The following is a 55,261-nucleotide window of genomic DNA, read 5'->3' on the forward strand; positions in this document are numbered from 1 at the left end:
ACAACGCTCCCGCTGATGGGGTGCCTTGCGCAGCGAAATAAAGGAGGAGGCCGCAGGCCGGGGGACATTCGCGGAGCAAGGTACCCCGTCGGCGGGAGCGCACCCCGAACAAGACACTCAGCGCACTTCCTTCAGATAACGATCAGAGAACGCCCGCTGCGCCTCAGCCATGCGCGCATAGTCCACGCTCTTCGCGCGCGCGTACTCGGTAGCCGGCAGGAACTGCGCCTCTACGTCCTTCGGCATCGCACCGGCGCGCACCGGCCGCAGGTAAGCCTTGGCCCAGATGGCCTGGCCTTCGTCGGACAGCACGAAGTCGAGCACCTTCTTGCCTTCGGCTGCGTGAGGCGCCTTGGCAACGAGGCTCATCACGTAGGGGACGGCCAGCGTGCCTTCGCTCGGGATGACGAAGGCGACGTTGGCCTTGTCCTTGTACTTCGCGCGGTAGGCGTTGAAGTCGTAGTCGAGCAGGATCGCGATTTCACCCGACAGCACCCGCGCGTAGGAGGTTTGCTTCGGCACGATGGGTTCGTTCTTCTGCAGGGCCTTGAAGTAATCGATGGCCGGGCCGAAGTTGTCGAGCGTGCCGCCGCGTGCTTCGTTCACTGCCACCGCGCCCACGTAGCCGACGAAGGCCGATGCGGGGTCGAGGTAGCCGATGAGGCCCTTGTATTCAGGCTTGAGCAGATCGGCCCACGACTTTGGAATCGGCTTGCCCTTGAGCGCATCGACATTGACCATGAAGCCGAGCGTGCCGGAGTGAATGGTGAACCAATTGCCGGCCGGGTCTTTCAGGCCGTCGGGAATGTCTTTCCATGCGGCCGGCTTGTAGGGCTCGACCACGCCGTCTTTCTGCGCCTGCACCGCGAAGGTCACGCCCAGGTAGGTGACGTCGGCCACGGGGCTGCTTTTTTCGGCCACGAGCTGTGCGAGCGACTGGCCCGAGTTCTTGTTGTCGGCCGGCACGGTGACGCCGGTCTTGGCCTTGATGGCCTTGAGTTGCGTGCCCCAGTCGGCCCACTCGGTGGGGCAGTTGTAGCAAATGGCGGTCTGGGCCATGGCGCTGCCTGCGGCAACGAGCGTGGCGGTGAGCAAGCCCAGGCGGGCCATGCGGGAGATGCGGAGGGACATGAAGAACTCCTTGGATGGATGTGAGAGGCGGAAGCGGGGTGATCAGTCGGTGGCGATGTCGCACGCGGATGCGCACGATTCGCCGTCGCGGAAGAAATGAGGCAGCAGCAGACTCGCATCGGCCTGCAGCGCGGTACCGCCGGCCATGGCCTGGATCAGCAACTCGACGCTGTGGCGGCCGATGTCGCTGTTGGGTTGTGCGATGGTGGTGAGCGCCGGCGTGAGGTCTTCACCGAGCGCAATGCCGTCGAAGCCGACCACGCTGAGATCGTCGGGCACCGAGAGGCCGCTCAGGTGCGCGGCCCTGATGCTGCGGATGGCGAGCAAGTCGTTCGAGCACATCAGCGCGGTGGGACGGGCCTTGGCCTGCAGCAAGTGCGCGAGCATGTCCACTGCGCTTTCGACAAAAGGTACTTCGATGAGCGGCGGCGCATCGAGCCCCGCATCGGCCATGCCTTTTTGATAACCCCGGTAGCGCTGCTGCGCGCGGTCGGACGCGGCCAGCGTGCCGCTCACCATCGCAATCCGGCGATGCCCCAGAAGCACAAGGCGCGCGACGGCATCCGCTACGGCAGCTTCGCCGTCGACGGTCACGCAGGGATGGTCGGGATGCCGGTTGTAGGCCAGCACATAAGGCGTGCCGGTGGTCCGAAGCCGTGCGAGGGCCGCCGAAGTGGAGGGGTTGGAGACCACGAGGATCAGCCCGTCGACATTGCCGGCAAGCAGCAGGTGGACTGCACGCTCTTCTTCGTCGAGCTGGTAGCCCGTGGTCACAGGAATGATTGCGTAGCCGCCTGCGACGGCGGCACGCGCAATGCCTTGCAGGCACTCGGCAAAGGTCGGATTCAGAAGCGTGGGAAGCACGACACCCAATGCACGGCTGCGCTGGGTGCGCAAAGTGCGCGCGCTGGCATTCGGCACGTAGTGAAGCTCGCGTGCGACGCGTTCCACCAACTCCCGTGTAGCGGGCGTGACCTTGTCGGGGAAATTGAAGGCCCGCGACACGGTGGCCACGGAGACCCCGGCCTTGGCTGCGACGGATTGAATGCTCATCGTGCGGTGTTATGTAATCGATTACATTTCACCGCGGCAGTATGACCCCGCTATGACAGGGCAAGAAAGCCGGGAAAAACCCTCGCGTGGGGTTTGCTCCCTCTCCCTCAGGAAGAGGGTTGGGGTGAGGGCAGGCGCCCTCTAACGCATGACCAACTACTTCCCGCGCCGAACCCGCCGGATCTCGTCCAGGATCAAGCAGATGGCACCCAGCGTGATCGCACTGTCGGCCGCATTGAACGCCGGGAAATACCAGTTGCCAGCGTGGAAGCTCAGGAAGTCCACCACATAGCCGTGCATCATCCGGTCGATCACGTTGCCGATGGCGCCGCCCAGGATGCAGGCCATCGAGAACGAAAACAGCTTCTGCCCTGCGTGCGACTTCAGCATCCAGACGATGAAGATCGCGGCCGCCACGCCAATGGCCGTGAAGAACCAGCGCTGCCATCCCGAATGGTCGGCGAGGAAAGAGAACGCGGCGCCCGTGTTGTGCGCGCGGACCACGTTGAAGAAGCTCGTCACGTAAGTCGCATCACCGAGCTTGTAATAGCCCAGGATCAACGTCTTGGTGAACTGGTCGATGATCAGGATGATCGCCGCCAGCCCGAGCCACGGCCAGATGCTGCCGCTGCGCGAACGCGATGCCGACATGGAGCGTGCCGCGGCCATCAGGCAAAGCTCCGCGGCTCGCCGGCGCCGAACAGGTTGCTCGTGCAACGGCCGCAGATCGTCGGATGCGCCGGGTCGTGGCCCACGTCGTCGCGGTAGTGCCAGCAGCGATCGCACTTCTGCGCCGTGCTCGGCGTCACCACGGTAGACAAGGCTTCGCCCGCCGCCAATTCGATGGCAGAGGCGATGAAGACGAACTTCAGGTCATCGCCCAGCGATCCCAGCAGCGCGAAATCGTCTGCCGGCGCACTGAGTTGCAGGTTCGCCTGCAGCGACGAGCCGACCTTGCCTTCGGCACGCACCGCTTCGATGTCCTTGTTGACCACGTCGCGGATCTCGCGGATGCGGCCCCACTTGGCGAGCAGCGCTTCGTCAGGCGCGGCGAACTGGCTGTAGGTCTGCGCAAAGATCGATTCGCCCGGCTTGCCCGTGCTCACGAACTTCCAGGCTTCCTCGGCGGTGAAGCTCAGGAACGGCGCCATCCAGCGCAGCATGGCTTGCGAGATGTGCCAGAGCGCCGTCTGCGCACTGCGGCGCGCGAGCGAGCCCGGCGCCGTCGTGTAGAGCCTGTCTTTCAGGATGTCGAGGTAGAACCCGCCCAGGTCTTCCGAGCAGTAGATCTGCAGCTTGGCCACCACTGGGTGGAACTCGTACACCTTGTAGTGCGCAAGGATCTCGGCCTGGAACTGCGATGCGCGCGCAAGCGCATAGCGGTCGATCTCGAACAGCTGGTCGAGCGGCACCGCGTCCTTCGCGATGTCGAAGTCGCTGGTGTTCGCCATCAGGAAACGCAGCGTGTTGCGGATGCGGCGGTACGAGTCGACCACCCGCGCGAGGATCTTGTCGTCGCCCGCGATGTCGCCCGAGTAGTCGCTCGCAGCCACCCAGAGGCGGATGATTTCCGCGCCCAGCTTGCTGCTGATTTCCTGCGGATCGATGCCGTTCTTGAGCGACTTGCTCATCTTGATGCCCTTGGCATCCACCGTGAAACCGTGCGTGAGCAGGCCGCGGTACGGCGCGCGGTCTTCCAGCGCGCAGGCGATCAGGAGCGACGAGTGGAACCACCCGCGGTGCTGGTCGTGGCCTTCCAGGTACAGGTCGGCTTCGGGGCCGGTCTCGTGGTGCACGTTGGGGTGCGTGCCGCGCAGCACGTGATAGAAGGTCGAGCCCGAGTCGAACCACACCTCGAGGATGTCGGTGCTCTTGGTGTAGTGCGGCGCGTCTTCGGCACCGAGGATTTCTTCGACTGTGACGCGGCTCCAGGCCTCGATGCCACCCTTCTCGACGATGTCGGCGGCCTGGTCGAGGATTTCCATCGTGCGCGGATGCAGCTCGCCTGAATCCTTGTGCAGGAAGAACGGGATCGGCACGCCCCAGCTGCGCTGGCGGCTGATGCACCAGTCGGGCCGGTTGGCGATCATGTCGTGCAGGCGCGCCTTGCCGTTCTCCGGATAGAAGCTCGTTTTTTCGATGGCTTCAAGCGCCGTCTGGCGCAGCGTCTTGGGCGCCTTGTCCTTGGTGAACACGCCTTCGCCTTCGTCCATGCGGACGAACCACTGCGCGGCGGCGCGGTAGATCACCGGCGTCTTGTGGCGCCAGCAATGCGGGTAGCTGTGGGTGATGGTCTCGGTGGTGAGCAGGCGGTTGGCATCGCGCAGCGCCGAGATGATGACCGGCACGGCCTTCCAGATGTTCTGGCCGCCGAAAAGCGGGAAGTCGGGCGCGTAGCTGCCGTTGCCCTGCACCGGGTTCAGGATGTCGTCGTACGCCACGCCGTGGGCGATGCAGGAGTTGAAGTCATCCACGCCGTAGGCGGGTGAGGAGTGGACCAGGCCGGTGCCGTCGGTGGCGGTGGCGTAGTCGGCCAGGTACACGGGCGAGAGGCGTTTGTAGCCGGCGTCCACGTCGTAGAGCGGATGCTCGAACTCCAGGCCCCCCAGCTTCTCGCCCTTGACCGTGGCCAGCACCTTGCCGTCGAGCGCGTAGCGCGTCATGCACATCTCGACCAGCGAGTTGGCGAGGATCAGCAAGCCGCGCTCGGTGTCGACCAGCGAATACTCGATTTCCGGATTCAGGTTGATCGCCTGGTTGGCCGGGATGGTCCACGCGGTGGTGGTCCAGATCACGGCGAAGATGTCGCCGAGGATCGTGTGGTCGGTCTCGAAGGCCTTGAGCACCTTCTCGCGCTCGTGCGCCTTGAAGGCCACGTCGAGGGTCTGGCTCTTCTTGTCGGCGTACTCGATCTCGAATTCAGCGAGCGAAGAGCCGCAGTCGAAGCACCAGTACACCGGCTTCAGGCCGCGGTAGACAAAGCCGCGCTCGATCACGCGCTTGAATGCGCGCAGCTCACCGGCTTCATTCGCGAAATCCATCGTCTTGTAGGGATGGTCCCATTCGCCCAGCACGCCCAGGCGCTGGAAGTCGAGCAATTGCTGCGCGATCTGTTCCGTGGCGTAGGCGCGGCTCTTGGCCTGCATCTCGTCGCGGCTCAGGTTGCGGCCGTATTGTTTTTCGATGGCGTTCTCGATCGGCAGGCCGTGGCAGTCCCAGCCGGGCACGTAGAGCGCGTCGTAGCCTTCGAGCTGGCGCGCCTTGGTGATCATGTCCTTCAGGATCTTGTTCACCGCGTGGCCCATGTGGATCTGGCCGTTGGCGTAGGGCGGGCCGTCGTGCAGGATGAACTTGGGCGCGCCGTGGCGGGCGTCGCGCAGGCGGTGATAGCGGCCTTCGTCGTTCCATTCCTTTACCCAGCCCGGTTCGCGCTTGGGCAGGTCGCCGCGCATCGGAAAGGGGGTGTCGGGCAGGTTCAGCGTGGAACGGTAGTCGGTGGTGGAAGCAGCGTCAGACATGTTGGGGTGCGAAACAGAGGGGCTTCGACAGGCTCAGCCCGAACTGCATTGAGCGGTCGGTGCGGAAGAAAAGCCGTTCGCCCTGAGCTTGTCGAAGGGCGGCAGCACGGTGCGTGCAGGGCTAAATTCGATCGCGTGTCGTCTGGCGATGGGTTTCGGCGTGGGTCGACGCAAAGAACGCGCGCGCATCGCGCCCATCCTTCGCGATGCCCGCAGTGAGGGCCTCGAGGCTGGTGTAGCGCAATTCGTCGTGCAGTTTGTGCAGGAGTTCCACGCGGACGATTTTACCGTAGGCACCTTCGGCTCCCAGACGCGAGGGCCACTCCAGGCAATGTGTCTCCAGCAAAACCCGGCCGGCATTGACGTCGTTGGCGTCCAGCGAGGGCCGCACGCCGAGGTTCGCCACGCCGGGCAGGGGCTGGTCGGCCAGGCCGTGCACCAGCACCGCGAAGATGCCGCTCGCGGCCGGTTTCCAGTGCTTGAAGCGCAGGTTGAGGGTGCGAAAACCGTCGTCCTTGCCGGGTTCGGAGGCCCCCAGCGCGCGGCCCAGCTTGCGTCCATGAACCACGTGGCCGGAGATTGTGTAGGGCCGGCCGAGCAGATGCTGGGCGTCGGCCATGCGGCCCTCGGCCAGCGCCTCGCGCACGGCCGAGCTGGAAACGCGCAGGCCGTGGACCTCGTAGCTGTTCATGCGCGCCACGTCGAAGCCGCGTGCATCGCCGGCCGCGTCGAGCATGGCGTAGTCGCCGGCCCGCTTGGCACCGAAGCGGAAGTCGTCGCCCACCAGCACATAGCGCGCGCCCAAGCCGTCGATCAGCACGTTCTGGATGAATTCGTCAGGCGACTGGGATGCCAGCCGTCCGTCGAAGGGCAGCACGACCGTCTGTGCCACGCCACAGGCCGCGAGTTCGGTCAGCTTGTCGCGCAGGGTACCGATGCGCGCCGGGGCCAGATCGGGTTTCTTGGTGACGGCGGCAAAATAGTCGCGCGGGTGCGGCTCGAACGTGAGCACGCAACTCGGCAGCCCGCGATGGCGCGCCTCGGTCTGCAACAGCGCCAGCATGGCCTGGTGGCCACGGTGCACGCCGTCGAAATTGCCAATGGTGAGGGCGCAGGCCGGAGCCACGCCCGGGTGCCGGAAGCCGCGGAAAACCTGCATCGGTGAGTATCTTTTTGATAGCGCCTTTCGCCCGTCAATTGGGCGAATCAGGCCGTTTTGTCACAAAGCCGGTATATTGTGACTCAGTGCGTCGCTTGAAGTGGTCTCCGGCGTGCTCCGTGTCCCTGGTCTTTCCGTGATTCTTCCCTTTTTGAGGAGGCGTGTGGTGAAGGTCTTGAAGCTGTCGGCCCAAGGGCTGCCCCAGTCGTGGATATCGCTCGAACAGGCGGTTATTCACTATGCAGCGGACGAAGTCCGCTGGGAGGTGGGCGCGCAGGTGGCTGTGTTCCGCGGGGGACACAACGCCATCACGGGCGAGCAATCGCAGATTGCCATCAACAGCATCATCGGCACCAAGGGCGTGCCGCGCATCAACCCCTTCACCCAGCGCCCGGGGCTTACCAACAGCAAGCTTTTTGCGCGGGACCGCAACGTCTGCGCCTATTGCGGCGGACATTTCCACGAAGACGAGCTCACGCGCGAGCACATCATTCCGTTCGCGCAAAAGGGCATCGACACCTGGATGAACGTGGTCACGGCATGCAAGCCGTGCAACCACCGCAAGAGCAGCCGCACGCCGGAGCAGGCGAACATGCCGCTGCTGTACGCGCCCTATGTGCCCAGCCTCTGGGAAGATTTCATTCTGCGAAACCGCCGCATCCTGGCGGACCAGATGGAATTCCTGATGGCGCATCTGCCGCAGAGCTCGCGGCTGCACGACAGCTAGCCTTTCGCTCAGCGCTTCCAGTCGGGCGGGCGTTTCTCGATGAAGGCCTGAACGCCTTCCAGCGCGCTTTCGTCCATCATGTTGCAGGCCATGGTCTGGCTGGCGTCGGCCAGCGCGGCCTCGATGCCGGTTTCCAGCTGACGGTAGAACAGCGCTTTGCCCAGCGCGAGCGCCTTTCGGGGCTTGGCCACGATGCTGGCAACCAGCGCCTCGACCGCGGCGTCGAGTTCGGTGGGTGGGGCCACCCGGTTGACCAGGCCCTTCTCGCGGGCCTCCTGCGCGCTGATGAATTCGCCGGTGACGAGCATCTCGAACGCCTCCTTGCGACCGAGGTTGCGCGACAAGGTCACGCTGGGCGTGGCGCAGAACAGCCCCACGTTCACGCCGCTGACCGCGAAGCGTGCCTCGCTCGAGGCCACCGCCAGGTCGCACACCGCGACCAGCTGGCAGCCCGCGGCGGTCGCGATGCCGTGCACGCGCGCGATCACCGGCATGGGCAGGCGCTGGATCGACAGCATCATGGCGCCGCAGCGCTCGAAAAGCTGCTGGTAATAACCGAGCGACGGCTCCGCGCGCATTTCCTTCAGGTCGTGGCCTGCGCAAAAGGCTTTGCCCGCCGCCGCGATGACGACCGCGCGCACGTTCTCGTCGGCCGCGGCTTCTTCAATGGCTTGCTCGAGCGCACCGAGCATGCCTTCCGAAAGGGCGTTGAACGATGCCGGGCGGTTCAGCGTCAGCGTGACCACGCCGCGCGCATCGCATGTCTTCAGTACGAAGGGAGAAGCCGCGTCGTTCATGCTCTCGGCCCTCAGTAGGTCAGTTCGAGTACCGTCACGTGCTGTTGTGCCGCAGGCCAGGTCAGGCCGGTGATGCGCTCGCCGTTGAATTCGCCGATGACCGCGCGCTGGGGCTCCGCAGCCGCAACGCGCACCCTCGAGCTCGACACGCCGGAACCCTTGGGCGGCACGCCGGCGGGTGGGCTCTGGCCGTCGAAGCGCATGGTGTCGCGCTGCGCATCGAAATATCCGCGAGGGCGCGTGAAGACGACAACCGCATTGGCGTTGGCGTCAGCCGGCACGAGGCGTTCGGGGCGCAGGTTCACCACGCCGCTGCTGCGCGGAAACGGGCTGCGGTAGATGTGCGTGATGCCATGGCCCGGCGCGCTGAGGACGAACTCGTAGGCCGCGTCGCCGCGCGCGTTGAAAGGGCCCCAGCGGCCGTCGGCGCCGATGTTCTTGCTGTGCACGGCGCTGCCGCGGCGCGCGCCCGTGGCCGCATCGACGGCATAGACCGTGACTTGGCCACCGTTCAGCGAGAGGTTTTCCGCACCGACCGCGCGGCCGTCGAGCACGACATTCGTTTCGGCTGCAATCGCCGTGCTGCGCGGCGGCTCGCCCGTCAGGAACTGCCAGGTGGCCGCGAACGCGGCCGGCGAAAACGAAGTTTCGCGATGGTCCACGCGCGGCAGCGCGACATTGGTCGCGCCCTTGAGTGCCGGCCCGTCGAATCCGATGTTGGTCGGCTGGCCTGGCGCGCCGATCCAGAGACCATCGGGCTGCGCATATTTGTCGTTGTTGTCGGAGCGCAGCGTGAGCCACTTCACGCCCGGCGTGACCTCGTCGCCGTTCGGCCCCTTCGGCGCATTGAGCTGCTGCATGAACGCCGAGAGCCCGGAAAATTCATTGTTCTCGCGGAAGCCCTTCACCGCCCAGATGCCGTGCGCCGGATTGCCGCCCAGCACCACGTGGCTCACCACGGCCGCGCCGCCGCCGTTCTGCACGTAATTGCGAATGGTGTTGCCGCCGCGCGAATTGCCGAGCAGCACCACCTTGCTCGCGCCCGTGGCCTTCAGCACCTTGTCGACCTCGGCTTTCAGGAAGGCCGCCGAATCGGCGGTCGAGCTGCGGCCCGGCTGCGCGACCATGTCGTCGTCGCGGGCCAGCGGGTAGGGCTGGTCGACCGCAAAGAGCCGGTCGCGCGGCCAGCCATTCGATTCGAAGCGCCAGATCGTGGTTTGCCAGAGCGCGGCCGAGTCGCCGTTGCCGTGCATGAAAACGATGGGCGGGCGTTCCGCGTACGAGGGCGAGGGTGCGGTGGCGCAGGCGGTCAACATGGCGGTCGAAGCGAGCCCGAGGGCAAGAATGGTGCGGCGTGATTGCATGTTTGTTCCTGGCGGTGAGGTCCAAGTAAAACGCCCGCCGGCGCAAGGCGGGCGGGCGTTGGATGCTATGGGAAAAGCATCGTCAGGCGAAGACGCCCGCGGTGTCCTGCATGCGGGCCGACACTTCGCCCAGGTGGTGCAGCGTGTCGCCGAAGGTCATTTCGAGCTGCGTGAGCTTGCGGAAATAGTGGCTGCCGATGTATTCGTCCGTCACGCCGATGCCGCCATGCAGTTGCACCGAGTTCGCGGCGACATAACGCATCGACGTGCCGAGCTGGTACTTGGCGCGCGCCATCGCCTGACGCCGCTCTTCGGCCGGCGCATTGAGCTTGAGCGTCGCGTAGTAGCTCATCGAGCGTGCGAGCTCCAGCTGCATCTTCATGTCGGCCACGCGGTGGCGCAGCGCCTGGAAGGTCGAGATCGTCACGCCGAACTGCTTGCGCTGGTTCATGTAGTCGACCGTGAGGGCCACGGTCTTGTCCATCACGCCGACCGCTTCGGCGCAGGTCGCGGCAATGCCCACATCGACCGCGTACTCGAGGGCTGCCAACCCGTCGGCGGTGATCAGCGTGGCGTCCGCCTTGTCGAACACGGCCTCGGCCGCGCGGCTGCCGTCCTGCGTGCCGTAGCCGCGAGCCTCGACACCGCTGGCGCTGCGCTCGACCAGGAAGAGGGCGATCTTGCCGTCGGCCTGCGCAGGCACGATGTAGGCGTCGGCTTCGTCGCCCACGGGCACCACGCTCTTGGCACCGGTCACAGACCAGCCGTCGCCGGCCTTCACGGCCTTGGCCTCGCACACATCGAGCCGGTAGCGCGACTTGCGTTCCTGGTAGGCCAGCACCACGATGGCCTGGCCGCCGGCAATGCGCGGCAGCCAGTTGTCCTTGAGGTCGGCACCGGCGTAGCCGCTGAGCACGGCGCCGGCAATCAGCGTCTGCGCGAAGGGCTCGAGCACGATGCCGCGGCCCAGTTCTTCCATCACCACCATGCCGGCCACCGGGCCCATGCCCAGGCCGCCGTCGTCCTCGCCGATATACAGGCCGCCCAGGCCGAGCTCGGCCAGTTCGTCCCATGCTTCGCGCGAGAAGCCGCCCTTGGCCTCGATGCCGCGGCGGCGTTCGAAGTCGTAGCCCTTGTCGACCCACTTGCGAACGGCGTCGCGCAGTTGTTCCTGGTCGTCAGAAAAATTGAAATCCATGTTCTTGTCTCCTCAGCCCAGAACCGTCTGCGCGACGATGTTGCGTTGCACTTCGTTGGAGCCGCCGTAGATGGTGGTCTTGCGCATGTTGAAGAAGGTCGACGCGAGCGGCGCCAAGGCCGGGTTGCCGCCGGGGAAGTCGCCTTGCCAGCCGGCTTCCATTGCTTCGCGGATGAGGGGCAGGGAATAGGCACCGCCAGCGAGCATCATCAGTTCGCTGTAGCGCTGCTGGATTTCGCTGCCGCGAATCTTGAGCAGGCCCGCGACGTCCAGCGAGTTCTTGCCCGAGGTGGCGGCCGAGAGCACGCGCAGCACCATCATCTCGAGCGCAACGATGTCGACTTCGAGCTTGGCGATCTCGTCGCGGAAGCGCAGGTCGTCGTACACGCCTTCGCTCTTGGCGATGCGCTTCAGGCGCTCGAGCTCGCGCTTGGCGCGGTTCACGTCGGCAATGTTGGTACGCTCGTGCGAGAGCAGGTGCTTGGCGTAGGTCCAGCCCTTGTTCTCTTCGCCGATCAGGTTCTCGGCCGGCACTTCGACGTTGTCGAAGAACACTTCGTTCACTTCATGGCCGCCGTCGAGCAGCTTGATCGGGCGCACCGTGACGCCGGGCGACTTCATGTCGAGCAGCAGAAAGCTGATGCCGGTTTGCGGCTTGCCTTCGTTGCTGGTGCGCACGAGGTTGAACATCCAGTCGCCGTACTGGCCAAGCGTGGTCCAGGTCTTCTGGCCGTTGACGATGTACTTGTCGCCCTTGCGTTCGGCCTTTGTCTTGACCGAAGCCAGGTCGGAGCCCGAACCCGGTTCGCTGTAGCCCTGGCTCCACCAGACTTCGCCGCTGGCGATGCCGGGGAGAAAACGCTTCTGCTGCTCGGCGTTGCCGAAGGCCATGATCACGGGCGCGACCATCACCGGGCCGAACGGCACGATGCGCGGCGCACCGGCGAGGGCGGTTTCTTCCTCGAACAAATGGCGCTGGATGGCGGTCCAGCCCGGCCCGCCGAATTCCTTCGGCCAGCCGTAGCCCAGCCAGCCCTTCTTGCCGAGGATCCTGGCCCAGCCCTGCAGATCGTCGCGCGTCAGTTCGAGCGCGTTGTGCACCTTGTGCGAAATCTCTTTGGGAAGGTTCTCTTTGACCCAGGCGCGAATTTCTTCGCGGAACTTCTGTTCTTCGGGCGTGAAGCTCAAATCCATGCGTGCCTCGCTGTGTTGATCGGTCCGCCGCCATCGCGCCGATGGCGGTGTGTCTCCGGAACTTCGAGTTTTAGCACGGTCGTGCTGTGAATCGGTGTCCGCGCGGCGACAAGTCGGCGGCTCACCGCTTTGCGGCCGTGCGGAGCCGAGCACAGATAATCCCGCGTCCCATGAAGAACATCGTGATCCTTATTTCCGGCGGCGGCTCCAACATGGCGGCCATCGTGCGTGCTGCCGAGCGCGACCGCTGGGCCGAGCGTTTCGGCGCCCGCATTGCCGCGGTGGTCAGCAACAAGGCCGAGGCCGGCGGGCTGGCGCTCGCCAGCGCACATGGCATCGCCACCGCCGTGGTTCCGCACAAGGAGTTCCCGACCCGCGAGGCTTTCGACGAGGCGCTGGCGAAGGTGGTCGATGCGCACGCCCCGGCGCTGGTGGTCCTGGCGGGCTTCATGCGCATCCTGACGCCGGGCTTTGTCGGCCGCTACGCCGGGCGGCTGATCAACATCCACCCCTCCCTGTTGCCGGCATTTCCGGGGCTGAACACCCATCAGCGCGCCATCGACGCGGGCTGCAAGGTGGCCGGCGTCACGGTGCACCAGGTAACGACGGAACTCGACCACGGCCCGATCCTTGCCCAGGCGGCAGTGCCCGTGCTGCCGGACGACACGGCCGCCACGCTGGCCGGCCGCGTGCTCGCGCAGGAGCATCAGTTGTATCCACGCGCCATTGCCGAATGGCTTGCAGATACATCAAGTCACATTCGTTAAAGTTGTTTATATTCGCGGGTTTTCGGGAGAGAGAATTGAAAACCCAATCGCTACTGTTCATTGTTGCCGCCGCTGTCTTGACGACGGCTTGTGCTACCCAAGGCTCTACCACCACCTCGGCCCCCGCTGCCTCTGCTCCGGCACCCGAGCCGGTGTTCCAGTGCAACGCCGATGGCGCGCGCTTTGCCGTCGGTCAGCCGTTGTCGCCCCAGCTCGAGGCTGCGGCCCGCGTCCGCGCTGGTGCGGGCACGGTGCGGGCGCTGAAGCCCGGTGAGGTGGTCACGATGGAACTGAACGGCGGGCGCCTCAACCTCGATGTGGACGCACGCGGCCGGGTGACGGACGTTCGCTGCGGTTGAGGCATATCGATGGCACTTGCTGCTATCGAATACGTAGCGGCCTAGACAGGGGTGAAGCGCAGTTGGAGAACACCGTCGATTTCCACGGTTTCGCCGAACATCGCGGCGGGGCGCACCCACAACCCCTGGGCGCCATAAAGGGCGCGGTAGAGCGTCATCGGTTCCAGCGTCTCGCTGTGGCGCACGGTGCCCAGCACTTCGTATTCGCCGCCCTTGTAATGGCGATAGCGGCCGGGAGGCGTCTCTATCAGGGGAGGCAGGTCGTTGTCGTTCACGGTCTTGCTTCTTTCAAGCTGTAGGTTCGGTTGGAGGAAAGTCGGATGGATCGCGCTGATTTTGTTCACCTTGTCCGCCTGAGCGAGCATGCCAGCGCAGACGACAGTGCGCGCTACCGGCGCAGCGTTGCTGCTTTTGCCGCGCTCGGCTATCTGTGGGTGCTGGCCTGCCTCGCGCTTTCCGTCGGCATCATCGCCTGGGTCGCGCTGGCGGCCGGACGCGGCCGTTTCAGCTTCACGCGCGGATGGCTGCTGCTGTTTGCCTTCGGCCTGCTTTGGGCCACGCTGCGCGCGCTGTGGGTGCGGTTCGACGAACCCGAGGGGCGGGAGCTTTCGCGCGCGGATGCCCCGGCGCTTTTCGAAGCGCTCGACCGCATCCGCCAGAAGATCAAGGGGCCACCGGTCCATCGCGTCTATCTCGACGACGAATTCAACGCCAGCATCCGGCAGGTGCCCCGTTTCGGGCTGTTTGGCGGAGCGGTCAATTCCCTCAGCATCGGCCTGCCGTTGCTGATGATGCTGGACCGGCGTCGGCTGCTGTCGGTGCTTGCCCACGAGTACGGGCATTTGCGCGGAAATCACGGCAAGCTCAGTGCCTGGATCTACCGTACGCGGCTTTCGTGGCTCAAGCTGGACGCCAGCCTGCAGCGCGACGAAGGCGTGATGGCGCTGGTGTCCCAGGGCTTCTTCCGTTGGTACTTTCCGCGCTTCGCGGCCCGGACTTTCGCGCTCGCCCGACAAGACGAGTACGAGGCCGACCGTATCTCCGGCCGGCTCCTGGGCACGCCCGTCGCCGCGGCCGCGTTGACGGAAATTGCCATCAAGGCGAGTTGGTATGCCGATGAATTCTGGGCTTCGCATTGGGCGCGCGCCGAACGGGAGCCCCAGCCGCCGGGCCCTTTCAAGGCGCTGAGGGAGCTTGCCGCAACGCCGCCCAGAGACGAATTCGCGCGCCAGGCCTTGCGCGAGGCCATGCGGCGCGTCAGCGATCTCGAAGACACCCACCCGGTCTTGCGCGACCGGCTCGAGGCGCTCGGCCAGAAGGCCGTGGTGCCGCCCTGGTCGACCGAGTCGGCGCTGGGCATGCTGGCCGACAGCGCAAAGTGGATCGAGCATTTCGACAACCAATGGCGTCGCGACCATGCCAGCGACTGGAAGCAGCACCATGCGCACCGGTCCCGCATCCGCGAGCGCGTCGAGCTTCTCGCGGCGCGGGGCGAGCACAACACGCCCGACGAGCTGGTCGAGTGGGCAGATTCCGAGCGACGGCTCGATCCGGCGGCTCCCGTGCGCGTTCGCTACGAACGCGCACTCCAGGTTGCGCCCGAGCACCCCGGTGCCCTGCGGGGGGTGGCCCAGATGCTGCCCGTGCGCGATCGCGCGGCGCGCCTTGCCCTGCTCGAACGTCTGTACGGGGCCAGCGCCGCCAGCCGGTGGTGGGCCGCAAAAAGCGCTGTGGCCGCGCTTGAAAATCCCGATGCCGGAGCGCACGACGAGGAGGCGCTCAAGCTGTGGCGCGGCCGGCTCAAGGAGGCGGAAGAAGCCGAAGCGCGGGCTTGGGAAGAGATCACCGAAACGCCTTTCTTCAGCCAGATTGCCCGGCATGACCTGAGCGACTATGAACTGGGCGAACTGCGGGCCGATCTGGCGCGGTGCCTTCCCGTTTCGCAGGCCTGGCTGGTGCGCAAGACGCTGCGCGAATTTCCGTGGCGCCGGGCCTATATCGTGTTCGTCGACCTGCCCGGCATGGACGACGGCGACCGTTGGCAGCTCTGCCGCCAGCTCGAGCACACCCTGAGCCTGCCGGGCGCGGCGATGGTTTTGTGGGCCGGGCATTCGCCCACGCTGGCCGAGATTGAACGCCAGGCTTTCGGGCCGATCTGGACGCGCGGGGCATAAGGGGGCGCCCGGCTGAGACAATCGGGGCATGCACCCCAAAGCCCTGTTGGAGGCCACCGCCGATCTGGTCGGCCTTGTCCTGAAATTCGATCACCCGGCCGACCAGGTCGTTTCGCGCTTTTTTCGCGACCACCGCGAGTTCGGTCCCCGCGAGCGCGCCACGCTTGCCGAGACCGTCTACACCGTCTTGCGCAAGAAACTCCTGTTCGACCATCTCTCGCCCTCGGGCAGCGGCTCGAAGGAGCGCCGCATGGCGATCCTGGGCTTTCATGGCCCGCGCGACTTTCTGAAGAGCGCGCTCAACGACACCGAAAAGCGTTGGCTCGACAACTGCGATGCCGTCAAGCCGGACGACCTGCTCGAACGTCATCGGCACAACCTGCCCGAATGGCTTGTCACGCCGCTCAAGGCCCAGTTGGGCGATGGTTTCTGGCCGCTGGTCGAGAGCCTGCAGCAGCCCGCGCCGCTCGATCTTCGGGTCAATGCCCTGACCGACAAACGGGCAGAAGTGAAGGCGGAGCTTGCCAAGGCTGCTATCAAATCTGAAGCGACACCGTTCTCGCCATGGGGCTTGCGCATCGACGGCAAGCCCGCGCTGACCAAGCTGGACGCTTTCGCCCGCGGCGCCGTCGAGGTGCAGGACGAGGGCTCCCAATTGCTGGCGCTGCTGCTGGACGCCAAGCGAGGCGAAATGGTGGTCGATTTCTGCGCCGGCGCGGGCGGCAAGACACTCGCAATTGGCGCCACGATGCGCAATACCGGCCGGCTCTATGCCTTCGACACTTCGGCGCACCGGCTCGATGCGCTCAAGCCGCGGCTGGCGCGCAGCAAGCTTTCGAACGTTCATCCGGCGGCCATTGCGCACGAGCGCGACGACCGCATCAAGCGCCTGGCCGGCAAGATCGACCGGGTGCTCGTCGACGCTCCTTGCTCGGGACTGGGAACGCTGCGGCGCAATCCGGACCTGAAATGGCGCCAGTCGCCCAAATCGGTCGAGGAACTGACGGTCAAGCAGGCCGCCATCCTGCAGAGTGCGGCACGGCTGTTGAAATCGGGCGGGCGTCTGATTTATGCCACTTGCAGCGTGCTGCCTGAAGAGAATGAGGCCATCGCGGAGGCCTTCAGCGCCGCCAACCCCGATTTCGTGCCCCAGGACGCCGCGGAACTGCTTCAGGGCCTCAAGGTGGAAGGTTTCGAGGCCCTTTGCGCTGGCGGAGCCGATGGCCGGCGCTACCTGCGGCTATGGCCCCATCGCCACGCCACCGACGGTTTCTTTGCGGCGGTGTGGAACCGCAAATAGGCGCGGCACTCCAAAGTAGGGTAAATCTGCGCTTTTATGGAAGGGCAAAAGGCCTCATTTTGGCGTTGCCGCCTTAAAATCGCGGGTTAACTGAAAGGCTGCACCTTCGTGTGGTCATGGAGCACTTAATTCAATGTTGATTCCTGACTCTGCCGTTTTGAGCGCGGCCATCGAGTGGCTCGGACACGGCTTGTGGGACCTGACATGGTGGCAAGTCGTGTTGTACACGCTCGTCACCACGCACATCACGATCGCCGCGGTCACGATCTTCCTGCACCGTACGCAGACGCATCGGGCCATGGATCTGGGGCCAATCCCCTCGCATTTCTTCCGTTTCTGGCTCTGGCTGGGCACCGGCATGGTCACCAAGGAATGGGTTGCCATTCACCGCAAGCACCACGCCAAGTGCGAAACCGAAGAAGACCCGCACAGCCCGCAGGTCAAGGGCATCGACGAAGTGCTCTGGCGCGGCGCCGAACTGTATCGCGCCGAGTCGAAGAACAAGGAAACGATGGAGCGCTACGGTCACGGCACGCCCGATGACTGGATCGAGCGCAACCTGTACACGCGCTACAGCTGGCAAGGCGTCGGCCTGATGCTGGTCATCAACCTGGCGCTGTTCGGTGCATTGGGCATGGCCGTCTGGGCCGTGCAGATGCTCTGGATCCCGATCACGGCCGCCGGCATCATCAACGGCATTGGCCACTACTGGGGCTACCGCAACTTCGAGGCGCCCGACGCCAGCCGCAATGTCTCGCCCTGGGGCCTGATCATTGGCGGTGAAGAGCTGCACAACAACCACCATACGTACCCCACGTCGGCCAAGTTCTCGGTCAAGAAGTACGAGTTCGACATCGGCTGGGTCTACATCCAGATGATGCAGGCCATCGGCTGGGCCAAGGTCAAGAAGGTGCCGCCGAAGATGCAGATGGGCGACATCCAGCCTGTGGCCAACGAAAAGACGCTCGAGGCTGTCATTGCCAACCGCTATGAAGTCATGGCCGGCTATGCGCGCGAAATGCGCCGTGTCACCAAGGCGGAGCTGGTTGCGCTCAAGACCAAGGGCGGCGACATCTCGGTGCTCAAGGCCGCCAAGAACTGGCTGCATCGCGACGACGACAAGGTGCCGGCATCGGCCCGCACGCACCTGGTGCAGGCGCGTGCTGCCCACCCGGTGATCGACAAGATGGTCACGATGCGCGAAGAATTGCGCCAGCTCTGGCTCAACACGTCGCAATCGCGCGAGCAATTGGCTGCCGATCTGGCCGCCTGGTGCCATCGCGCGGAAGCCAGCGGCATTGCCGGCCTGCGTGAATTCTCGACCCGTTTGCGCGCAGCGCGGGCCTGATCGCCAGCGAGCCGCCGAGCGAGTTACCGCTCCAAAAAAGCCGGCTTCCGAGCCGGCTTTTTTACGTCCGGCTTTTTCCTGTGCCGCGGGGCGAAGCGGGAAGGAGAAAGAAATCAGAGCGTATGAGCGAGAAGAGAGAGAAGGCGCAGGCAACAAAAAACCCCGCTGGGCAAGCCCGGCGGGGTTTTTGTTTTGGCGAAACCAGCGCTGAATTACTTCAGCTTGATTTCCTTGTATTCGACGTGCTTGCGTGCCTTGGGGTCGAACTTCATGATCGACATCTTTTCAGGCATCGTCTTCTTGTTCTTGCTGGTCGTGTAGAAGTGGCCGGTACCCGCGGTAGATTCCAGCTTGATCTTTTCGCGTCCGCCTTTGCTCGTTGCCATGATTCAGCTCCTTAAGCTTGGCCGCGTGCACGCAGGTCTGCGAGCACGGCGTCGATGCCGTTCTTGTCGATCAGGCGCAGCGCGGCGCTCGAAACACGCAGGCGAACCCAGCGGTTTTCAGTCTCGACCCAGAAACGGCGGTATTGCAGGTTCGGCAAGAACCGGCGCTTGGTTTTGTTGTTGGCGTGGGAAACGTTGTTTCCGACCATCGGGCCTTTGCCCGTTACGTCGCATACGCGTGCCATGTGGACACTCTTTCTTGAACAGCTGGCACCGGCGCAATCGTGGAGATTGCAGGGTGTTTTGCAGCTTGACCTCGCCAGAAACGGGTGGCGGTACCCCGGCTTTGCCTGGATGCTCGGAACCTCGTGAGAGGGCCCTATTTCGGCAAAGCCTCGGATTATAGCCCTTTTGGGCGCCGCCTGGCCTAGAGGGTGCCGTCCTGCTCGAGGAAGCGCTGGGCGTCCAGCGCTGCCATGCAGCCGGTGCCGGCGCTCGTGATGGCCTGGCGGTACACGTTGTCCTGCACATCGCCCGCGGCGAAGACGCCCGGAATGCTGGTCATCGTGGCGAAGCCCTGCAGGCCCGAGCGGGTCAGGATGTAGTTGTCCTTCATCTCCAGCTGGCCCTGGAAGATGTCGGTGTTGGGGTGATGCCCGATGGCGATGAAGCAGCCCTTGAGATCGATCTGCTCGGTGTCGCCGGTCTGGGTGTTCTTGATCCGGATGCCCGTCACGCCGGTCTCGTCGCCCAGCACCTGGTCGAGTTCGCTGTGCAGCTTCAGCACGATCTTGCCTTCGGCGACCTTCTCCTTGACCTTGTCGATCAGGATGGGCTCGGCCCGGAACTTGTCCCGGCGATGCACCAGCGTGACCTTGTTCGCGATGTTGGCGAGGTACAGCGCTTCCTCGACGGCCGTATTGCCGCCGCCGATCACGCACACTTCCTGCTCGCGGTAGAAGAAGCCGTCGCAGGTTGCGCAGGCGGAGACGCCGCGGCCCATGAACTTCTGTTCCGAATCGAGCCCGAGGTACTTGGCCGAAGCGCCTGTGGCAATGATCAGCGAATCGCAGGTGTAGGTGCCGCTGTCGCCCGTCAATGTAAACGGACGCTTGCTTAGATCGACTTTGTTAATGTGGTCGAAAACAATTTGTGTCTTGAACCGCTCGGCGTGCTCGAGAAAACGCTGCATCAGGTCCGGTCCTTGCACGCCGTGCACGTCCGCAGGCCAATTGTCAACTTCTGTGGTTGTCATCAATTGCCCGCCTTGGGCAATGCCTGTAATCAGCAAAGGCTGGAGGTTTGCGCGTGCTGCATAAACAGCAGCGGTATAGCCGGCCGGGCCGGAGCCCAGAATCAAAACCTTGGCGTGTTGGGGAGCGGACATGAGTAGAAAACCTAGGATTTGCGCTGCTTCAGCGTGTACATTTTCAGGGTGGTAGCGATATATGTGGAGTATCACCGCTCGGTTCAACACCGGGTGCACGGTGTTTTCAATGCGCGCGATTGTAGTAATCCATCGAGTTGCCGATGGGCGGGCTCACACGCGCTGTATCAGGGATTGATAAATGTCGATGCTGTCCAATCTTGAATTGCTGCGGCGCGTTCCGCTGTTTGCTTCGCTGACATCCTCGCAGTCGGCGAGCATTGCGGATACGATCATAAAAAAGCGCCTCAAGCGAGCGGAAATCATTGTGGAGCAGGGCAAGAAGTCCGATGCGCTCTACATCATCCTGACCGGGCGCGCCCGCGTCACCAGCGCTGACAGCCGCGGCCGCGAAGTGATTCTTGCCACGCTGCACCCCGGCGACTACATCGGCGAAATGAGCCTGATCGACGACGAGCCTCATTCGGCCACGGTGCGCACAGAAATCCAGTGCGACGTGCTCATGCTGGGCCGGGATGCGTTTGCGCGCTGCCTGCCCGAAAACTCCTCGATGGCCTACAACATCATGCGCGGCCTGGTGCAGCGCCTGCGCCATGCCGACCGCAAGATCGAGTCGCTCGCGCTCATGGATGTGTACGGCCGCGTGGCACGCTCGCTGCTCGAATTCGCCATCGACGACGGCGCAGGCAATCTCAAGGTGCGCGACAAGATCTCCCGCCAGGATCTTGCGAAAATGGTTGGCGCCTCGCGTGAAATGGTGAGCCGCGTGATGAAGGATCTCGAGGAGCGCGGATTTGTCCAGACGCAGGACGATGGCTCCATGCTCGTCAAGGAACGGCTCTTGTCCCTGACCTGAGCCGTCGCCGGCGTTTCTGGCGGCCACGGCCTTTTGTTGTAGTGTTCAGGCCTCCAGCCGCTGCTTTTCGCGGCTGGGTGCTGTGTTTTTCATGACCTATTCGCTCAATACGCTTCAATCTTCTTCAGCCGCCGAGGGGCAACCCGTGCGCATGCGCGCCATGCGCTTTGCCCACGAAATCACGCTGATCGCCGGCTTTGCGGCGTTGCTGTTCTGGCTGCTGGCGATGCTGAGCTTCACGCCTTCGGACGCGGCCTGGTCGACCTCCGGCACCGGAGGAGAAATCAAGAATTGGGCAGGCCGTATCGGCGCCTGGCTGGCCGACGGCAGCTATTTCCTGGCCGGCTACTCGGTTTGGTGGTGCCTGGCCGCGGGGCTTCGGGCGTGGCTCTCCTCCCTGGCCAACTGGCTGCGCGGCGGCGAGCCCGCGCCCGCCGAGCAGCCGGTGCGCGGCCGTTTCAACCGCAGCCGCTTGGCGTTCTGGTTCGGCCTCGTCTTGCTGCTCTGCGCGAGCACCATGCTCGAGTGGTCGCGCCTGTACCGGCTCGAATCGCATCTGCCCGGTTCGGGCGGTGGCGCCCTGGGCTATCTGGTCGGCCCGGCAAGCGTGCGCTGGCTGGGCTTTACCGGGTCGGCGCTGGTGGCCATTGCCGCCGGCGTGATCGGCTCGGCGCTGGTGTTCCGTTTCTCGTGGAGCCTGATTGCCGAGCGCATCGGCGCGCGGGCTTATTCGCTGTTCGAGTCGCGCCGCGAAAAGCGCGAGCTGGCAGCCGACATCGCCATGGGCAAGCAAGCCGCCCGCGAACGCGCGGAAGCCGAAGAGCCCGTGTTCTCGCGTGGCACGGATGGCTTCAGCGAAGCGATGGGCGACGATGGCGACGAAGAACTGCGCATCGAGCCGCGTCCCAAGCGCCGTGCGCCGTCGCCGCCGGTACAAATCGAACCCGCGATGACCGAGGTACCCAAGAGCGACCGTGTCGTCAAGGAGCGCCAGAAGCCGCTCTTCAAGGAACTGCCCGACAGCAAGCTGCCGCAGGTCGACCTGCTCGACGCCGCGCAGGCGCGGCAGGAAACGGTTTCGCCCGACACGCTCGAGATGACCTCGCGCATGATCGAGAAAAAGCTCAAGGACTTCGGCGTCGAGGTGCGCGTGGTGCTGGCCTCCCCGGGCCCGGTGATCACGCGCTACGAAATCGAGCCCGCCACGGGGGTCAAGGGGTCGCAGATCGTCGGCCTGGCCAAAGACCTTGCGCGCTCGCTCTCACTGGTGTCGATCCGCGTGGTCGAAACCATTCCGGGCAAGAACTACATGGCGCTCGAGTTGCCGAACGCCAAGCGGCAGTCGATCAAGCTCAGCGAAATTCTGGGCTCGCAGGTCTACAACGAAGGCAAGTCGTTCCTGACGATGGGCCTCGGCAAGGACATCATCGGCAATCCCGTGGTGGCCGACCTCGCGAAGATGCCGCACGTGCTGGTGGCCGGGACCACCGGTTCGGGCAAGTCGGTCGGTATCAACGCGATGATTCTTTCGCTGCTCTACAAGGCCGAGGCACGCGACGTTCGCCTGCTCATGATCGACCCGAAGATGCTCGAAATGTCGGTCTACGAAGGCATTCCTCACCTTCTCGCCCCCGTGGTCACCGACATGCGCCAGGCTGCGCACGGCCTGAACTGGTGCGTGGCCGAGATGGAGCGCCGCTACAAGCTCATGAGCAAGCTGGGCGTGCGCAACCTGGCCGGCTACAACACCAAGATCGACGAAGCCAAGGCGCGCGAGGAGTTCATCTACAACCCCTTCAGCCTCACGCCCGACGATCCGGAGCCGCTCAAGCGCGAGCCGCACATCGTGGTGATCATCGACGAGCTGGCCGACCTGATGATGGTGGTCGGCAAGAAGATCGAAGAGCTCATCGCCCGCCTCGCGCAAAAGGCCCGCGCCGCCGGCATCCACCTGATTCTGGCCACGCAGCGCCCCAGCGTCGACGTGATCACCGGCCTCATCAAGGCCAATATCCCCACGCGCATCGCGTTCTCGGTGGGCTCCAAGATCGACAGCCGCACCATCCTCGACCAGATGGGCGCCGAGGCGCTGCTGGGCATGGGCGACATGCTCTACATGGCCAGCGGCAGCGGCCTGCCGATCCGCGTGCACGGCGCCTTCGTGAGCGACGAAGAAGTGCACCGAGTGGTGGCCTACCTCAAGAGCCAGGGCGAGCCCGACTACATCGAGGGCGTGCTCGAAGGCGGCACGGTCGATGGCGACGGTGACGGCGACCTGCTCGGCGGTGGCGGCGACGCCGAGAAAGACCCGATGTACGACCAGGCGGTCGAGGTGGTGCTCAAGAACCGCAAGGCCAGCATTTCGCTGGTGCAGCGCCACCTGAAGATCGGCTACAACCGCGCGGCGCGGCTGGTCGAAGACATGGAAAAGGCGGGCCTCGTCAGCGCCATGAGCGGCAGCGGGCAGCGCGAAATCCTGGTGCCCGCGCGCGCCGAATAGCCGGCGAATACCGGCGGGCCGAGGCGTTACGCGCTGACAGCCACGTTGCAAAAGCTGCAATAACGTTGCAAAACTTCATCAAGCCCCGCACATGCCGCAACGCGTGGCGGGGTATGGTCGCTTCAACGCCATCGCTTCCCGAGGAATCCAAATTGAAAATGCGTCATTGGCTGTTGATCGGCCTTCTCTCATCCGCCAACGCCTGGGCCGGCGGCCTTGAAAGTCTCGAAGCCTTCGTGAAGACGGTCAAGTCGGGCCGTGCCGAATTCACCCAGACCGTCACCGCGCCGCCGCGCGAGGGGCAGCCGGGTCGCACCAAGACCTCGACCGGCACCTTCGAATTCCAGCGGCCCGGTAAATTCAAGTTCGACTACCAGAAACCATTCGCCCAGGTCATCGTGGCCGACGGCAAGACGCTCTGGTTGTACGACGCCGACCTGAACCAGGTCACGCAGCGCGCGCAGTCGCAGGCGCTGGGCTCCACCCCGGCTGCGCTGATTGCCGCGGCGCCGGACCTGCGCGCGCTGCAGGCCGATTTCACGCTCGAGGCCGCGCCCGAGCGTGACGGCCTCCAGTGGGTCAAGGCCACGCCCAAGAACAAGGACGGCCAGCTGCAGAATGTGCAGGTGGGTTTCCAGGGCGACGCCTTGGCGGCACTCGAAATTCTCGACAGCTTCGGCCAGCGCTCGGTGCTCAAGTTCAGCAAGGTCGAAGTGAATGCGGCGCTGGGTGCCAACGTGTTCGAGTTCAAGGCGCCCGCCGGGGCCGACGTCATCAAGCAATAGCAGATCAAGACAGGCAGGTTTGGCCACCAGTTCGCATCAACCCCTTGCCGAGCGCCTGCGTCCGAAGACGCTGGGCGAGGTGATTGGCCAGCAGCATCTGCTGGGGCCGGGCATGCCGCTGCGCATTGCCTTCGAATCGGGCCAGCCGCATTCCTGCATCCTCTGGGGGCCCCCCGGAACGGGCAAGACGACCATTGCGCGCCTGATGGCCGATGCCTTCGATGCGCAGTTCCTCAGCATCAGCGCCGTGCTCGGCGGCGTGAAGGACATCCGCGAGGCAGTCGATCGCGCTACCGCCGTGCGTGACGGCCTGGAGCAGCGGCGCACCATCGTCTTCGTCGACGAGGTGCACCGGTTCAACAAGAGCCAGCAGGACGCGTTCCTGCCGCACGTGGAATCGGGGCTTTTCACCTTCATTGGCGCAACCACCGAAAACCCGTCGTTCGAGGTCAACTCGGCCTTGCTTTCGCGGGCGGCGGTGTATGTGCTGCAACCGCTCACCGAGGCCGATCTCAAGCAGATCGTGGCCAAGGCGCAGGCCATCCAGGCCGTTCCCGCCGTCGAAGACGCAGCCATCGACCGGCTCGTCGCCTATGCCGACGGCGATGCGCGGCGCCTGCTCAATACGCTCGAAACGCTGGCCGTGGCGGCCAAGGCCGAAAAGCTCGACAACATCACCGACGAATGGCTGTTGCGCGTGCTCGGCGAGCGCATGCGGCGCTACGACAAGGGCGGCGAGCAGTTCTACGACACCATCAGCGCGCTGCACAAGTCGGTGCGCGGCAGCGATCCCGACGCCTCGCTCTACTGGTTCGTGCGCATGCTCGATGGCGGCGCCGACCCGCGCTACATGGCGCGCCGGCTGGTGCGCATGGCCAGTGAGGACATCGGGCTGGCCGATCCGCGCGCGCTGCGGCTGGCGCTCGATGCCGCCGAAGTCTACGAACGGCTCGGCACGCCCGAGGGCGAGCTTGCGCTGGCCGAGTGCGTGATCTATCTCGCCATGGCCCCCAAGTCGAACGCCGTTTACACCGCCTACAACGCCGTGCGCGCCCTCATCAAGAAAGACAGCACGCGCCCTGTGCCGATGCACCTGCGCAACGCGCCCACCAAGCTCATGAAGGAGCTCGACTACGGCAAGGGCTACCGCTACGCGCACGACGAGGAGGGCGGCTTTGCCGCCGGCGAGCGCTACCTGCCGGACGGTCTCGAAGGCCAGGTTTTCTACCAGCCCGTGGAACGCGGACTCGAAATCCGCATAGCAGAAAAACTGCGCGAACTCCGCCGCCTCAACAGCCAGCGCGAAGAGTAGTGCGGCCTATGCACGCTTGCGTGCGTGCGATGCATGGCTTCACTTACATATAGCATGACTTGAGCGGGTAAACCCCGGTGAGCCCGCACCAAATCGGCGCTGGTGCGTGCTTACAATCCCGCCCACAAATCAGCCAGCGACACATGTTGGCTGGTTTTTTGCTTATCAAGCCAAGGTGCCAAACCGGTGCCAAGGTGGGTGAATGGCACCCTGCAACGGTGCAATAAATAGGAACGCGTTATGGAAATATTGCTGCAGCAGATCATCAACGGTCTGGTCCTGGGCAGCATGTATGCCTTGATAGCCTTGGGCTACACCATGGTGTACGGCATCATCAATCTGATCAACTTTGCGCACGGCGAGGTGCTGATGGTGGGGGCGCTTACGAGCTGGACCATCATCGGCCTCATGAAGGAATCGATGCCCGGCACGCCCGGCTGGTTGATTCTCATCATCGCGTTGATCATCGCCTGCGTGGTGGCCGCCACGCTCAACTTCGTGATCGAGAAGGTCGCCTACCGGCCCCTTCGCAACAGCCCCAAGCTCGCGCCGCTCATCACGGCCATCGGCATGTCGATCTTGCTGCAGACGCTGGCCATGATCATCTGGAAGCCCACCAACAAGGCGTACCCCAACCTGCTGTCGACCACGCCCATCGAAGTGGGCGGCGCGGTGATCTCGCCCACGCAGGTCATGATCCTGAGCGTTACGGCGTTCTCGCTCGTGGTGCTGATGTGGCTGGTCAACTACACCAAGCTCGGCCGCGCCATGCGCGCCACCGCCGAGAACCCGCGGGTTGCGGCGCTCATGGGCATCCGGCCCGACATGGTCATTTCGGCCACGTTCATCATCGGCGCCGTGCTCGCGGCCATCGCGGGCGTCATGTACGCCTCGAACTACGGCATTGCGCAGCACGCCATGGGCTTCCTGCCCGGCCTCAAGGCCTTCACCGCGGCGGTGTTCGGCGGCATCGGCAACCTGGCCGGCGCAGTGGTCGGCGGCATTCTGCTCGGGTTGATCGAAGCCATCGGCTCCGGCTACATCGGTTCGATCACGGGCGGCGTACTCGGCAGCAACTACAGCGACATCTTCGCTTTCATCGTGTTGATCGTCATGCTCACGCTGCGGCCCTCGGGCCTGCTCGGCGAGCGCGTGGCGGATCGGGCCTGAGGAGCAGCACCATGAAGAACAGCAAGAACCTCGCTCTCTACGTTCTCGGCGTCGTCGCCGTGCTCGCCCTGCCGATCTTCCTGCAGAGCCAGGGCAACGCCTGGGTGCGCATCGCCGACATCGCATTGCTCTATGTGATGCTCTCGCTCGGCCTGAACATCGTGGTCGGCTACGCCGGCCTGCTCGACCTGGGCTATGTCGCCTTCTTTGCCGTGGGGGCCTACCTCTTCGCGCTGATGGGCTCGTCCCACCTGTCCGACACCTTCCCGTGGTTCAAGGCCATGTTCCCGAACGGGCTGCATACCTCGCTGCTCATCGTGATACCGCTGGCACTGGTCGTGGCCGGTGTGCTGGGCGTGATGCTCGGGGCGCCCACGCTCAAGCTGCGCGGCGACTACCTGGCCATCGTGACGCTCGGCTTCGGCGAAATCATCCGGGTGTTCCTGAACAACCTCGACCAGCCGATCAACATCACGAACGGACCGAAGGGCATCACCGCCATCGACTCCGTGAAGTTCTGGGGGCTCGATCTCGGCAAGGCGTGGAAGTTCGACGGCTTCACGATCTCGTCGGTCACGCTCTACTACTACCTGTTCCTCGCGCTGGTGGTTGCCACGGTGATCATTTCGCACCGGCTGCAGATTTCCCGCATCGGCCGCGCCTGGATGGCCATCCGCGAAGACGAAATCGCCGCCAAGGCCATGGGCATCAACACCCGCAACATGAAGCTTCTGGCCTTCGGCATGGGCGCCAGTTTCGGCGGCGTGTCGGGCGCCATGTTCGCGGCCTTCCAGGGCTTCGTGTCGCCCGAGTCGTTCAGCCTGATGGAGTCGGTGATGATCGTCGCCATGGTCGTGCTGGGCGGCATCGGCCATCTGCCGGGCGTGATTCTCGGCGCCGTGCTGCTGGCGGCATTGCCCGAGGTGCTGCGCTACGTGGCGGGCCCGTTGCAGGCCATGACCGACGGCCGCCTCGACGCGTCCATCCTGCGCCAGCTCTTCATCGCGCTGGCCATGATCATCATCATGCTGGTGCGTCCGCGCGGCCTCTGGCCTTCGCCGGAGCATGGCAAGACATTGCAGCGCAAGGGGGCTGCCGCCCCCGGCGCACCGGTGGCACCGGGTTCGCTCCAGACCCATGCACCGGGCATCGAAACGCCCGCCGACGAGTTGCCGGGTGCGGCTTCGCGTCCCATGTCGATCAATCCGTGAGCCGAAGGAAGCAATCAACATGACGACAGACACCATCCTCGACGTTCGCGGAATCTCCAAGCGCTTCGGCGGCCTGCAAGCCCTTTCCGACGTCGGCATCACCATCAAGCGCGGCCAGGTCTACGGCCTCATCGGCCCCAACGGCGCTGGCAAGACCACGTTCTTCAACGTGATTACCGGGCTCTACACGCCCGACAGCGGCAGCTTCGAACTGGCCGGCAAGCCCTACCAGCCGACGGCCGTGCACGAAGTGGCCAAGGCCGGTATTGCGCGCACCTTCCAGAACATTCGCCTGTTCTCCGAAATGACGGCGCTCGAAAACGTGATGGTCGGGCGCCACATCCGCACCCATTCGGGTGTGTTCGGCGCCATGCTGCGCACGCGTTCGTTCAAGGCCGAGGAAAAGGCCATTGCCGACCGTGCGCAGGAGTTGCTCGACTACGTGGGCATCGGCAAGTTTGCCGACTACAAGGCGCGCACGCTCTCGTACGGCGACCAGCGCCGGCTTGAAATTGCGCGCGCACTGGCCACCGACCCGCAGCTCATCGCGCTCGACGAGCCCGCCGCCGGCATGAACTCGACCGAGAAGGTGCTGCTGCGCGAACTGATCGACCGCATCCGCAAGGACGACCGGACCATTCTGATCATCGAACACGACGTCAAGCTCATCATGGGCCTGTGCGACCGTGTCACCGTGCTCGACTACGGCAAGCAGATTGCCGAAGGCACGCCGTACGACGTGCAGAAGAACGAGAAGGTGATCGAGGCCTACCTCGGCACCGGAGGACACTGAAATGGCGACGACGACGATGACGAGCGCAGAAGAAACAACGACAGCAACGGCAACTGCAACCCCGCTCAGGACCGCGGCCAATGCCCCCGGCAAGACGCTGCTCAAGGTCAGCGGACTGAAGGTCGGCTACGGCGGCATCCAGGCCGTGAAGGGCGTGGACTTCGAGGTTCACGAAGGCGAACTGGTGTCGCTCATCGGCTCCAACGGCGCCGGCAAGACCACCACGATGAAGGCGATTACCGGCACGCTGCCGGCGGGCGCCGGCAGCATCGAATTCCTGGGCCGCAACATCAAGGGCCGCGGTGCGTGGGACCTGGTGGGCGAGGGCCTCGTCATGGTGCCTGAAGGCCGCGGCGTGTTCACGCGCATGACGATCACCGAGAACCTGCAGATCGGCGCGTACATCCGCAAGGACAAGGCCGAGATCGCCAGCGACATGGAACGCGTGTTCGTGACCTTCCCGCGCCTGCGCGAGCGCAAGGACCAGCTCGCGGGCACCATGTCGGGCGGTGAACAGCAGATGCTGGCCATGGGCCGCGCGCTCATGGCGCGCCCCAAGGTGCTGCTGCTCGACGAGCCCACCATGGGCCTTTCGCCCATCATGTGCGACAAGATCTTCGAGGTGGTCCAGACCGTGGCCGCGCAAGGCGTGACCATTCTGCTGGTGGAGCAGAACGCCAACCGCGCGCTGCAACTGGCCGACCGCGGCTACGTGATGGAGTCGGGCCTCATCACGATGACGGGCGACGCCAAGGAACTGCTGAACGACCCGCGCGTGCGAGCCGCCTACCTGGGCGAGTAGACCGCCCCGGAGCGCTTCACGCGGCCGCCAGGCGGCGGCCGCTTTTCATCGTTTCAATCGACCCTGGCGCCGGTCGCCTTCACGACGGCTTCGTACTTGGAGAGTTCGCTCTTCATGAAGGCGCCGAACTGCTCCGGCGAGTTGGCCACGGGCTCAGCCAGCAGCGTGGCAAAACGGGTCTTCGTTTCCGGTGCGTTCAGCGCCGCCACGAAGGCCAGGTTGAGCTTCACTACCACGTCGTGCGGCGTGCCGGCCGGTGCGACCAGGCCCCACCAGGTATCGATCGAAAAGCCCTTGAGCGTGTCGGCCACGGACGGCACGTCGGGCATGGCGCTGCTGCGCTGCAAGGTCGTGACGGCAATGGCCTTGAGCTTGCCCGAGCGGATGTTCGGTGCCGCCGTGGCAAGGTTGTCGAAATTGAAGTCGACCTGGCCCGAGAGCAGCGCCAGTTGCGCCGGATTGCCGCCGTTGTACGGAATGTGCAGCGCGAAGATGCCGGCTTGCTTCTTGAACAGTTCGCCCGCGAGGTGCCCGGCGCTGCCGTTGCCGCCGCTGCCGTAGTTGAGCTTGGCCGGATTGGCTTTGGCGTAGCGGATCAGGTCGGCCACGGTGTTGATCTTCAGGCGCTGCGCCGTCTCGGCGTTCATCACCAGCACATTCGGCACGCGCACCATTTGCGTGATGGGCGCGAAGTCGGTTGCCGCGTTGAACGGAATCTTGCTGTAGAGCCACGGATTGACCGCATGCGTGGCCGTTGCCGCGATGCCTATGGTGAGGCCATCGGGCGCCGCCTTGGCCACCGCGTCGGCGCCGATGTTGCCGCCCGCGCCGGGCTTGTTGTCGATGATGACCGTGCCCAGGGAATCCTTCACGCGCTCCGCCAGGATGCGCGCAGTCACGTCGATGGGGCCACCCGCGGCGTACGGCACCACAAGGCGGATGGGGCGTTGCTGCTGGGCCGTGGCCTGGCCGGTGGCGAGCAATGCTCCGCTTGCGAGCAGGGTGAAGAGGAAGTGTCTCGTTTTCATTTTTCTGTGTTGTCTCGGGGGAATCGGATCAGGGAAGCGCCTTGTCGGCCTCGGTGGTGAACGCGTCGGCAAAGAACTCTTCTTCGGGCAGTCCGGCCAGCGCCACGTAGTCGTGCTTGGCGGAGTCGACCACGATCGGTGCGCCGCAGGCATACACCTGATGGCCCGAGAGGTCGGCAAAGTCTTCCAGCACCGCCCGATGGACGAAGCCCGTGCGGCCGGTCCAGTTGTCTTCCGGCGTGGCGTTGGAAACGACCGGCACGTAGCGCAGGTTCGGCATCTCGGCGAGCTGTTCGTGCACCCAGGCGTCCATGTAGAGGTCTTCGGGCCGGCGGCCGCCCCAGTACAGCGTGGCGGGCCGGTCGATGCCCTTGAACTTCATGTGTTCGAGCAAGGCCTTGACGGGCGCGAAGCCCGTGCCGGAGGCCAGCAGGATCATCGGCTTGCTGGAGTCTTCGCGCAGGAAGAAGCTGCCGTACGGGCCTTCGATGCGAAGGATTTCCTTTTCCTTCATCACGCCGAACACGTGATCGGTGAACTTGCCGCCCGGCAAATGCCGCAGGTGCAATTCAATGCCCGTGCCGGGTTCGCTCAGCGTGTGCGGGGCGTTGGCCATCGAATAGCTGCGGCGCGCGCCGTCGCGCAGGATGAATTCCACGTACTGGCCGGCGTGGAACTGCAGCGGCTCCCCGGCCGGCAGCTGCAGGCGCAGCTTCATCACGTCGTGCGACAGGCGCGTGAGCGCCAGCACCCGCACCGGCATCTTGCGGATCGGGAAGGCACCGGCTTCCGTGACCTGGCGCGACTCCAGCACCACGTCGGTCTTGGCATGGGCGCAGCAGGTGAGCACGAACCCCGCCAGTTGCTCCTCGGCGCTCAGGGCCTTGCTCTGGTGCGGACCCAGCTCGACCTCGCCCGAGAGCTTCTTGCACTTGCAAGAGCCGCAGGCGCCGTCCTTGCAACCATAGGGGAGGCCGATGCCTTGCCGGATGCCGGCCGCGAGAATGGTTTCGTCACCATGCACCACGAAATGACGCCCGCTGGGCTCGACGGTGATGGAAAAGCCCGCGTCATGCGGCGCTGCAACAGTCATCGGTATTCTTCGGCTTGTTTCAGCCTGTAGCAGAAAAGAGAAAAAGGGAAAGGAAACCGGATTTTGCCTTCAATCAATAGCCCTTCCGGCGCGCTGCCGGCGCGCTTCCGCCGCGAGCGCTTGCTCATCGTGGGTTGCGGAGACGTCGGCCAGCGCGTGGCGCGCGATCTGCGCGGCCGCATGCAGCTGGTGGCGCTCACTTCGTCGGCCGAGCGGGTGCAGGCGCTGCGGGCCGCCGGTATTCGTCCGCTCGTGGGCAATCTCGACGATCCCGCCACGCTTCGCCGCCTGGCCGGCGTGGCCACCCGCGTGCTGCATCTTGCCCCTCCGGCGCGCGACGGCGGCGCAGCCTGGTGGCGCGACCAGCGCACCACCGCGCTGGCACGCGCGCTGCGGCTGCGTTCCACCCCGCTTGCATTCGTCTACGGCTCCACCAGCGGGGTGTATGGCGACTGCGGCGGTGCGCGCGTGAGCGAAACACGCGCCGTGCGGCCCGACACGCCCCGCGCCCACCGCCGCGTGGACGCCGAGCGCGCCGTGCGCTGGCTCGGCCGCAGCGCGGGCGTGCGCGCGAGCATTCTGCGCATTCCGGGCATCTATGCGCCCGACCGCGAGGGCGGCACGCCGCGCCAGCGCCTGCAGCGCGGCACGCCCGTGCTGCGGCGCGAGGACGACGTGTTCACCAGCCACATTCATGCCGACGATCTTGCGCGTGCCTGCGTGGCGGCGCTGTTCCGCGGCCGGCCGCAGCGGATCGTGCACGCCGCCGACGACACCGAGCTGCGCATGGGCGACTACATCGACCTTGCCGCCGACATGTACGGCATGCCCCGCCCGCCGCGCGTGGCGCGCGACGAAGCCGAGCGCCAGCTGCCGCTGCAACTGCTGAGTTTCATGGGGGAATCGCGCCGGCTCGACAACACGCGGCTCAAGCGCGAACTGCGCGTGCGGCTTGTGCACCCGACGGTGCATACAGGGCTGCGCGAGGCGGCCTGAATGCCAGTCAAAAATGTGGTGCCCGGGGCCGGAATCGAACCGGCACACCTTTCGGTGGGGGATTTTGAGTCCCCTGCGTCTACCAATTTCACCACCCGGGCAGGGTTCTGAACGAAGCCCAAAATTATGGCACAGTGGCTGCCATGAATTATCCGACGATCGAAGACGCCATCGGCAAGACCCCCCTGGTGGCACTGCAACGCATCGATGCGGCCGAAAATGCCAAGCGTGGCAACGTGATCCTCGGCAAGCTGGAAGGCAACAATCCCGCGGGTTCGGTGAAAGACCGGCCCGCTCTTTCGATGATCAAGCGCGCCGAGGAGCGCGGCGAAATCAAGCCTGGCGACACGCTCATCGAGGCCACCTCGGGCAACACCGGCATTGCGCTTGCAATGGCTGCGGCCATCAAGGGCTACCGCATGGTGCTGATCATGCCGGAGGACCTGTCCGTCGAGCGCGCCCAGACCATGAAGGCCTTCGGCGCCGAGCTGGTGCTCACGCCGAAGAGCGGCGGCATGGAATACGCGCGAGACCTCGCCGAACAGATGGTGGCGCAGGGCAAGGGTCGGGTGCTCGACCAGTTCGCCAACGCCGACAACCCGCGCATCCATTACGAGACGACCGGCCCCGAGATCTGGGCCGACACCAAGGGCAAGATCACGCATTTCGTGAGCGCCATGGGCACCACCGGCACCATCACCGGCGTCTCGCGCTTCCTGAAGGAAAAGAACCCCGCGGTGCGCATCATCGGCGCGCAGCCGGCCGAAGGCTCGCGCATTCCGGGTATTCGGAAATGGCCGATCGAATATCTGCCCAAGATCTACGACGCCAGCCGGGTCGACGAAGAAATCAGCGTGAGCCAGGACAATGCCGAAGAAATGTGCCGGCGCCTCGCGCGCGAAGAGGGCATCTTCGGCGGCATTTCCGCGGCCGGTGCGCTGTGGGTGGCGCTCGAGGTCGCAAAAACGGTCGAGAACGCCACCATCGTGTTCGTGGTGTGCGACCGCGGCGACCGGTATCTCTCGACCGGCGTGTTCCCCGCCTGACAGAAGTCCATGCCCCATCCCAAGTTCTGCCAGGCCTGTGCCACGCCGCTCGAATGGATCGCGTTGATGGAAGACGGCGGTCCCAAGGAGCGCCTGCGCTGCCCCAACTGCGGCCACACCCACTGGAACAACCCCACGCCCGTGCTCGCGGCCATCGTCGAGTACCGCGGCCAGGTGCTGCTGGCGCGAAACGCCGCCTGGCCGGTAAAGATGTACGCGCTGATCACCGGCTTCATGGAAGCCGGCGAAACGCCTGAAGAAGGCATTGCGCGCGAGGTGAAGGAAGAAACCAACCTCGACGTGAGCGCGACCAAGCTCGTCGGCGCGTACGACTTCCAGCGCATGAACCAGATCATCATCGCGTACCACGTGGTGGCCGACGGCGAGGTGAAACTCTCGCCCGAGTTGCTGGACTACCGCCTCTACGACCTGCCCGACCTCAAGTGCTGGCCCGCGGGCACCGGCTATGCGTTGGCCGATTGGCTGCGCACGCGGGGACATGAGCCGGTGTTCTTTACCGCGGCGGAAAACGAAGAGCGGCGGCGCGGCCTGAACTTGCCGCCTGAGGAGCCGAAGCATGCAAATTGATCGCGAACTCGACACGCGGGGCCTGAACTGCCCGCTGCCCATTCTCAAGGCGAAGAAATCGCTCAACGACATGGCCAGCGGCCAGTTGCTGAAGGTGGTGTCGACCGACCCGGGCTCGCTGCGCGACTTTCAGGCCTTTGCGCGGCAGACCGGCAACGAACTGGTCGAGCAGCAGACCATCGGCAGCGACTTCATCCACGTGCTGAAGAGGCGCTGAGCAGCAAAAACTGGCCGGCAAAAAGAAAAGGGCCCCGACGGGGCCCTTTCTTCTTTCAGAGCTCCAGGCTCTTCAAGTATTCGCGGAACTGCGCGCCCACTTCGGGGTGCGCCAGCGCAAGCTCCACAGAAGCCTGCAAAAAGCCTTCCTTGCTGCCGCAGTCGTAGCGGATGCCCTTGTAGGCATAGGCGTAGACCGATTCCTTCTTCATCAGCGACGCAATGCCGTCGGTGAGCTGGATCTCGCCGCCCGCGCCCTTGGGTTGGTTGCGAATTTCGTCGAACACGCCGGGCGTGAGGATGTAGCGGCCCGCCACGCCGAGGCGCGAAGGTGCCTTGTCCGGCGACGGCTTTTCGACCATGCGATCGACCTTCACAAGATCGTCGCCGATGGATTCGCCGGCCACGATGCCGTAGCGCTTCACGTGTTCGAGCGGCACTTCCTGCACTGCCAGCACCGATGCGCCCAGCTTGCCGAAAGCAGCCGTCATCTGCGCAAGAACGGGCATTCCGCCCACCGGGCCAACCATCAGGTCGTCGGCCAGCAGCACGGCAAAGGGTTCGTTGCCGACCAGGTGTTCGGCGCACAGCACCGCATGCCCAAGCCCGAGCATGCGCGGTTGGCGCACATAAGAGCAGGTCATGTCATCGGGCATGACCGAGCGTGCGATGTTGAGCAGTTCGAGCTTGCCGCTGGCCTCGAGCTGGCTCTCCAGTTCGTAGGCGGTGTCGTAGTGATCTTCAATGGCACGCTTGTTTCGGCCAGTTACGAAAATCATGTCGCGAATGCCCGCCGCGTAGGCTTCCTCAACCGCGTATTGGATGAGTGGCTTGTCGACAACCGGCAGCATTTCCTTTGGCTGCGCCTTGGTGGCAGGCAGAAAGCGGGTGCCGAAACCTGCAACAGGAAATACGGCCTTGCGGATGCGTGTCGAGGGAGTGGGCATGGACAAATTGGGCGTCGGTTCGTTCGGTTGAAGAAAAAGGTTTTACAGTCAACGGCGGCGCAAAAAGCCGCCGTTGCCATGCTAAACCCAGGCCCGATCCATGTGTGTCAGCCGAGGCGCCTAAGCTGTTCGCGCAAACGCTCCAACATGGCCGTGAACTCAGCCAGACGTTTGCGTTCCTGCTCGATCACGGCGGGAGGTGCCTTAGCTACAAAGGCTTCATTTCCGAGCTTGCTGTTCACTTTGAGGATCTCGCCCTCGATGCGAGCAATTTCCTTGCCGATGCGTGCACGTTCGGCGGCTTTGTCGATTTCCATGTGCAGGCACAGGCGTGCCGAGCCGACCACGGCCACTGGCGCCGCTTCGGCCGCTGCCGACCACGAAGCCTCGTCGTCGAAGACCTTCACTTCCTTGAGCTTGGCCAGCGCCTGCAGCACCGGCGCCGAATCGCGCAGGAACGCCGCGCCTTCGGCATCGTCGGCCACCGCGTAGAGCGGCAGGCGCACCGCAGGCGACACGTTCATTTCGCCGCGCAGCGTCCGGCAGGCATCGACCAGCGCCTTCAGGCGCGCCACATGCGCTTCGGCCGCTTCGTCGATTTTTTCGGGCTGGCTCTTCGGATAGGCCGCCACCATGATCGACTCGCCCTCGCGTCCGGCCACGGGCGCCACCTTCTGCCACAGTTCTTCGGTGATGAACGGAATCACCGGATGCGCAAGGCGCAGCAGCGCTTCGAGCGTGCGGATCAGCGTGCGGCGCGTGGCGCGTTTTTGCGAATCGTCGCCGGTCTGGATCTGCACCTTGGCAATCTCCAGGTACCAGTCGCAGAACTCGTCCCACGCAAACTGGTAGATGGTGTTGGCCACGTTGTCGAGCCGGTATTCCTCGAAGCCCTTGGCCACTTCGGCCTCGACGCGCTGCAGCTGCGAAACGATCCAGAAATCGGCGCGGCTGAACTTCAGGTAGCCGTGCGCCGGGCCGCCGACCGCACACTCTTCCTTCGTGTGCTCGCGCAGGCCGCAATCCTGCCCCTCGCAGTTCATCAGCACGAAGCGCGTGGCATTCCAGAGCTTGTTGCAGAAGTTGCGGTAACCCTCGCAGCGCTTGCTGTCGAAGTTGATGCTGCGGCCCAGCGACGCGAGCGAGGCGAAGGTAAAGCGCAGCGCATCGGCGCCAAAGGCCGGAATGCCTTCGGGAAATTCTTTTTGCGTGTTCTTGCGAACCGCGGGCGCGGTCTCGGGCTTGCGCAGGCCCTGCGTGCGCTTGTCGAGCAGTTCGGGCAGCGCAATGCCGTCGATCAGGTCCACCGGGTCGAGCACGTTGCCTTCGGACTTGCTCATCTTCTTGCCCTGCGCATCGCGCACCAGGCCGTGGATGTACACGTCCCTGAACGGCACCTTGCCGGTGAAGTGCTTGGTCATCATGATCATCCGGGCGACCCAGAAAAAGATGATGTCGTAGCCCGTCACCAGCACGCTCGAGGGCAGGTACAGCTCCAGGTCCTCGGTCTTCTCGGGCCAGCCGAGCGAAGAGAAGGGCACCAGCGCCGATGAGTACCACGTATCGAGCACGTCCTCGTCGCGGCGCAGCTTCTTGCCCGGTGCCTTGGCCTCGGCCTCCGCCTCGTCGTGCGCCACGTACACATTGCCCTCGTCGTCGTACCAGGCCGGAATCTGGTGGCCCCACCACAGCTGGCGCGAAATGGTCCAGTCCTGGATGTTCTCCATCCAGTGGTTGTAGGTATTGACCCAGTTCTCGGGCACGAAGCGCACCTCGCCGGTCTTCACCACGTCGATGGCCTTCTGCGCGATCGACTGGCCGTCGGCACCGGGGCGCGTCATGGCCACGTACCACTGGTCGGTGAGCATCGGCTCGACGATGGCGCCCGAGCGCGCGCAGCGCGGCACCATCAGCTTGTGCTTCTTCACCTCGACCAAGAGGCCGAGCGCCTCGAGGTCGGCCACGATGGCCTTGCGCGCAACAAAACGGTCCATGCCGCGGTACTTCTCGGGCGCGTTGTCGTTGATGGTCGCGTCGAGCGTCAGGATGCCGATCAGCTCGAGCTTGTGGCGCTGGCCCACGGCGTAGTCGTTGTAGTCGTGCGCGGGGGTGACCTTGACCACGCCGGTGCCGAATTCCTTGTCGACATAGTCGTCGGCAATGATGGGGATCAGCCGGTCCACCAGCGGCAGCTTCACGCGCTGGCCGATCAGGTGCCTGTAGCGCTCGTCCTCGGGGTGAACCATCACGGCCGTGTCGCCCAGCATGGTTTCCGGGCGGGTGGTGGCCACGGTCAGCGTGCCGCTGCCGTTCTCGAGCGGGTAGGCGATGTGCCAGAGCGAGCCGTCTTCCTCTTCGCTTTCGACTTCGAGGTCGCTCACCGAGGTCTTGAGCACCGGGTCCCAGTTGCCCAGGCGCTTGCCGCGGTAGATCAGGCCTTCTTCATAGAGCGAGACGAAGGTTTGCGTCACGACCTTCGACAGGTCTTCGTCCATCGTGAAGTATTCGCGGCTCCAGTCGACCGTGTCGCCCATGCGGCGCATCTGGCCGGTGATGGTGTTGCCGCTCTTTTCCTTCCACTCCCACACCTTGGCGACGAAGTTCTTGCGTGCCTCGGCGGGCGTCGGGCCCATGTCGTGCCGGCTGATTTTCTGTTCCTGCAGTTGCCGCTCCACCACGATCTGCGTTGCGATGCCCGCATGGTCGGTGCCCGGCACCCACAGCGTGTTGTCGCCCTTCATGCGGTGGTAGCGTGTGAGGCTGTCCATGATGGTCTGGTTGAACGCATGCCCCATGTGCAGCGTGCCCGTCACGTTGGGCGGCGGCAGCTGGATGGCGAAGGAATCCGCGCCTTCCTTGGGCTGCTGAGTGCCGCGGAAGCCTGCCTTGGCGTAGCCGCGCTTTTCCCACTCCGGGCCCCAGTGCGCCTCGATGGCGGCGGGTTCGAACGATTTGGACAGGCTGTCCAGTCCAGGTTGGGCGGTGGGAGTGGTGGGTTCGCTCATGGGGAGAATGCAAAACGGCACCCGCGGGTGCCGTCGGTCACAGGGTGGGAATGGCAGCGATTTTACCGGGGCGGTACCCCGTCATCGGTGCGCCCGATAATTCCGCGATGCTGTTTTTGCTCTCCCCTGCGAAGTCGCTCGACTACGACACGCCCGTTCCCGACGAAATCCCCTCCACCCGACCCCATTTCGAGGCCCCCCGCGGCCCTTCGGTCGAACTCATCAAGCTGCTGCGCGAGAAGTCGCCGCTGCAGATTTCGGAGCTCATGCGCCTGTCGGACAAGCTCTCTGCCCTCAACGTGGCGCGCTACCAGGCCTGGGCCGGCAAAAGTACCCCGAAGAATGCCCGCCAGGCCGCCTTCGCATTCGATGGCGACGTTTACGGCGGCCTCGATGCCCGCTCGCTCACGCCCGCGCAGCTGGCCTGGGCGCAGGAACACCTCTGCATCCTGAGCGGCCTCTACGGCCTGTTGCGCCCGCTCGACCTGCTGCAACCCTACCGCCTGGAGATGGGCACGCAGCTCGCCAACGGCCATGGCAAGGACCTGTATGCCTTCTGGGGCTCGCGCATTGCGGAGCACCTCAACGAGCGCCTGGCGGCGGACCGCACGCCCGTGGTGGTCAATGTCGCCTCGCAGGAATACTTCAAGTCGGTCGACCTGAAGGCGCTCAAGGCCCGCGTGGTCGAATGCGTGTTCGAGGAATGGAAGGGCGACAGGTACAAGATCGTGAGTTTCTACGCCAAGCGCGCCCGCGGGCTGCTCGCGCGCTGGGCGGTGCTGCACAAGGCCGCCACGCCCAAGGCGCTGGAAAAATTCGATCTCGAAGGTTATGGTTTCGACGCCAAGGTATCGACGGCCGAAAGGCTGGTGTTTAGAAGGAAGACTTGATGTCACAGGCGATCAGTCCCGAGTTGAAAGAATGGCTGGTGTCGCAGCTCGCGGCAGGGCATTCGGTGCCTGCGCTGCGCGCCTCGATGCGCGCGGCCGGCTGGCAGGACGCGGCCACCGACCTCGCGCTGGCGCAGCTCGAAGCCGGGTTTCCCCATGTGGAGGTGGCCAGGCCGCGGCGCACCGACATGCCCGGCCCCGATCTCGAAGGCGCGCCGCTCTACATCGATGCGGGTGACCGCCGCGTTCAGGTGCTGCACACCATGCAGCATCCGCGCGTGGTCGTGTTCGGCAACCTCTTGTCGCCCGAGGAGTGCGAAGGCCTGATTGCCGCCGCGCGGGTGCGGCTTGCACGTTCGCTCACGGTTGAAACCCGCACCGGCGGCGAGGTGCTGAACGTCGACCGCACCAGCGACGGCATGTTCTTCGAGCGCAGCGAAAACGACATCGTCGCGCGCCTCGAGCAGCGCATTGCCGCGCTGCTGCGCTGGCCGGTGGAGTTCGGCGAGGGCCTGCAGATCCTGCGCTACGCGCCCGGGGCCCAGTACCGCCCGCACTACGACTACTTCGACCCCGGCGAGCCCGGCACGCCCACCATCCTCAAGCGCGGCGGCCAGCGCGTGGCCACGCTCGTGATGTACCTGCAGGAGCCCGAGCAGGGCGGTGCCACCACCTTCCCCGACGTGGGCCTGGAAGTGGCGCCCGTGCGCGGCACCGGCGTGTTCTTCAGCTACGACGAACCCGACCCCGCCACCCGTACCTTGCACGGCGGCGCGCCCGTGCTCGCGGGGGAAAAGTGGGTGGCCACCAAGTGGCTGCGCGAACGCGAATTCAAATAACGGGAACCCATGAAGCTCCAAGCCAACGGATTGCAGATCGAGGTCGAAGACACCGGCGGCGAAGGGCGCCCCGTCGCGCTGCTCATCATGGGCCTGGGCATGCAGCTCGTGGGCTGGCCGCAGGACTTCGTACAGGCGCTGGTCGATGCGGGCTTTCGCGTGGTGCGCCACGACAACCGCGATATCGGCCTGAGCCAGGGCTTCGACCATGCGGGCACCGGCAACATCGTGTGGGAGAGCATCCGCCAGCGCCTGGGCCTGCAGGTGCGTTCGGCCTACACCCTGCAAGACATGGCGCGCGATTCGCTGGGCGTGCTCGACGCACTGGGCATCAAGCAGGCGCATGTCATCGGCGCCTCGATGGGCGGCATGATCGCGCAGCACCTGGCCGCCAATGCACCCGACCGGGTGACCCGCCTCGTGAGCATCATGAGCTCGAGCGGCGCGCGCGGCCTGCCTGGGCCCCGCAGCGACGTGGCCGCCATGCTGCTGCGCCGGCCGCTGGGCGGCGGCGAGGCCCAGCTGGTGGCGCACAGCATCAGGCTGCTGCGGCTCATTCAGAGCCCCGCCTATCCGCAAAGCACCGAGGCGCTGGCCGAGCGCCTCACCTTCAGCATGCGACGCGCCTATCGGCCGGCCGGCATGTTCCGGCAGATGCTCGCCATCGGCGCCGACTCACGCCGGCCCGAAGTGCTGCCGCGCATCAAATGCCCGACGCTGGTGCTGCACGGCGAAGCCGATGCGCTGGTGCCGATGGCCTGCGGGCAAGACACTGCAAAACGCATTCCGGGCGCGAAGTTCATCAGCATTCCCGGCATGGGCCACGACCTGCCGCCCGAGGTGTGCGCCATTCTCGTCAATCACATCGCCCCGTTCCTGCACGCGGCCGAAGAACACCACAAGCCATGAGCCTGGACAACATTCCCCCCAACCCAAACCCGAACACGCCCGAGCAGTCGCAACTGGGCCGCGCCTCGGACTACGCCGACAAGTACGACGCCTCGCTGCTCTTTCCGATTGCGCGCGCCACACAGCGCGAAGCCATGGGCATTGCCGCCGGTGCGCTGCCTTTCTTCGGCGCCGACCTCTGGACCGCCTTCGAAGTGAGCTGGCTCAACCTGCGCGGCAAGCCGCAACTGGCCATCGCGCACTTCACCATTCCCTGTGAAACGCCCAACATCATCGAGAGCAAGTCGTTCAAGCTGTATCTCAACAGCTTCAACAGCACCGCTTTCGCGAGCATCGATGCCGTGCGCGACCGCATGCGCGCCGACCTGACCGAGGCGCTCTGGCGCGGCAGCGACCAATCCGCAGGCATCGGCGTGAAGCTGCTCGCGCCCGACCTGTTCGACCGCGAGCCGGTGCACGAACTCGACGGCCTCGACCTCGACCGCCTCGACATCGAGTGCACCCACTACCAGCCCGCGCCCGAGCTGCTGTCGAGCGACACAACCCAGCCGCCGGTGAACGAAACGCTCACCAGCCGCCTGCTCAAGAGCAATTGCCTCGTCACCGGCCAGCCCGACTGGGGCAGCGTGCAGATCCGCTACAGCGGCCCGGCCATCGGCCAGGCCGGCTTGCTGGCGTACATCGTGAGCTTTCGCAACCACAACGAGTTTCACGAACCGTGTGCCGAGCGCATCTTCACGGACATCTGGAGCCGCTGCAAACCGACCAAGCTCGCCGTGTATGCGCGCTATACGCGGCGCGGGGGGCTCGACATCAATCCGTTCCGCACCAGCTGGCCGCAGGCGCTGCCGCCAAATATCCGCACAGCGCGGCAATAAGGAAGAGGGCGCCACCGAAGCCCCTCTTCGGAAATCCGGAACTCGCCAGCCGGCCCCTGTGGCATTCTGGAACTGCCCGTGAACTGCGGGCAGATTTCCGGAGCAGACACATGGTTGAAGGAAAAGTAGTCATCGTCACCGGCGCAGGCGGCGGCATCGGGCGCGACATTGCGCTGGCCATGGCCAGCCACGGCGCCAAGGTGGTGGTGAACGACATCGGCGCCGCGCTCGACGGCGCGGGCGGCAGCGCGGGCCCCGCGCAGCAGGTGGTCGACGAAATCCGCGCCGCGGGCGGCCAGGCCGTGCCCAACACCGACAGCGTGGCCGATGCGGCCAGCGCGGCGCGCATCGTCGAATGCGCGGTCGAGAGCTTCGGCCGCATCGACGCCGTGGTCAACAACGCCGGCATCCTGCGCGACCGCTTCTTCCACAAGATGTCGGTCGACGAATGGGACGCGGTGCTCAAGGTGCATCTCTACGGCGCCTACTACGTGAGCCGCGCCGCCGCAACGCACTTCAAGGAACAGAACTCGGGCGCCATGGTGCACATGACCTCGACCTCGGGCCTCATCGGCAACTACGGCCAGTCCAACTATGCGGCGGCCAAGCTCGGCATCGTGGCGCTGTCGAAGTCGATTGCGCTCGACATGCTCAAGTTCAACGTGCGCTCCAACTGCATCGCGCCCTTCGCCTGGAGCCGCATGATCGGCGCCATTCCCACCGACACCGACGAGCAGCGCGCCCGTGTCGACAAAATCAAGCAGATGACGCCCGCCAAGGTGGCGCCGCTCGCGGTGTACCTTGCGAGCGAGGCGGCCGGCGCGGTCAACGGCCAGATCTTTTCGGTGCGCAACAACGAAATTTCGCTCATCAGCCAGCCACGGCCGGTGCGCTCCATCCACCGCTCCGAGGGCTGGACGCCCGAGAGCATTGCCGAGCACGCCATGCCCGCCATGCGCGCGAGCTTCTATCCGCTGGACCGCTCGGCCGACGTGTTCAGTTGGGACCCGGTCTGAGGTCAAACCCCGAGAAGGGCGCGCACAGCGCCATTCGCCGGACAATGCAGGCTTCTTTCCTTTCTGGCGCGCTTGTCCGGTGAATCTGCATTTCGACCTGTTCGACCTGAAACTGTTCGTCTACGTGGCGGATGCGCGCAGCCTCACGCGCGGCGCCGAAAAGGCCTGCATCTCGCTGGCGGCGGCCTCCACCCGCATCAAGCAGATGGAAGAGGCCGTGGGCGGCAAGCTGCTGCACCGCAGTGCGCAGGGCGTGAGCCTTACGGCCGCGGGGCAGGCGGTGCTCTACCACGCCAAGCGCGTGATGCAGCAGATGGAGCACCTGCGCTGCGACATGCAAGACTTCGGCAAGGGCATCAAGGGCCATGTGCGCGTGTTTGCCAACACCACGTCGATCACCGAATACCTGCCGCAGAAGCTGGCGGGCTTTCTCACGCAGCATCCGGCGGTGCAGGTCGATCTGCGTGAATACCTGAGCGAAGAAATCGTGCGCGCCGTGGCCGACGGCGAGGCGGACATCGGCATCCTGGCCGGCGACGTCCACACCGGCGAATTCGACGCGCGCCCCTTCGGCCGCAACCAGCTCGTGCTGGTGGTGCCGGTTACGCATCATCTCGCGGGAGCGCCCTCGGTGGCCTTTGCCGACACGCTCGACGAGCAGCACGTGGGCCTGCACCACGGCAGCGCCATCCATCGCTTTCTGCAGCGCCGCGCCGAGCTGGCCGGCCGGGGCTTCAACCCGCGCATCCAGGTCAGCAGCTTCGAGGCGATCTGCCTGATGATCGAAGCGGGCGTGGGCATCGGCGTGTTGCCGGCCTCGTCGGCGCACCGTTTGTCGATGGCCATGCGAATTTCAACCGTCGCGCTCAGCGATGCATGGGCGGAGCGCGAGCTCAAGCTCATTGCGCGCGATCGCGAACAGCTGCCGGCTTCGGCGCGCGAGTTGTTCGACCACCTCGTTGCGCCTTAGCGCGGCCTGGGGGCCGTCCTCAAGGTAGCCAGCGTTCCACGCGTGGCGTGTCGGCCAGCTGCCAGATGCGCTGGCACAGCGCCTTGGCCTCGTCGGCCGTGGCGCCCTCGCCGTAGTGCACAAGGCGCTGCATCTTGTCTTCGATCTCGGCGCGGCTCAGGGTGTTGCCCGGGTCGCCCTTGGGCTCGTCCACACGGCCTTGCAGCGTGCGGCCGTCCGCCGTCTTCACGCTGACCTTGCCGATCCAGCGCGCGGGGTAGGCGGTATCGACTTCTGCATCGAGTTCCATTGTGACCTTGTCGCGGAACGCGGCCACCTCGGGCGCGAGAAAGTCGCGGTCGAATTCGCCGAGCCCGGCGCGGCCGTGCACCGCGATCAGGCCCAGCACCGTGCCCATCGAGAACTTGCCCTGGTGCACCGTGGCCGGCACCGTGACGCGGCCCAGCACGTCGATGGCGCCCTGGTGCACGTGCGTGGTCACGCGGGCCACGTCGCCGTGAGCGAGCTTGTGCTGCGTCATCACCTGCAGCAATGCATCGGCGGCGGGATGCGTATGGCGGCAGGAGGCGTGGTACTTGAACGAGGTCTCGGCCAGCGCCCAGCGTGAGCCGAGGCGGTCGATGAGCTTGGCCGGGTCGGCGTCGCTGGACATGCCGGCGCCAAGGCCTTGCGCGCCTTCGAGGATCTTCGCTGCGCCGGTGAAGCCATCCTGCGCGAGGTAGGCCGACATCAGCCCGCTTGCCGCGGCGTGCGCGCAATGCAGCTGCTTGGAATCGGCCGCGTCGCGCAGAAACTCCCACACGCCCGCCGACTGCGTGCCGGCGGAGCCGAAGGCATGCAGCATCTGCTGCGGAGTGAGCTTCAACAGACTGCCCACCGCCGCGGCCGCTGCCAGCGTGCCGGCTGTTGCCGTGGTGTGAAAGGTCTTGTAGTGCGAGCGGCCAAGGAACTCGCCGACGCGGATGCCGACCTCGTAGCCCGCCACCACGGCGGTCAGCAACTGCGCGCCGCTCGCGCCGATGCTCTGCGCCACGGCCAGCGCGGGCGCGATGACCACGGCCGCGGGGTGGAACACCGAGCCGTTGTGCACGTCGTCCTGTTCCACATAGTGCGAGGCCGCGGCGTTGACCAGTGCGGCGAACACCGGTGAGCTGGTGCGGCGCGAGGTCAGTATTTCGCTCGGCCCGTCGGCGGGTCCCATCATCTGTGCGAAGCGTTCGATGCTGCGCACCGGCCGCGCCGTGCGAGCCGCGAGCACCGAACCGAGCCAATCGAGCATCAGGTCTTCGGTGCGGCGCAGCACGGGCGCGGGAATGTCCTCGAACTTCAGTTCGGCGGCGAAAGCGGCCAGGGTTTGGCTGGGATGATTCGATGAAGTCATGAGAGGCCTTCAGAACGAACGGGGGAGACCGAGCATGTGTTCGGCAACGTAGCTCAGGATGAGGTTGGTCGAGATCGGCGCCACCTGATACAGCCGCGTCTCGCGGAACTTGCGCTCGATGTCGTATTCGCAGGCAAAGCCGAAGCCGCCATGGAACTGCAGGCAGGCATTCGCCGCCTCCCAGCTTGCCTTGGCCGCAAGATACTTCGCCATGTTGGCTTGCGCGCCGCAGGGTTGGTGGGCATCGAACAGGCGGCAGGCCTCATAGCGCATGAGGTTCGCGGCCTCGATCTCGATGAAGGCCTCGGCAATCGGGAACTGCACGCCCTGGTTCTGCCCGATTGGCCGGCCGAACACCACGCGTTCCTTGGTGTAGGCCGTGACCTTGTCGATGAACCAGTAGCCATCGCCGATGCATTCCGCCGCAATGAGCGTGCGCTCGGCATTGAGGCCATCGAGGATGTACTTGAAGCCCTGGCCTTCTTCGCCGATCAGGTTCTCGGCCGGGATCTCGAGGTTCTCGAAGAACAGCTCGTTGGTCTCGTGGTTCACCATGTTCAGAATAGGCCGCACCGTCATGCCCTTGGCCGTAGCCTCGCGCAGGTCGACGATGAAGATCGACATGCCTTCGGACTTCTTTTTCACGTCCGCGAGCGGCGTGGTGCGTGCCAGCAGGATCATCAGGTCCGAATGCTGGATGCGCGAGATCCACACCTTCTGCCCATTGACGAGGTAGCGGTCGCCCTTCTTCACGGCCGTGGTCTTGATCTTGGTGGTGTCGGTGCCGGTGCTGGGCTCGGTCACGCCCATCGACTGCAGCCGCAACTCGCCGGTGGCAATGCGCGGCAGGTAGTTGCGCTTCTGGGCTTCGCTGCCGTGGCGCAGCAGCGTGCCCATGTTGTACATCTGGCCGTGGCAGGCGCCGGAGTTGCCGCCGCAGCGGTTGATTTCTTCCATGATGACCGAGGCCTCGGTAAGCCCGAGGCCTGAGCCTCCGTACTCCTGCGGAATGAGCGCGGCCATCCAGCCCGCCTTGGTGAGCGCATCGACGAATTCGGCGGGATAGCCGCGCGCCTCGTCGACCTTGCGAAAGTACTCGTTGGGAAACTGAGCGCACAAGTCGCGCACGGCGTCGCGGATGTCGGGAAAGCGGGAGTCGTTGCTGTTGTCCATCCACCGAATCTATGCTGCTCCCGCGCGAGGCGGGTCTGTGATTGCGAAACCCTCCCTTCGGCAAATGCAAATGCTCCGCGGCAGGGTGTTCTGTCACGCTGCGGCGATGGACACCGAATCACTCTGTGCAATGCGCGAAGCCGCGCTCGACTACTTCGTTCGCAGCCGCTCCATCCAAAGGCGGCGCGAGCGCATGGAACGGCCCGATGCCGACGAGGCGCAAGGCTGGAGCGCGCTTGCCGAGCTGGGCTGGACCGGCATGCTGGCGCCCGAATCGGCAGGCGGCCTGGCCCTGGGCCTTACCGGCGCCGCGCAAATACTGCAGGCCGCGGGCGAGCACGTGGCGCCGGAACCGCTGCTGGCGGTAGCCGGCCTCAGCGCGTTGCTTCTCGCGCGGCTCGAATCTCCGGATGCGCAAACACTGCTCGCGGAACTGGTGGCGGGCCGCTGCCTGCCTGCGCTGGCCTGGCAGGAGAGTGCGGGCGACCTGAGCGCCGTGCCACTGGCCTGCGGCTGCGAGCCGCGCGCGGGCCATGCGGGCGGCATGCTGCTGCAGGGCGAGAAGCTCATGGTGCTGCCCGGCGCTGCGGCCAGCGGCTGGCTGGTGTCGGCGCGGGGCAGCGACGATGCGGTACTGCTGTGGGTACCGCGCGGCACGGCCGGCGTGAGCGAAACCCTGGTGCCGCTGGTGGACGGCAGCCAGGCCGCGAGCCTGCGCTTCGAGCAGGTGGAGTTGCCGCCCGAAGCGGTGCTGGCGGAAGGCCCCGCCGCGCAAGATGCGCTGCGCCGTGCGTTGGCTGCCGGCCAGATTTTGCAGGCGGCCGAGCTGCTGGGCGTGGGGCAGGCCATGCTCAGCCAGACGCTGGCCTACCTGCGCACCCGCTCGCAGTTCGGCAAGCCCATCGGCAGCTTCCAGGCGCTGCAGCACCGCTGCGTGGACATGTTCATTCACCTCGAGGTGGCGCAAGCCACGTTGGCGGAAGTGCTGTCGCTTGCAGGCCAGGGGCTCGCCGCCGACCGGCTCGAAGCCGAAGCCAGCCGCGTCAATGCGCGCTGTACCGCCGCGGCGCTGCAGGTCTCGCGTGCGGCGGTGCAGCTGCACGGCGCCATCGGCTATACGCAGGAGTGCGACCTGAGCCTGTACTACAAGCGCACGCTGTGCCTTTCGGCATGGCTCGGCAATGCCGCTGCGCACCAGCGCCGCCATGCCATGCTGGCCGAAGGCGGGGAAGTGAGAGCGGGCGCGGCCGAATGGGACGGCGAATTTCCGCGCAGCGCCGACTGGAGCGAAATGCCCGAGGCGGAGTTTCGCCGCATGGTGCGCGGCTTTCTGCAGCAGCGCTATCCGCAGCAACTGCGCTACCTGTCGCATCGCGCCCGCTGGAGCGAGATACGCGACTGGTATCTCACGCTCTCGGCGCAAGGCTGGATCGCACCAGCCTGGCCGCAGGCGCATGGCGGCATGGGGCTACCGGCCGGCAAGCTCATTGCATGGATCGAGGAGCTCGAGCAGTACGGCGTCGCCCGCACGCCCGACCAGGGCATCGTGATGATCGGGCCGCTGCTGATCCAGCACGGCACGCCCGAACAGCAGAGCCGGTTCCTGCCGCGCATCCTGAGCGGCGAGCACGTGTGGTGCCAGGGCTATTCGGAGCCCAACGCCGGCTCCGACCTGGCGGGGCTGCGCACCGAGGCCGTGGCGGGGCGCGATGCCGAGGGCGATCACTTCATCGTCAATGGCCAGAAGATCTGGACCACGCTGGCGCAGGACGCCAACCATATCTTCATGCTCGTGCGCACCGACAAGGCCGCGCGCAAGCAGGAGGGCATCAGCTTTCTGCTGTGCGACCTGCGCACGCCGGGCATCGCGGTGCGACCGATTCACACGCTTTCGGGCGAGCCCGAGTTCTGCGAGGTGTTCTTCGACAACGTGCGCGTGCCGGCCGACAACCTGGTGGGCAAGCTGCACGGCGGCTGGACCATTGCCAAGGCGCTGCTGGGCTTCGAGCGCATCTTTCTCGGCAGCCCCAAGCAGTCGCAGTACGCACTCGGTCAGCTCGCGCGGCTCGCACAGGCGCGGCGCCTTTTTGCCGACCCGGTGTTCGCGCAGCGCTTCGCGGCATTGCGGCTCGACGTGCTCGACCTGTCGGCCGCCTACACGGGCTTTGCCGACATCGTGCGCGCGGGCAAGCCGCTGCCTGCATCGGTCTCGCTGCTGAAGATATGGGCCAGCGAAACCTACCACCGCATCGGCGCATTGCTGATCGAGGCCGGGGAAGAGCAGGGTGCGGTGGCCGGCGACCAGGTGCTCGACGGGCAAACCTTCAACGTGCTGTCGCCGTTGATCGGCTCGACGGCCGCAATGATCTACGGCGGTACCAACGAGATCCAGCGAAACATCCTCGCGCGGCAGGTGCTCGACCTGCCTGTTTGAGCAGGTTGCGTTCGCCCAAGAAATAAACAACAGGAGACAAAGCCAATGGAAACCACGGACTTCACACGGCGGCAAGCCGTCGCCGCGCTGGCAGGCAGCACATTGCTGGCCGCACTGCCTTCGCGCGTTTTCGCGCAGCAACAGCTGCCGCCTCTCATCAAGCTGGTGGTCGGCTACTCCGCGGGCGGCCCGGTGGATGGTGCGGCGCGCCTGCTCGCGCCCGCGCTGGGCCAGGAGCTCGGCACGCAGGTCATCGTGGACAACCGCCCCGGTGCCAGCGGCTCCGTGGGTGGCGACGCGGTCGCCAAGGCCCCGCCCGACGCCGCGATGCTGTTCTTCGGCGCGAGCCCGACGATCACCATCAACCCGAACATCCAGCGCAAGATGCCCTTCGACCCGATGAAGGACCTGACGCCCATCGCGCCGCTGGTCGACTACACCAACGTGCTCGTGGTCAACAAGGATTTGCCGGTGCACAGCGTGGCCGAGCTGCTGGCCTATGCGAAGGCGCGGCCGGGAAAGGTGTTCTACGGCTCGGCCGGCATCGGTGCGTCGAACCACCTGAGCGGTGCGCTGCTCGAGAAGATGACCGGCGTGCAGCTCACGCATGTGCCGTACAAGGGCAGCGCGCCCGCGCTGGCCGACGTGATGGGCGGCACCGTGACGATGATGTTCGACATCATCGCCACCTCGCGCCCGTTCATCCAGTCGGGCAAGCTGCGCGCGCTGGCCGTTACCTCGCGCCAGCGCAACCGCATGCTGCCCGAAGTGCCGACCATGATCGAATCGGGCGTGGTGGGGTATGACGTGGGCGGCTGGTTCGGCCTCTACGGCCCCGCGCGCATGGACCCGGCGCTGGTCGCCCGCCTGAATGCGGCCGCGCAGAAGGCGATGGCGCGCGAGGAAGTTGCCCATCGCCTGCGCGAGCAGGGCTACGAGGTCTGGACGGGCGGGGCGGACCTGCTGGCAACCAAGGGGCAGGCCGATCGCAAGCTCTGGGCCATTGCCTCCAAGGGCATCGAAGCGGAATAAATAGCCGATGGCGCCCACACGAATCCACGAACTGCTCGAGGCGCGCGCGGTGCGCTCGCCCGAAGCGGCTTTTCTCTTCGAGCCTGAAGGTACCGTGTCGTACGCGGAGTTGCAGGCCCTGGCCGAGGCCGCGGCGCAAGACTTGCTGGCCGCCGGCGTGCAGCCGACAGACCGCGTGGTGCTGGTGGCCGAGAACTGCGCCGCCCACATCGCGCTGATCATGGCGTGCAGCCGTGTCGGGGCGTGGTCATGCGGCGTCAACGCGCGCATGTCGCCCGGCGAAATCGCGGCCATTGCCGGGCGCGCCGACGCGCGGCTGTGCTACTTCACCACGGATGCATCGAGTGCCGCACGGCAGCATGCGAGCCGCGCCGGCGCGGTGCCGTCGGCGCTGCCCGGCGTGATGCGCTCGGCCGTGCGCGCCGAAGCCCGGCCGGAGGCCAATGCCGCGCTGGCGGACACGGCCGCCATCATCTTCACGTCAGGCACTTCGGGCACGCCGAAGGGCGTGATGGTGTCGCACCGCGGCCTGTTGCATTTCGGGCGCGTGTCGGCCAGCGTGCGCTCGCTGGGTGAACGCGACCGGGTCTACGCCTTCCTGCCGATGACGCATATCTTCGGTATCGGCACGGTGCTCATGGCCGCGCTCACCGGCGGTGCCGCGCTGGTGTTGCGCGCAAGCTTCTCGCCCGCCGACATGCTGCAGGCGCTCGCGCACGAACAGGTGTCGAACCTGCTCGGCCCGCCCACGATGTATGCGCGCCTGCTGGCGCACATCGAGGCAGAGCGCGCCGTGCCGCGTTTTCCGGCGCTTCGCTATGTCTATACCGGTTCAGCGCCGCTCGACCTCGGGCTCAAGCAGCGCATCGAGGCGCTGTTCGGCCAGCCGCTGCACTATGGCTACGGCCTTTCGGAGTATGCGGGCTCGGTGTTCCTGACCCGGGCCGAGGCGCCGCGCGCGGACACCTCCGCCGGCTGCATCGTCGAGGGCGGCGAGGCACGCATCGTCGGCCCCGACGGCCGCGATGTCGCGGCCGGTGAAACGGGCGAGATCTGGCTGCGCGGCCCCGGCCTCATGCTGGGCTATTTCCGCGACGCGGCTGCCACGGCGCAGGTCATGCGCCCGGACGGCTGGTATGCGAGCGGCGACCTCGGGCGCTTCGATGCGGATGGTGCGCTGTTCGTGGTCGGCCGGCTCAAGGAAATGATCATCCGCTCAGGCTTCAACGTCTATCCGGCGGAGATAGAAACAGTGATCGGCCGCTTCGACGGCGTGCATCTATGCGCGGCGGTGGGCGTGCCCGAAGCCGACGGCAACGAACAGATCGTCGCGTTTCTCGAGATGAAGCCAGGCGCGGTGCTGAACGAGCCGGCGCTGCGCGCGTACCTGGCGGAGCATTTGTCGCCCTACAAGCGGCCGGCGCGCATCGAGACCGTCGACACGATGCCGACCACGGCCAACGGCAAGGTGCTCAAGCGCGAACTGCAGGCGCGCTGCCGGTAGCGGTGGCGCGCCGCGCCTTGTTCGGACTTTTCCTGCATGCAGCCGCGCCGCCGTCCTCCAGTGCCGCGCAGGAAAAAGACGCATCGTGTCCGCATCCACAAGGAAGCATCAAAACCACCATGGCAGACGATCCCAACAAGCGCGGTCCGCAAGACCGGACCCGCATCAATGTCAACGAGCCGCACGAGGTGCGCTACTGGACCCAGACGCTGGGCGTGACCGAGGCGCAGCTGCGGTCGGCCGTCGCAGCTGCGGGCGTCGAGGTGAAGGACGTGCGGGTCTATCTCGGCAAGCCCTAGCTTCCGCTCCGCTCGGCCCGTCGATTGCCTGTTTTGCAACGCCGGGCGCGGAAAGCGTAGGTACGCTCCTACACCCGGCGAAAGGGGTGGGCCCGATACTTTGGCTTTCCTTCGCTTCAGGAAACGCAAAAAGTGAACGTGCCGACCGTGCCCATTGCCGCCCCCCGACCTGCAGGCCGTCTGCCGGCCTGCCCACCGAATGAGGCGAAGCCTTCGGCTCCCGCCGCGCGATGAAGGCCTCGCCCGGAGCCCGCAGTTGGATCGCTGCCGGCGTGCGCCATGAATTGCTAACCCGCGCCTTGCCGGCATTGCGGCACGACATGGCTGCCCCGGTTTCGGTCATACGCATGGCGTTGCTCATGCTTAAGCGCCAGGTCGGCGCGGAATCCATCGATGCGGGCGCTTGCGAGGAGCGCGTGGCGCTGATCGACAACCAGGTGTCCGAACTCGTCGAAGGCATTCGCTCGCTGCGCGACTGGGAGCTGGCCACGACCGATGAGGGCATCACGCGCAGCGCGCTGGTAGCGCAATGCGTGGGCTTGATGCGTGCGGCCTTCGACATGCATGGCGTGACGCTGGACGTCGATTCCGCGCTCGACCCGCGCGAAGACGAACCCCGCCGGCCCCAGGGCGCCGCGCTGCGCTACCTGCTTCTCGGCGGGCTCGGCTATCTGCATGACGGTGCGCCAGAAGCCGGTGCCATTCGCATCGATGCGGACGGTGCCGATGCACTGCGCCTGAGTGCCTTGCCGCGCGAGTCCAGCGGCGTCAGCCCCGTGCTCGATGCGCATCGAGCGCCGCGTGCATTGGCCATCGATGCCATTGCGCTCCAGAGCCTGGCCGACGACCTGGGTTACATGGTGGCGCTGGAGCGCGACAGCGTGCGCTTCTCGCTCGCTCCGGGCTGAGAGCTTTGCCGCCTCGCGCTGCGCAGGTTGCGTGGCACGACCTTGAGGCTGTTCTTCCTTTCGGCCTTGCGTGCCTCCCGCAGTTCGCGCGCCTGGCGTTGCCGATGCGCCCGCAGAAAAACGAGCAGCCGCTGTTCCGCGGCGTGGAGGCCGCGCGTTCGCCGGGCCGCGGTGCGCGCCGACATCCTTCGCAGCACCTCCGACGATGCGTCTTCGCCGTCGCCCGCGAGCGCGCTGCCCAGCGCCAGCACGGCGGGGTGCACATAGGCCTTCTTGCAGACCGCGGGCGTGTTGCCCAGCTGCTTCGCCACGGCGGCCAGGATCTCCCTGGCGCTGTAGCGGCTGCTGTCGGCGGCGGTGCGGCCCGGCTCGCAGGCCAGCCGCGTGAGCTCCAGCGCCTGCACGGTGCCGTGCCACGTGCGAAAGTCTTTGGCGGTAAAGCGCTCGCCCGGTGACGCTTCGGCGAGGTAGTCGTTCACGTCGGTGGACGACACGCTGCGCAGCTGGCCGTCTTCGTCCTGATACTGAAAGAGCGCCTGGCCGGGCAGTTGCTGGCATTGGCGCACCACCTTCGCCACGCGAGGGTCGTCCAGCAGGGCTTCGTGCATCACGCCGCTCTTGCCGCGAAAGCGCAGCCGGAGCGCGGCGCCCTGCACGGCGGCGTGCCGGTTGCGCAGCGTGGTGAGGCCGTAGGAGCCGTTGCTGTTGGCGTACTCCTCATTGCCCACGCGAAGCAGCGTGGTGTCGAGCAGGCGCACCAGTGCCGCCAGAACCTGCTGGCGCCCCGGAGCGGCTGCTCTGCCGCCTTCCTGCAGCTCGCGCGCCACGCGTGCGCGGATGCGCGGCAACGCGAGCCCGAAGGCTTCGAGGCGCTCGAACTTGGTTTCGTCCTTGAAGAGCCGCCAGTCGGGGTGATAGCGGTATTGCTTGCGGCCCCGCGTGTCGATGCCGGTGGCCTGGAGATGGCCATGGGGCAGCGGGCAGATCCACACCTGGGTGTAGGCCGGCGGAATGGCCAGCGTGCGGATGCGCGAGAGTTCGTCCACGTCGCGCACCCATCGGCCCTCGGCATCGCGATAGCGAAAGTGGTCGCCGTGCTTCAGGCGCCGGATGCCCGGCATGTCGGGGTTCACATAGACAAGGCCATTGGCGATCGGCGTCGGCTTGGAGGGCGGGGGCGGTGAAAGCGATGTGGAGCGTGCCGGCATGGGGTTTGCGTGGTTGCGGTACCCGTCGCTTGTGCCTGCATCGGCCATCGCCGCCTGTAGGACGCCGCAAGCGCCGCTGGTGCGATGGAGGCGCTTTGTCCCTGGGCGTCAGGGGCGGACCGGCTCCAGGTGCCACACCACGTTGAAGTCGAACGGCGTCCATCGGCTGACCTTGACCCCCGCCTGCCGCAGGCCGCGCCCGGTCCAGGTGTTGCAGGTCTCGAAGAGGTGGTAGCCGCCTTCGGCTTCGTAGAAGGCGTCGTCGTTGCCGTAGTGCGCACCGGCAACGGGTGCAGCGCGGCCCGAGGTCAGCGTCGCCCGAACGTAGCCCGCGAGCTGCGCGTACTGCGTCTGCGAGAGCGGCAGGTGGAAGGCGTTCTTGTGCAGCGAGGCACGCGTGAGGTAAGTCACGTGCAGCAGCGCGCGGTTGCCGCCGAGCAGGGCACCGAAGGCGCGTGACGCCGTGAGGTCGCCCCAGGTGGGCGTGTGCAGGTAGAACTCGCGGTCGCCCCAACCGATGGCGATGAACTCGGCATCGGGCGGCACGGCCTTGAAGTGCGCGAACGGAAAGAGCTGCTGCCAGTCGATGGTGGCCGAGCGGATCGGAAACACCAGGTCGGTGTGAATGCCGTTGCTCAACACCCAGGCAGGGGCGGCGGGCGGCTGCGCGGGCGCTTGCGCATTGGCCGGCCAGAACATCAGCGCGCAGGCGGCGCCCACGTACAGCCCCACCGCCATCGTGAACCCCAGCAGCGTGAATGCGATGCGCCGGAGCCAGCGTTTGATCACGGCTTCGGACGCTTCAGAAGAGCGATGCGGTGGCCGATGCAGCCTCCGCGGATGCGCGCGAGACGGGGCCGCCCGCGGCCGGCGCCATCGCCTCGGGGCTGTCCGCCTTCGCAAGCGCGCCCACGCGCACGCCCAAGAGGCGCAGCGGCCGTTCGAGCGGCACGCGCTTCAGGCACAGCCCTCCGATCTGGCGAATGGTCTTGCCGTCGGCGGTGAAGCGGTCGATGGTCTGGTCGCGCGTGGCAATCTTGAAGTCGTCATAGCGCAGCTTGATGCCGATGGTCTTGCCCACGTAGCCCTTGCGCTGCAGGTCTTCGGCCAGCTTCTCGCACAGGTGGGTGAAGATGGCGCCGAGCTCGGCGCGGTCGCGCACCGCATGCAGGTCGCGGTCGAAGGTGGTCTCGCGGCTCATCGACACGGGCTCGCTTTCGGTGACGACCGGCCGGTTGTCGCGGCCCCAGGCCACTTCGTGCATCCATGCGCCCGTGGACTTGCCGAAATTCTGGATCAGCCAATCCCGCTCGCACGCCGCGAGCTGGCCGACCGTCTCGATGCCGAAGCGCTTGAGCTTCTCGTCGGCCTTGGGACCGATGCCGTTCACCTTGCGGCAGGGCAGCGGCCAGATGCGCGTCTGCAAGTCGTCTTCGTAGACCACCGAGATGCCGTTGGGCTTGTTGAACTCGCTCGCCATCTTGGCAATGAGCTTGTTGGGCGCCACGCCGATGGAGCAGGTGAGGCCGGTCGCGTCGAGAATGGCCTTCTGGATCAGCCGCGCGAGCGAGCGCCCGCCGTCGCGCTGCCCGCCGGGCACGTCGGTGAAG

General features: G+C 65.6%; 51 protein-coding genes and 1 tRNA gene (1 of these 52 cut by a window edge). 29 read left to right on the top strand and 23 right to left on the bottom strand.

What is annotated here, in order from left to right; all coding sequences use genetic code 11:
• Positions 1-117 precede the first annotated feature (117 nt).
• The 5 genes from ABIC94_RS15885 to ABIC94_RS15905 form a co-directional block, all read right to left on the bottom strand.
• The gene (locus tag ABIC94_RS15885; protein ID WP_354373969.1) at positions 118-1,131 is read right to left on the bottom strand and encodes an ABC transporter substrate-binding protein; all 1,014 of its coding nucleotides are present in this window, start codon (positions 1,129-1,131) and stop codon (positions 118-120) included.
• Between the two features lie 42 nt (positions 1,132-1,173).
• Complete coding sequence (locus ABIC94_RS15890; protein WP_354373970.1) at positions 1,174-2,184, bottom strand: LacI family DNA-binding transcriptional regulator; 1,011 nt, start codon at positions 2,182-2,184, stop codon at positions 1,174-1,176.
• 156 nt (positions 2,185-2,340) lie between these two features.
• Positions 2,341-2,853: a signal peptidase II gene (gene lspA / locus ABIC94_RS15895; RefSeq protein ID WP_354373971.1), complete on the bottom strand. Its 513-nt coding sequence runs from the start codon at positions 2,851-2,853 to the stop codon at positions 2,341-2,343.
• Entirely contained in the window at positions 2,853-5,702 is a 2,850-nt protein-coding gene (gene ileS / locus ABIC94_RS15900; protein ID WP_354373972.1) for an isoleucine--tRNA ligase, read from the bottom strand. The genes lspA and ileS overlap by 1 nt, the downstream gene beginning before the upstream one ends.
• Positions 5,703-5,823: 121 nt before the next feature.
• Positions 5,824-6,861, bottom strand: a complete 1,038-nt coding sequence (locus ABIC94_RS15905; RefSeq protein ID WP_354373973.1) for a bifunctional riboflavin kinase/FAD synthetase — start codon at positions 6,859-6,861, stop codon at positions 5,824-5,826.
• A 166-nt stretch (positions 6,862-7,027) separates the two neighbouring features.
• Here ABIC94_RS15905 and ABIC94_RS15910 point away from each other — a divergent pair, with 166 nt between their 5' ends.
• A complete protein-coding gene (locus ABIC94_RS15910) occupies positions 7,028-7,588 on the top strand; it encodes an HNH endonuclease (protein ID WP_055804374.1) in 561 nt (186 codons plus the stop codon).
• Positions 7,589-7,596: 8 nt separating this feature from the next.
• Here the strand turns inward: ABIC94_RS15910 and ABIC94_RS15915 are convergent, their stop codons facing one another.
• The 4 genes from ABIC94_RS15915 to ABIC94_RS15930 form a co-directional block, all read right to left on the bottom strand.
• On the bottom strand, positions 7,597-8,385 hold the full coding sequence (locus ABIC94_RS15915; protein ID WP_354373974.1) for an enoyl-CoA hydratase: 789 nt from the start codon (positions 8,383-8,385) through the stop codon (positions 7,597-7,599).
• Between the two features lie 11 nt (positions 8,386-8,396).
• Positions 8,397-9,749, bottom strand: a complete 1,353-nt coding sequence (locus ABIC94_RS15920) for an alpha/beta fold hydrolase (RefSeq protein ID WP_354373975.1) — start codon at positions 9,747-9,749, stop codon at positions 8,397-8,399.
• Between the two features lie 82 nt (positions 9,750-9,831).
• Complete coding sequence (locus ABIC94_RS15925; RefSeq protein WP_354373976.1) at positions 9,832-10,947, bottom strand: acyl-CoA dehydrogenase family protein; 1,116 nt, start codon at positions 10,945-10,947, stop codon at positions 9,832-9,834.
• A gap of 12 nt (positions 10,948-10,959) precedes the next feature.
• A complete protein-coding gene (locus ABIC94_RS15930) occupies positions 10,960-12,141 on the bottom strand; it encodes an acyl-CoA dehydrogenase family protein (RefSeq protein WP_354373977.1) in 1,182 nt (393 codons plus the stop codon).
• 170 nt (positions 12,142-12,311) lie between these two features.
• On the opposite strand from ABIC94_RS15930, the gene purN reads away from it, so the two are divergent.
• Both purN and ABIC94_RS15940 read left to right on the top strand, forming a co-directional pair.
• The gene (gene purN, locus ABIC94_RS15935) at positions 12,312-12,908 is read left to right on the top strand and encodes a phosphoribosylglycinamide formyltransferase (protein WP_354373978.1); all 597 of its coding nucleotides are present in this window, start codon (positions 12,312-12,314) and stop codon (positions 12,906-12,908) included.
• 77 nt (positions 12,909-12,985) lie between these two features.
• On the top strand, positions 12,986-13,267 hold the full coding sequence (locus tag ABIC94_RS15940) for an I78 family peptidase inhibitor (protein ID WP_354373979.1): 282 nt from the start codon (positions 12,986-12,988) through the stop codon (positions 13,265-13,267).
• Positions 13,268-13,308: 41 nt separating this feature from the next.
• On the opposite strand, the gene ABIC94_RS15945 is transcribed toward ABIC94_RS15940, so the two are convergent.
• Positions 13,309-13,542, bottom strand: coding sequence for a DUF1653 domain-containing protein (locus tag ABIC94_RS15945; RefSeq protein WP_354373980.1), 234 nt, complete (start codon positions 13,540-13,542; stop codon positions 13,309-13,311).
• Between the two features lie 45 nt (positions 13,543-13,587).
• On the opposite strand from ABIC94_RS15945, the gene ABIC94_RS15950 reads away from it, so the two are divergent.
• The 3 genes from ABIC94_RS15950 to ABIC94_RS15960 all read left to right on the top strand — a co-directional run bounded on the left by ABIC94_RS15950 (position 13,588) and on the right by ABIC94_RS15960 (position 18,089).
• The gene (locus ABIC94_RS15950) at positions 13,588-15,441 is read left to right on the top strand and encodes a M48 family metallopeptidase (protein ID WP_354373981.1); all 1,854 of its coding nucleotides are present in this window, start codon (positions 13,588-13,590) and stop codon (positions 15,439-15,441) included.
• A gap of 28 nt (positions 15,442-15,469) precedes the next feature.
• A complete protein-coding gene (locus ABIC94_RS15955) occupies positions 15,470-16,741 on the top strand; it encodes an RsmB/NOP family class I SAM-dependent RNA methyltransferase (RefSeq protein WP_354373982.1) in 1,272 nt (423 codons plus the stop codon).
• A gap of 133 nt (positions 16,742-16,874) precedes the next feature.
• Positions 16,875-18,089 (top strand): DesA family fatty acid desaturase, encoded by a 1,215-nt coding sequence (locus tag ABIC94_RS15960; protein WP_354373983.1) that lies wholly within the window; start codon positions 16,875-16,877, stop codon positions 18,087-18,089.
• A 212-nt stretch (positions 18,090-18,301) separates the two neighbouring features.
• Here ABIC94_RS15960 and rpmG read toward each other — a convergent pair whose 3' ends face one another.
• From rpmG to trxB, 3 genes are all read right to left on the bottom strand, one after another.
• A complete protein-coding gene (rpmG, locus tag ABIC94_RS15965) occupies positions 18,302-18,475 on the bottom strand; it encodes a 50S ribosomal protein L33 (RefSeq protein WP_007830291.1) in 174 nt (57 codons plus the stop codon).
• An 11-nt stretch (positions 18,476-18,486) separates the two neighbouring features.
• The gene (gene rpmB, locus ABIC94_RS15970) at positions 18,487-18,720 is read right to left on the bottom strand and encodes a 50S ribosomal protein L28 (protein WP_007830293.1); all 234 of its coding nucleotides are present in this window, start codon (positions 18,718-18,720) and stop codon (positions 18,487-18,489) included.
• 182 nt (positions 18,721-18,902) lie between these two features.
• Positions 18,903-19,862, bottom strand: coding sequence for a thioredoxin-disulfide reductase (trxB, locus tag ABIC94_RS15975; protein WP_354373984.1), 960 nt, complete (start codon positions 19,860-19,862; stop codon positions 18,903-18,905).
• Positions 19,863-20,043: 181 nt separating this feature from the next.
• Here trxB and ABIC94_RS15980 point away from each other — a divergent pair, with 181 nt between their 5' ends.
• The 8 genes from ABIC94_RS15980 (at position 20,044) to ABIC94_RS16015 (ending at position 29,291) form a co-directional block, all read left to right on the top strand.
• Positions 20,044-20,718 carry a Crp/Fnr family transcriptional regulator gene (locus ABIC94_RS15980; protein ID WP_354373985.1) on the top strand — a complete coding sequence of 225 codons (675 nt, stop codon included), beginning with the start codon at positions 20,044-20,046 and terminating at the stop codon, positions 20,716-20,718.
• 91 nt (positions 20,719-20,809) lie between these two features.
• Complete coding sequence (locus ABIC94_RS15985) at positions 20,810-23,218, top strand: DNA translocase FtsK (RefSeq protein WP_354373986.1); 2,409 nt, start codon at positions 20,810-20,812, stop codon at positions 23,216-23,218.
• Positions 23,219-23,376: 158 nt separating this feature from the next.
• Positions 23,377-24,003, top strand: a complete 627-nt coding sequence (gene lolA / locus ABIC94_RS15990; RefSeq protein ID WP_354374214.1) for an outer membrane lipoprotein chaperone LolA — start codon at positions 23,377-23,379, stop codon at positions 24,001-24,003.
• Between the two features lie 19 nt (positions 24,004-24,022).
• Positions 24,023-25,315 (top strand): replication-associated recombination protein A, encoded by a 1,293-nt coding sequence (locus tag ABIC94_RS15995; protein WP_354373987.1) that lies wholly within the window; start codon positions 24,023-24,025, stop codon positions 25,313-25,315.
• A gap of 240 nt (positions 25,316-25,555) precedes the next feature.
• Positions 25,556-26,485, top strand: a complete 930-nt coding sequence (locus ABIC94_RS16000; RefSeq protein ID WP_307576007.1) for a branched-chain amino acid ABC transporter permease — start codon at positions 25,556-25,558, stop codon at positions 26,483-26,485.
• Positions 26,486-26,496: 11 nt separating this feature from the next.
• Positions 26,497-27,696 carry an ABC transporter permease subunit gene (locus tag ABIC94_RS16005; protein ID WP_354373988.1) on the top strand — a complete coding sequence of 400 codons (1,200 nt, stop codon included), beginning with the start codon at positions 26,497-26,499 and terminating at the stop codon, positions 27,694-27,696.
• A 19-nt stretch (positions 27,697-27,715) separates the two neighbouring features.
• A complete protein-coding gene (locus tag ABIC94_RS16010) occupies positions 27,716-28,489 on the top strand; it encodes an ABC transporter ATP-binding protein (RefSeq protein ID WP_124957304.1) in 774 nt (257 codons plus the stop codon).
• Between the two features lie 16 nt (positions 28,490-28,505).
• Positions 28,506-29,291 carry an ABC transporter ATP-binding protein gene (locus ABIC94_RS16015; protein WP_354374215.1) on the top strand — a complete coding sequence of 262 codons (786 nt, stop codon included), beginning with the start codon at positions 28,506-28,508 and terminating at the stop codon, positions 29,289-29,291.
• Positions 29,292-29,344: 53 nt separating this feature from the next.
• Here ABIC94_RS16015 and ABIC94_RS16020 read toward each other — a convergent pair whose 3' ends face one another.
• Complete coding sequence (locus ABIC94_RS16020; protein WP_354373989.1) at positions 29,345-30,319, bottom strand: Bug family tripartite tricarboxylate transporter substrate binding protein; 975 nt, start codon at positions 30,317-30,319, stop codon at positions 29,345-29,347.
• 28 nt (positions 30,320-30,347) lie between these two features.
• On the bottom strand, positions 30,348-31,412 hold the full coding sequence (locus ABIC94_RS16025; RefSeq protein ID WP_354373990.1) for a CDP-6-deoxy-delta-3,4-glucoseen reductase: 1,065 nt from the start codon (positions 31,410-31,412) through the stop codon (positions 30,348-30,350).
• Positions 31,413-31,475: 63 nt separating this feature from the next.
• Between ABIC94_RS16025 and ABIC94_RS16030 the strand changes: the two genes are divergently transcribed.
• The gene (locus ABIC94_RS16030; protein ID WP_354373991.1) at positions 31,476-32,408 is read left to right on the top strand and encodes an SDR family oxidoreductase; all 933 of its coding nucleotides are present in this window, start codon (positions 31,476-31,478) and stop codon (positions 32,406-32,408) included.
• A 16-nt stretch (positions 32,409-32,424) separates the two neighbouring features.
• Here the strand turns inward: ABIC94_RS16030 and ABIC94_RS16035 are convergent.
• A tRNA-Leu gene (locus tag ABIC94_RS16035) sits at positions 32,425-32,509 on the bottom strand.
• A 42-nt stretch (positions 32,510-32,551) separates the two neighbouring features.
• Here ABIC94_RS16035 and cysM point away from each other — a divergent pair.
• From cysM to ABIC94_RS16050, 3 genes are read left to right on the top strand one after another with little or no spacing between them, the layout of a single operon-like run.
• Positions 32,552-33,454 carry a cysteine synthase CysM gene (gene cysM / locus ABIC94_RS16040; protein WP_354373992.1) on the top strand — a complete coding sequence of 301 codons (903 nt, stop codon included), beginning with the start codon at positions 32,552-32,554 and terminating at the stop codon, positions 33,452-33,454.
• A 9-nt stretch (positions 33,455-33,463) separates the two neighbouring features.
• Positions 33,464-34,042, top strand: a complete 579-nt coding sequence (locus tag ABIC94_RS16045) for an NUDIX domain-containing protein (RefSeq protein WP_354373993.1) — start codon at positions 33,464-33,466, stop codon at positions 34,040-34,042.
• Positions 34,032-34,259 carry a sulfurtransferase TusA family protein gene (locus ABIC94_RS16050; protein ID WP_354373994.1) on the top strand — a complete coding sequence of 76 codons (228 nt, stop codon included), beginning with the start codon at positions 34,032-34,034 and terminating at the stop codon, positions 34,257-34,259. Before ABIC94_RS16045 ends, ABIC94_RS16050 begins: the two co-directional genes overlap by 11 nt.
• 55 nt (positions 34,260-34,314) lie before the next feature.
• On the opposite strand, the gene galU is transcribed toward ABIC94_RS16050, so the two are convergent.
• Together galU and ABIC94_RS16060 are read right to left on the bottom strand one after the other, a co-directional pair.
• A complete protein-coding gene (gene galU / locus ABIC94_RS16055) occupies positions 34,315-35,205 on the bottom strand; it encodes a UTP--glucose-1-phosphate uridylyltransferase GalU (protein WP_354373995.1) in 891 nt (296 codons plus the stop codon).
• A gap of 107 nt (positions 35,206-35,312) precedes the next feature.
• Entirely contained in the window at positions 35,313-38,210 is a 2,898-nt protein-coding gene (locus tag ABIC94_RS16060; protein WP_354373996.1) for a valine--tRNA ligase, read from the bottom strand.
• A 107-nt stretch (positions 38,211-38,317) separates the two neighbouring features.
• Between ABIC94_RS16060 and yaaA the strand changes: the two genes are divergently transcribed.
• The 6 genes from yaaA (at position 38,318) to ABIC94_RS16090 (ending at position 43,712) form a co-directional block, all read left to right on the top strand.
• Positions 38,318-39,100 carry a peroxide stress protein YaaA gene (yaaA, locus tag ABIC94_RS16065; RefSeq protein WP_354373997.1) on the top strand — a complete coding sequence of 261 codons (783 nt, stop codon included), beginning with the start codon at positions 38,318-38,320 and terminating at the stop codon, positions 39,098-39,100.
• Positions 39,100-39,939, top strand: a complete 840-nt coding sequence (locus ABIC94_RS16070; RefSeq protein WP_354373998.1) for a 2OG-Fe(II) oxygenase — start codon at positions 39,100-39,102, stop codon at positions 39,937-39,939. Before yaaA ends, ABIC94_RS16070 begins: the two co-directional genes overlap by 1 nt.
• A 9-nt stretch (positions 39,940-39,948) precedes the next feature.
• Positions 39,949-40,848: an alpha/beta fold hydrolase gene (locus tag ABIC94_RS16075; protein ID WP_354373999.1), complete on the top strand. Its 900-nt coding sequence runs from the start codon at positions 39,949-39,951 to the stop codon at positions 40,846-40,848.
• On the top strand, positions 40,845-41,726 hold the full coding sequence (gene queF / locus ABIC94_RS16080; protein WP_354374000.1) for an NADPH-dependent 7-cyano-7-deazaguanine reductase QueF: 882 nt from the start codon (positions 40,845-40,847) through the stop codon (positions 41,724-41,726). Before ABIC94_RS16075 ends, queF begins: the two co-directional genes overlap by 4 nt.
• 110 nt (positions 41,727-41,836) lie before the next feature.
• On the top strand, positions 41,837-42,742 hold the full coding sequence (locus tag ABIC94_RS16085; RefSeq protein ID WP_354374001.1) for an SDR family NAD(P)-dependent oxidoreductase: 906 nt from the start codon (positions 41,837-41,839) through the stop codon (positions 42,740-42,742).
• A 79-nt stretch (positions 42,743-42,821) separates the two neighbouring features.
• Complete coding sequence (locus ABIC94_RS16090) at positions 42,822-43,712, top strand: LysR substrate-binding domain-containing protein (protein ID WP_354374002.1); 891 nt, start codon at positions 42,822-42,824, stop codon at positions 43,710-43,712.
• Between the two features lie 19 nt (positions 43,713-43,731).
• Here ABIC94_RS16090 and ABIC94_RS16095 read toward each other — a convergent pair whose 3' ends face one another.
• Both ABIC94_RS16095 and ABIC94_RS16100 read right to left on the bottom strand, forming a co-directional pair.
• Positions 43,732-45,093: an MmgE/PrpD family protein gene (locus tag ABIC94_RS16095; protein WP_354374003.1), complete on the bottom strand. Its 1,362-nt coding sequence runs from the start codon at positions 45,091-45,093 to the stop codon at positions 43,732-43,734.
• A gap of 9 nt (positions 45,094-45,102) precedes the next feature.
• Complete coding sequence (locus ABIC94_RS16100; protein ID WP_354374004.1) at positions 45,103-46,266, bottom strand: acyl-CoA dehydrogenase family protein; 1,164 nt, start codon at positions 46,264-46,266, stop codon at positions 45,103-45,105.
• 106 nt (positions 46,267-46,372) lie between these two features.
• Between ABIC94_RS16100 and ABIC94_RS16105 the strand changes: the two genes are divergently transcribed.
• From ABIC94_RS16105 to ABIC94_RS16125, 5 genes are all read left to right on the top strand, one after another.
• Positions 46,373-48,700, top strand: a complete 2,328-nt coding sequence (locus ABIC94_RS16105; protein ID WP_354374005.1) for an acyl-CoA dehydrogenase — start codon at positions 46,373-46,375, stop codon at positions 48,698-48,700.
• A gap of 45 nt (positions 48,701-48,745) precedes the next feature.
• Positions 48,746-49,732 carry a Bug family tripartite tricarboxylate transporter substrate binding protein gene (locus ABIC94_RS16110; protein WP_354374006.1) on the top strand — a complete coding sequence of 329 codons (987 nt, stop codon included), beginning with the start codon at positions 48,746-48,748 and terminating at the stop codon, positions 49,730-49,732.
• Positions 49,733-49,739: 7 nt separating this feature from the next.
• The gene (locus tag ABIC94_RS16115) at positions 49,740-51,236 is read left to right on the top strand and encodes a class I adenylate-forming enzyme family protein (RefSeq protein WP_354374007.1); all 1,497 of its coding nucleotides are present in this window, start codon (positions 49,740-49,742) and stop codon (positions 51,234-51,236) included.
• Positions 51,237-51,355: 119 nt separating this feature from the next.
• Complete coding sequence (locus ABIC94_RS16120) at positions 51,356-51,535, top strand: DUF3606 domain-containing protein (protein WP_021006041.1); 180 nt, start codon at positions 51,356-51,358, stop codon at positions 51,533-51,535.
• A gap of 320 nt (positions 51,536-51,855) precedes the next feature.
• Positions 51,856-52,443, top strand: a complete 588-nt coding sequence (locus ABIC94_RS16125; RefSeq protein WP_354374008.1) for a hypothetical protein — start codon at positions 51,856-51,858, stop codon at positions 52,441-52,443.
• Here the strand turns inward: ABIC94_RS16125 and ABIC94_RS16130 are convergent.
• The 3 genes from ABIC94_RS16130 to ABIC94_RS16140 form a co-directional block, all read right to left on the bottom strand.
• Positions 52,389-53,651 (bottom strand): DNA topoisomerase IB, encoded by a 1,263-nt coding sequence (locus ABIC94_RS16130; RefSeq protein WP_354374009.1) that lies wholly within the window; start codon positions 53,649-53,651, stop codon positions 52,389-52,391. The genes ABIC94_RS16125 and ABIC94_RS16130 overlap by 55 nt on opposite strands.
• Positions 53,652-53,759: 108 nt before the next feature.
• Entirely contained in the window at positions 53,760-54,440 is a 681-nt protein-coding gene (locus ABIC94_RS16135) for a TIGR02117 family protein (protein WP_354374010.1), read from the bottom strand.
• Between the two features lie 13 nt (positions 54,441-54,453).
• On the bottom strand, positions 54,454-55,261 hold the 3' portion of the coding sequence (locus tag ABIC94_RS16140; protein ID WP_354374216.1) for a Y-family DNA polymerase. 389 nt of this gene lie beyond the right edge of the window; the window shows 808 of its 1,197 coding nt (coding positions 390-1,197); its start codon lies off the right edge, out of view — the gene reads right to left on this strand; it ends in the stop codon at positions 54,454-54,456.

The organism is Variovorax paradoxus (assembly GCF_040544635.1).
GTDB lineage: Bacteria > Pseudomonadota > Gammaproteobacteria > Burkholderiales > Burkholderiaceae_C > Variovorax > Variovorax paradoxus_R.

Excerpts from the sequence above, each read along its gene's own strand:
- lspA (WP_354373971.1), bottom strand. The coding sequence starts at position 2,853 with ATGGCCGCGGCACGCTCCATGTCGGCATCGCGTTCGCGCAGCGGCAGC.
- ABIC94_RS16120 (WP_021006041.1), top strand. The coding sequence starts at position 51,356 with ATGGCAGACGATCCCAACAAGCGCGGTCCGCAAGACCGGACCCGCATC.
- queF (WP_354374000.1), top strand. The coding sequence starts at position 40,845 with ATGAGCCTGGACAACATTCCCCCCAACCCAAACCCGAACACGCCCGAG.
- galU (WP_354373995.1), bottom strand. The coding sequence starts at position 35,205 with ATGCCCACTCCCTCGACACGCATCCGCAAGGCCGTATTTCCTGTTGCA.
- ABIC94_RS16125 (WP_354374008.1), top strand. The coding sequence starts at position 51,856 with ATGGCTGCCCCGGTTTCGGTCATACGCATGGCGTTGCTCATGCTTAAG.
- ABIC94_RS16100 (WP_354374004.1), bottom strand. The coding sequence starts at position 46,266 with ATGGACAACAGCAACGACTCCCGCTTTCCCGACATCCGCGACGCCGTG.
- ABIC94_RS15905 (WP_354373973.1), bottom strand. The coding sequence starts at position 6,861 with ATGCAGGTTTTCCGCGGCTTCCGGCACCCGGGCGTGGCTCCGGCCTGC.
- ABIC94_RS16130 (WP_354374009.1), bottom strand. The coding sequence starts at position 53,651 with ATGCCGGCACGCTCCACATCGCTTTCACCGCCCCCGCCCTCCAAGCCG.
- ABIC94_RS16060 (WP_354373996.1), bottom strand. The coding sequence starts at position 38,210 with ATGAGCGAACCCACCACTCCCACCGCCCAACCTGGACTGGACAGCCTG.
- ABIC94_RS16010 (WP_124957304.1), top strand. The coding sequence starts at position 27,716 with ATGACGACAGACACCATCCTCGACGTTCGCGGAATCTCCAAGCGCTTC.
- ABIC94_RS15980 (WP_354373985.1), top strand. The coding sequence starts at position 20,044 with ATGTCGATGCTGTCCAATCTTGAATTGCTGCGGCGCGTTCCGCTGTTT.
- ABIC94_RS16045 (WP_354373993.1), top strand. The coding sequence starts at position 33,464 with ATGCCCCATCCCAAGTTCTGCCAGGCCTGTGCCACGCCGCTCGAATGG.
- trxB (WP_354373984.1), bottom strand. The coding sequence starts at position 19,862 with ATGTCCGCTCCCCAACACGCCAAGGTTTTGATTCTGGGCTCCGGCCCG.
- ABIC94_RS16075 (WP_354373999.1), top strand. The coding sequence starts at position 39,949 with ATGAAGCTCCAAGCCAACGGATTGCAGATCGAGGTCGAAGACACCGGC.
- ABIC94_RS15930 (WP_354373977.1), bottom strand. The coding sequence starts at position 12,141 with ATGGATTTGAGCTTCACGCCCGAAGAACAGAAGTTCCGCGAAGAAATT.
- ABIC94_RS16105 (WP_354374005.1), top strand. The coding sequence starts at position 46,373 with ATGGACACCGAATCACTCTGTGCAATGCGCGAAGCCGCGCTCGACTAC.
- ABIC94_RS16110 (WP_354374006.1), top strand. The coding sequence starts at position 48,746 with ATGGAAACCACGGACTTCACACGGCGGCAAGCCGTCGCCGCGCTGGCA.
- ABIC94_RS15985 (WP_354373986.1), top strand. The coding sequence starts at position 20,810 with ATGACCTATTCGCTCAATACGCTTCAATCTTCTTCAGCCGCCGAGGGG.
- ABIC94_RS16020 (WP_354373989.1), bottom strand. The coding sequence starts at position 30,319 with ATGAAAACGAGACACTTCCTCTTCACCCTGCTCGCAAGCGGAGCATTG.
- ABIC94_RS16015 (WP_354374215.1), top strand. The coding sequence starts at position 28,506 with ATGACGAGCGCAGAAGAAACAACGACAGCAACGGCAACTGCAACCCCG.
- ABIC94_RS15885 (WP_354373969.1), bottom strand. The coding sequence starts at position 1,131 with ATGTCCCTCCGCATCTCCCGCATGGCCCGCCTGGGCTTGCTCACCGCC.
- ABIC94_RS16095 (WP_354374003.1), bottom strand. The coding sequence starts at position 45,093 with ATGACTTCATCGAATCATCCCAGCCAAACCCTGGCCGCTTTCGCCGCC.
- ileS (WP_354373972.1), bottom strand. The coding sequence starts at position 5,702 with ATGTCTGACGCTGCTTCCACCACCGACTACCGTTCCACGCTGAACCTG.
- ABIC94_RS15920 (WP_354373975.1), bottom strand. The coding sequence starts at position 9,749 with ATGCAATCACGCCGCACCATTCTTGCCCTCGGGCTCGCTTCGACCGCC.
- ABIC94_RS16050 (WP_354373994.1), top strand. The coding sequence starts at position 34,032 with ATGCAAATTGATCGCGAACTCGACACGCGGGGCCTGAACTGCCCGCTG.
- ABIC94_RS15950 (WP_354373981.1), top strand. The coding sequence starts at position 13,588 with ATGGATCGCGCTGATTTTGTTCACCTTGTCCGCCTGAGCGAGCATGCC.
- yaaA (WP_354373997.1), top strand. The coding sequence starts at position 38,318 with ATGCTGTTTTTGCTCTCCCCTGCGAAGTCGCTCGACTACGACACGCCC.
- ABIC94_RS15960 (WP_354373983.1), top strand. The coding sequence starts at position 16,875 with ATGTTGATTCCTGACTCTGCCGTTTTGAGCGCGGCCATCGAGTGGCTC.
- ABIC94_RS16000 (WP_307576007.1), top strand. The coding sequence starts at position 25,556 with ATGGAAATATTGCTGCAGCAGATCATCAACGGTCTGGTCCTGGGCAGC.
- ABIC94_RS16070 (WP_354373998.1), top strand. The coding sequence starts at position 39,100 with ATGTCACAGGCGATCAGTCCCGAGTTGAAAGAATGGCTGGTGTCGCAG.
- ABIC94_RS16025 (WP_354373990.1), bottom strand. The coding sequence starts at position 31,412 with ATGACTGTTGCAGCGCCGCATGACGCGGGCTTTTCCATCACCGTCGAG.
- ABIC94_RS15890 (WP_354373970.1), bottom strand. The coding sequence starts at position 2,184 with ATGAGCATTCAATCCGTCGCAGCCAAGGCCGGGGTCTCCGTGGCCACC.
- ABIC94_RS15925 (WP_354373976.1), bottom strand. The coding sequence starts at position 10,947 with ATGGATTTCAATTTTTCTGACGACCAGGAACAACTGCGCGACGCCGTT.
- ABIC94_RS15955 (WP_354373982.1), top strand. The coding sequence starts at position 15,470 with ATGCACCCCAAAGCCCTGTTGGAGGCCACCGCCGATCTGGTCGGCCTT.
- rpmG (WP_007830291.1), bottom strand. The coding sequence starts at position 18,475 with ATGGCAACGAGCAAAGGCGGACGCGAAAAGATCAAGCTGGAATCTACC.
- cysM (WP_354373992.1), top strand. The coding sequence starts at position 32,552 with ATGAATTATCCGACGATCGAAGACGCCATCGGCAAGACCCCCCTGGTG.
- purN (WP_354373978.1), top strand. The coding sequence starts at position 12,312 with ATGAAGAACATCGTGATCCTTATTTCCGGCGGCGGCTCCAACATGGCG.
- ABIC94_RS16005 (WP_354373988.1), top strand. The coding sequence starts at position 26,497 with ATGAAGAACAGCAAGAACCTCGCTCTCTACGTTCTCGGCGTCGTCGCC.
- ABIC94_RS16085 (WP_354374001.1), top strand. The coding sequence starts at position 41,837 with ATGGTTGAAGGAAAAGTAGTCATCGTCACCGGCGCAGGCGGCGGCATC.
- lolA (WP_354374214.1), top strand. The coding sequence starts at position 23,377 with ATGCGTCATTGGCTGTTGATCGGCCTTCTCTCATCCGCCAACGCCTGG.
- ABIC94_RS16115 (WP_354374007.1), top strand. The coding sequence starts at position 49,740 with ATGGCGCCCACACGAATCCACGAACTGCTCGAGGCGCGCGCGGTGCGC.
- rpmB (WP_007830293.1), bottom strand. The coding sequence starts at position 18,720 with ATGGCACGCGTATGCGACGTAACGGGCAAAGGCCCGATGGTCGGAAAC.
- ABIC94_RS15915 (WP_354373974.1), bottom strand. The coding sequence starts at position 8,385 with ATGAACGACGCGGCTTCTCCCTTCGTACTGAAGACATGCGATGCGCGC.